General features: G+C 72.7%; 53 protein-coding genes, 2 tRNA genes and 1 riboswitch (2 of these 56 only partly in view). Of the genes, 25 read left to right on the top strand and 30 right to left on the bottom strand.

The features are described from left to right. From sdhA to ACP7BI_RS01690, 5 genes are all read left to right on the top strand, one after another. Positions 1–207: the end of a succinate dehydrogenase flavoprotein subunit gene (gene sdhA / locus ACP7BI_RS01710; RefSeq protein ID WP_425843275.1), read on the top strand. It extends 1,581 nt beyond the left edge of the window; the window shows 207 of its 1,788 coding nt (coding positions 1,582–1,788); the start codon falls outside the window, past its left edge; it ends in the stop codon at positions 205–207. A 92-nt stretch (positions 208–299) separates the two neighbouring features. After that, positions 300–1,169 (top strand): succinate dehydrogenase iron-sulfur subunit, encoded by an 870-nt coding sequence (locus tag ACP7BI_RS01705; protein ID WP_084155228.1) that lies wholly within the window; start codon positions 300–302, stop codon positions 1,167–1,169. A gap of 94 nt (positions 1,170–1,263) precedes the next feature. Continuing rightward, complete coding sequence (locus ACP7BI_RS01700; protein WP_425843273.1) at positions 1,264–1,521, top strand: hypothetical protein; 258 nt, start codon at positions 1,264–1,266, stop codon at positions 1,519–1,521. Then, a complete protein-coding gene (locus ACP7BI_RS01695; RefSeq protein ID WP_425843271.1) occupies positions 1,500–3,446 on the top strand; it encodes a dynamin family protein in 1,947 nt (648 codons plus the stop codon). The genes ACP7BI_RS01700 and ACP7BI_RS01695 overlap by 22 nt, the downstream gene beginning before the upstream one ends. Then, positions 3,443–5,092: a GTPase gene (locus ACP7BI_RS01690; RefSeq protein WP_425843269.1), complete on the top strand. Its 1,650-nt coding sequence runs from the start codon at positions 3,443–3,445 to the stop codon at positions 5,090–5,092. The genes ACP7BI_RS01695 and ACP7BI_RS01690 overlap by 4 nt, the downstream gene beginning before the upstream one ends. 3 nt (positions 5,093–5,095) lie before the next feature. Here the strand turns inward: ACP7BI_RS01690 and ptsP are convergent, their stop codons facing one another. Continuing rightward, entirely contained in the window at positions 5,096–6,754 is a 1,659-nt protein-coding gene (ptsP, locus tag ACP7BI_RS01685) for a phosphoenolpyruvate--protein phosphotransferase (RefSeq protein WP_425843267.1), read from the bottom strand. Positions 6,755–6,809: 55 nt separating this feature from the next. On the opposite strand from ptsP, the gene ACP7BI_RS01680 reads away from it, so the two are divergent. The 9 genes from ACP7BI_RS01680 (at position 6,810) to ACP7BI_RS01640 (ending at position 15,524) form a co-directional block, all read left to right on the top strand. Then, complete coding sequence (locus ACP7BI_RS01680) at positions 6,810–7,775, top strand: YihY/virulence factor BrkB family protein (RefSeq protein ID WP_425843265.1); 966 nt, start codon at positions 6,810–6,812, stop codon at positions 7,773–7,775. Positions 7,776–7,832: 57 nt separating this feature from the next. Continuing rightward, complete coding sequence (locus ACP7BI_RS01675; RefSeq protein WP_425843263.1) at positions 7,833–8,663, top strand: exodeoxyribonuclease III; 831 nt, start codon at positions 7,833–7,835, stop codon at positions 8,661–8,663. Positions 8,664–8,686: 23 nt separating this feature from the next. After that, complete coding sequence (gene trpS, locus ACP7BI_RS01670) at positions 8,687–9,682, top strand: tryptophan--tRNA ligase (RefSeq protein WP_211447865.1); 996 nt, start codon at positions 8,687–8,689, stop codon at positions 9,680–9,682. Further along, on the top strand, positions 9,679–10,254 hold the full coding sequence (locus ACP7BI_RS01665) for a GNAT family N-acetyltransferase (protein ID WP_425843260.1): 576 nt from the start codon (positions 9,679–9,681) through the stop codon (positions 10,252–10,254). Before trpS ends, ACP7BI_RS01665 begins: the two co-directional genes overlap by 4 nt. 163 nt (positions 10,255–10,417) lie before the next feature. Continuing rightward, positions 10,418–10,558, top strand: a riboswitch (FMN riboswitch). A gap of 49 nt (positions 10,559–10,607) precedes the next feature. Further along, entirely contained in the window at positions 10,608–11,639 is a 1,032-nt protein-coding gene (gene ribD / locus ACP7BI_RS01660) for a bifunctional diaminohydroxyphosphoribosylaminopyrimidine deaminase/5-amino-6-(5-phosphoribosylamino)uracil reductase RibD (RefSeq protein WP_425843258.1), read from the top strand. Further along, the gene (locus tag ACP7BI_RS01655) at positions 11,639–12,265 is read left to right on the top strand and encodes a riboflavin synthase (protein WP_425843256.1); all 627 of its coding nucleotides are present in this window, start codon (positions 11,639–11,641) and stop codon (positions 12,263–12,265) included. The genes ribD and ACP7BI_RS01655 overlap by 1 nt, the downstream gene beginning before the upstream one ends. After that, positions 12,262–13,527: a 3,4-dihydroxy-2-butanone-4-phosphate synthase gene (gene ribB / locus ACP7BI_RS01650; protein WP_425843254.1), complete on the top strand. Its 1,266-nt coding sequence runs from the start codon at positions 12,262–12,264 to the stop codon at positions 13,525–13,527. The genes ACP7BI_RS01655 and ribB overlap by 4 nt, the downstream gene beginning before the upstream one ends. After that, complete coding sequence (gene ribH, locus ACP7BI_RS01645; RefSeq protein WP_425843252.1) at positions 13,527–14,009, top strand: 6,7-dimethyl-8-ribityllumazine synthase; 483 nt, start codon at positions 13,527–13,529, stop codon at positions 14,007–14,009. Before ribB ends, ribH begins: the two co-directional genes overlap by 1 nt. A gap of 159 nt (positions 14,010–14,168) precedes the next feature. Beyond that, complete coding sequence (locus ACP7BI_RS01640; protein ID WP_425843250.1) at positions 14,169–15,524, top strand: MFS transporter; 1,356 nt, start codon at positions 14,169–14,171, stop codon at positions 15,522–15,524. 55 nt (positions 15,525–15,579) lie between these two features. Here the strand turns inward: ACP7BI_RS01640 and surE are convergent, their stop codons facing one another. Genes surE through ACP7BI_RS01615 form a run of 5 tightly spaced genes read right to left on the bottom strand, consistent with a single transcriptional unit; the run spans position 15,580 to position 19,909 of the window. Continuing rightward, entirely contained in the window at positions 15,580–16,335 is a 756-nt protein-coding gene (gene surE, locus ACP7BI_RS01635) for a 5'/3'-nucleotidase SurE (RefSeq protein WP_425843248.1), read from the bottom strand. Further along, positions 16,335–17,276 (bottom strand): 1-phosphofructokinase family hexose kinase, encoded by a 942-nt coding sequence (locus tag ACP7BI_RS01630; RefSeq protein WP_425843246.1) that lies wholly within the window; start codon positions 17,274–17,276, stop codon positions 16,335–16,337. The genes surE and ACP7BI_RS01630 overlap by 1 nt, the downstream gene beginning before the upstream one ends. Before the next feature lie 31 nt (positions 17,277–17,307). Further along, the gene (locus ACP7BI_RS01625; RefSeq protein WP_249295678.1) at positions 17,308–18,132 is read right to left on the bottom strand and encodes an ABC transporter permease; all 825 of its coding nucleotides are present in this window, start codon (positions 18,130–18,132) and stop codon (positions 17,308–17,310) included. Next, complete coding sequence (locus tag ACP7BI_RS01620; RefSeq protein WP_425843243.1) at positions 18,129–18,986, bottom strand: ABC transporter permease; 858 nt, start codon at positions 18,984–18,986, stop codon at positions 18,129–18,131. The genes ACP7BI_RS01625 and ACP7BI_RS01620 overlap by 4 nt, the downstream gene beginning before the upstream one ends. Beyond that, entirely contained in the window at positions 18,983–19,909 is a 927-nt protein-coding gene (locus tag ACP7BI_RS01615; RefSeq protein WP_425843241.1) for an ABC transporter ATP-binding protein, read from the bottom strand. The genes ACP7BI_RS01620 and ACP7BI_RS01615 overlap by 4 nt, the downstream gene beginning before the upstream one ends. A gap of 95 nt (positions 19,910–20,004) precedes the next feature. Between ACP7BI_RS01615 and ACP7BI_RS01610 the strand changes: the two genes are divergently transcribed. After that, on the top strand, positions 20,005–20,208 hold the full coding sequence (locus ACP7BI_RS01610) for an AsnC family protein (RefSeq protein WP_425843239.1): 204 nt from the start codon (positions 20,005–20,007) through the stop codon (positions 20,206–20,208). A 28-nt stretch (positions 20,209–20,236) separates the two neighbouring features. Next, positions 20,237–22,027 carry an ABC transporter ATP-binding protein gene (locus ACP7BI_RS01605; protein ID WP_425843237.1) on the top strand — a complete coding sequence of 597 codons (1,791 nt, stop codon included), beginning with the start codon at positions 20,237–20,239 and terminating at the stop codon, positions 22,025–22,027. A 60-nt stretch (positions 22,028–22,087) separates the two neighbouring features. Here ACP7BI_RS01605 and ACP7BI_RS01600 read toward each other — a convergent pair whose 3' ends face one another. The 3 genes from ACP7BI_RS01600 to ACP7BI_RS01590 all read right to left on the bottom strand — a co-directional run bounded on the left by ACP7BI_RS01600 (position 22,088) and on the right by ACP7BI_RS01590 (position 26,544). Continuing rightward, the gene (locus ACP7BI_RS01600; RefSeq protein WP_425843235.1) at positions 22,088–23,572 is read right to left on the bottom strand and encodes an NAD-dependent succinate-semialdehyde dehydrogenase; all 1,485 of its coding nucleotides are present in this window, start codon (positions 23,570–23,572) and stop codon (positions 22,088–22,090) included. An 84-nt stretch (positions 23,573–23,656) separates the two neighbouring features. Then, entirely contained in the window at positions 23,657–25,864 is a 2,208-nt protein-coding gene (locus ACP7BI_RS01595; RefSeq protein WP_425843233.1) for an MMPL family transporter, read from the bottom strand. Between the two features lie 107 nt (positions 25,865–25,971). Beyond that, positions 25,972–26,544, bottom strand: coding sequence for a nicotinamidase (locus ACP7BI_RS01590; RefSeq protein ID WP_425843231.1), 573 nt, complete (start codon positions 26,542–26,544; stop codon positions 25,972–25,974). A gap of 51 nt (positions 26,545–26,595) precedes the next feature. On the opposite strand from ACP7BI_RS01590, the gene ACP7BI_RS01585 reads away from it, so the two are divergent. The 3 genes from ACP7BI_RS01585 to ACP7BI_RS01575 are packed head-to-tail and all read left to right on the top strand — an operon-like array spanning position 26,596 to position 27,666. Continuing rightward, positions 26,596–26,847 carry a type II toxin-antitoxin system Phd/YefM family antitoxin gene (locus tag ACP7BI_RS01585; protein WP_425843229.1) on the top strand — a complete coding sequence of 84 codons (252 nt, stop codon included), beginning with the start codon at positions 26,596–26,598 and terminating at the stop codon, positions 26,845–26,847. Next, positions 26,844–27,230, top strand: a complete 387-nt coding sequence (locus tag ACP7BI_RS01580; protein WP_425843228.1) for a type II toxin-antitoxin system VapC family toxin — start codon at positions 26,844–26,846, stop codon at positions 27,228–27,230. The genes ACP7BI_RS01585 and ACP7BI_RS01580 overlap by 4 nt, the downstream gene beginning before the upstream one ends. 43 nt (positions 27,231–27,273) lie before the next feature. Beyond that, positions 27,274–27,666, top strand: coding sequence for a VOC family protein (locus ACP7BI_RS01575; RefSeq protein ID WP_425843226.1), 393 nt, complete (start codon positions 27,274–27,276; stop codon positions 27,664–27,666). A 47-nt stretch (positions 27,667–27,713) separates the two neighbouring features. On the opposite strand, the gene ACP7BI_RS01570 is transcribed toward ACP7BI_RS01575, so the two are convergent. Further along, positions 27,714–27,789: transfer RNA gene (locus ACP7BI_RS01570), tRNA-Thr, on the bottom strand. Positions 27,790–27,879: 90 nt separating this feature from the next. On the opposite strand from ACP7BI_RS01570, the gene ACP7BI_RS01565 reads away from it, so the two are divergent. Beyond that, a complete protein-coding gene (locus ACP7BI_RS01565; RefSeq protein ID WP_425843224.1) occupies positions 27,880–30,297 on the top strand; it encodes a phosphoketolase family protein in 2,418 nt (805 codons plus the stop codon). 23 nt (positions 30,298–30,320) lie between these two features. Here the strand turns inward: ACP7BI_RS01565 and ACP7BI_RS01560 are convergent, their stop codons facing one another. The 11 genes from ACP7BI_RS01560 to ACP7BI_RS01510 all read right to left on the bottom strand — a co-directional run bounded on the left by ACP7BI_RS01560 (position 30,321) and on the right by ACP7BI_RS01510 (position 41,374). Continuing rightward, positions 30,321–32,042, bottom strand: coding sequence for a DUF222 domain-containing protein (locus ACP7BI_RS01560; RefSeq protein WP_425843222.1), 1,722 nt, complete (start codon positions 32,040–32,042; stop codon positions 30,321–30,323). A gap of 149 nt (positions 32,043–32,191) precedes the next feature. Then, on the bottom strand, positions 32,192–33,763 hold the full coding sequence (locus ACP7BI_RS01555) for an alpha/beta hydrolase (protein WP_425843220.1): 1,572 nt from the start codon (positions 33,761–33,763) through the stop codon (positions 32,192–32,194). A gap of 37 nt (positions 33,764–33,800) precedes the next feature. Beyond that, positions 33,801–34,961, bottom strand: coding sequence for a DNA polymerase III subunit delta' (locus ACP7BI_RS01550; RefSeq protein WP_026372594.1), 1,161 nt, complete (start codon positions 34,959–34,961; stop codon positions 33,801–33,803). 19 nt (positions 34,962–34,980) lie between these two features. Next, positions 34,981–35,613: a dTMP kinase gene (gene tmk / locus ACP7BI_RS01545; RefSeq protein WP_425843218.1), complete on the bottom strand. Its 633-nt coding sequence runs from the start codon at positions 35,611–35,613 to the stop codon at positions 34,981–34,983. Beyond that, the gene (gene topA / locus ACP7BI_RS01540) at positions 35,610–38,312 is read right to left on the bottom strand and encodes a type I DNA topoisomerase (protein ID WP_425843545.1); all 2,703 of its coding nucleotides are present in this window, start codon (positions 38,310–38,312) and stop codon (positions 35,610–35,612) included. Before topA ends, tmk begins: the two co-directional genes overlap by 4 nt. 81 nt (positions 38,313–38,393) lie before the next feature. Further along, positions 38,394–38,801: an Rv3654c family TadE-like protein gene (locus ACP7BI_RS01535; RefSeq protein WP_425843216.1), complete on the bottom strand. Its 408-nt coding sequence runs from the start codon at positions 38,799–38,801 to the stop codon at positions 38,394–38,396. 2 nt (positions 38,802–38,803) lie between these two features. After that, the gene (locus tag ACP7BI_RS01530; protein ID WP_425843214.1) at positions 38,804–39,130 is read right to left on the bottom strand and encodes a hypothetical protein; all 327 of its coding nucleotides are present in this window, start codon (positions 39,128–39,130) and stop codon (positions 38,804–38,806) included. Next, positions 39,111–39,284, bottom strand: a complete 174-nt coding sequence (locus tag ACP7BI_RS01525) for a DUF4244 domain-containing protein (protein ID WP_425843212.1) — start codon at positions 39,282–39,284, stop codon at positions 39,111–39,113. The genes ACP7BI_RS01530 and ACP7BI_RS01525 overlap by 20 nt, the downstream gene beginning before the upstream one ends. A gap of 97 nt (positions 39,285–39,381) precedes the next feature. Further along, positions 39,382–39,510, bottom strand: coding sequence for a hypothetical protein (locus ACP7BI_RS01520; protein ID WP_425843210.1), 129 nt, complete (start codon positions 39,508–39,510; stop codon positions 39,382–39,384). A gap of 29 nt (positions 39,511–39,539) precedes the next feature. Then, positions 39,540–40,373 carry a type II secretion system F family protein gene (locus ACP7BI_RS01515; protein ID WP_425843208.1) on the bottom strand — a complete coding sequence of 278 codons (834 nt, stop codon included), beginning with the start codon at positions 40,371–40,373 and terminating at the stop codon, positions 39,540–39,542. After that, the gene (locus ACP7BI_RS01510; protein WP_425843206.1) at positions 40,370–41,374 is read right to left on the bottom strand and encodes a TadA family conjugal transfer-associated ATPase; all 1,005 of its coding nucleotides are present in this window, start codon (positions 41,372–41,374) and stop codon (positions 40,370–40,372) included. The genes ACP7BI_RS01515 and ACP7BI_RS01510 overlap by 4 nt, the downstream gene beginning before the upstream one ends. Before the next feature lie 263 nt (positions 41,375–41,637). Between ACP7BI_RS01510 and acs the strand changes: the two genes are divergently transcribed. Next, on the top strand, positions 41,638–43,581 hold the full coding sequence (gene acs, locus ACP7BI_RS01505) for an acetate--CoA ligase (RefSeq protein ID WP_425843204.1): 1,944 nt from the start codon (positions 41,638–41,640) through the stop codon (positions 43,579–43,581). 93 nt (positions 43,582–43,674) lie between these two features. Here acs and ACP7BI_RS01500 read toward each other — a convergent pair whose 3' ends face one another. Then, positions 43,675–44,133: a RidA family protein gene (locus ACP7BI_RS01500; protein WP_425843202.1), complete on the bottom strand. Its 459-nt coding sequence runs from the start codon at positions 44,131–44,133 to the stop codon at positions 43,675–43,677. After that, the gene (locus tag ACP7BI_RS01495) at positions 44,130–44,297 is read right to left on the bottom strand and encodes a hypothetical protein (RefSeq protein ID WP_425843200.1); all 168 of its coding nucleotides are present in this window, start codon (positions 44,295–44,297) and stop codon (positions 44,130–44,132) included. Before ACP7BI_RS01495 ends, ACP7BI_RS01500 begins: the two co-directional genes overlap by 4 nt. A 50-nt stretch (positions 44,298–44,347) precedes the next feature. Between ACP7BI_RS01495 and ACP7BI_RS01490 the strand changes: the two genes are divergently transcribed. The 3 genes from ACP7BI_RS01490 to ACP7BI_RS01480 all read left to right on the top strand — a co-directional run bounded on the left by ACP7BI_RS01490 (position 44,348) and on the right by ACP7BI_RS01480 (position 47,960). Then, on the top strand, positions 44,348–46,906 hold the full coding sequence (locus ACP7BI_RS01490) for a transglycosylase domain-containing protein (protein WP_425843198.1): 2,559 nt from the start codon (positions 44,348–44,350) through the stop codon (positions 46,904–46,906). A gap of 31 nt (positions 46,907–46,937) precedes the next feature. Further along, positions 46,938–47,840: a metallophosphoesterase gene (locus ACP7BI_RS01485; RefSeq protein WP_425843196.1), complete on the top strand. Its 903-nt coding sequence runs from the start codon at positions 46,938–46,940 to the stop codon at positions 47,838–47,840. A gap of 46 nt (positions 47,841–47,886) precedes the next feature. Further along, a tRNA-Pro gene (locus tag ACP7BI_RS01480) sits at positions 47,887–47,960 on the top strand. 275 nt (positions 47,961–48,235) lie between these two features. Here the strand turns inward: ACP7BI_RS01480 and ACP7BI_RS01475 are convergent. From ACP7BI_RS01475 to ACP7BI_RS01465, 3 genes are read right to left on the bottom strand one after another with little or no spacing between them, the layout of a single operon-like run. Then, the gene (locus ACP7BI_RS01475; protein WP_425843194.1) at positions 48,236–48,844 is read right to left on the bottom strand and encodes a thymidine kinase; all 609 of its coding nucleotides are present in this window, start codon (positions 48,842–48,844) and stop codon (positions 48,236–48,238) included. Between the two features lie 2 nt (positions 48,845–48,846). Next, entirely contained in the window at positions 48,847–49,467 is a 621-nt protein-coding gene (locus tag ACP7BI_RS01470) for a helix-turn-helix transcriptional regulator (protein ID WP_425843192.1), read from the bottom strand. A gap of 10 nt (positions 49,468–49,477) precedes the next feature. Beyond that, the gene (locus ACP7BI_RS01465) at positions 49,478–50,998 is read right to left on the bottom strand and encodes a malate:quinone oxidoreductase (protein WP_211447806.1); all 1,521 of its coding nucleotides are present in this window, start codon (positions 50,996–50,998) and stop codon (positions 49,478–49,480) included. A 102-nt stretch (positions 50,999–51,100) separates the two neighbouring features. Here ACP7BI_RS01465 and ACP7BI_RS01460 point away from each other — a divergent pair, with 102 nt between their 5' ends. Continuing rightward, positions 51,101–51,457 (top strand): hypothetical protein, encoded by a 357-nt coding sequence (locus ACP7BI_RS01460; RefSeq protein ID WP_425843190.1) that lies wholly within the window; start codon positions 51,101–51,103, stop codon positions 51,455–51,457. 32 nt (positions 51,458–51,489) lie between these two features. On the opposite strand, the gene ACP7BI_RS01455 is transcribed toward ACP7BI_RS01460, so the two are convergent. The 4 genes from ACP7BI_RS01455 to ACP7BI_RS01440 all read right to left on the bottom strand — a co-directional run. Beyond that, positions 51,490–52,566 carry an aspartate-semialdehyde dehydrogenase gene (locus ACP7BI_RS01455; RefSeq protein WP_425843188.1) on the bottom strand — a complete coding sequence of 359 codons (1,077 nt, stop codon included), beginning with the start codon at positions 52,564–52,566 and terminating at the stop codon, positions 51,490–51,492. Next, on the bottom strand, positions 52,563–53,837 hold the full coding sequence (locus ACP7BI_RS01450) for an aspartate kinase (RefSeq protein WP_425843186.1): 1,275 nt from the start codon (positions 53,835–53,837) through the stop codon (positions 52,563–52,565). The genes ACP7BI_RS01455 and ACP7BI_RS01450 overlap by 4 nt, the downstream gene beginning before the upstream one ends. Positions 53,838–53,904: 67 nt before the next feature. Next, a complete protein-coding gene (gene recR / locus ACP7BI_RS01445; RefSeq protein ID WP_425843184.1) occupies positions 53,905–54,504 on the bottom strand; it encodes a recombination mediator RecR in 600 nt (199 codons plus the stop codon). A 3-nt stretch (positions 54,505–54,507) separates the two neighbouring features. After that, positions 54,508–55,443 carry the final stretch of a DNA polymerase III subunit gamma and tau gene (locus tag ACP7BI_RS01440; protein WP_425843182.1) on the bottom strand. The gene runs 1,371 nt beyond the window's last position, so only the last 936 of its 2,307 coding nucleotides appear in the window; its start codon lies beyond the right edge, outside the window — the gene reads right to left on this strand; its stop codon occupies positions 54,508–54,510.

The following is a 55,443-nucleotide window of genomic DNA, read 5'->3' as shown; positions in this document are numbered from 1 at the left end:
GAGGTCGTCGTCGTGTCGGCGATCAACCGCAAGGAGTCGCGCGGCGCGCACATGCGCGACGACTTCCCCACGCGCGACGACGTCAACTTCATGCAGCACACCATGGCGTACCGGACGGACGCCGAGACGGGCGCCAGCCAGGGCATCCGCCTCGACTGGAAGCCGGTGCGCATGACCCACTACCAGCCGACGGAGCGGAAGTACTGATGAGCGACAGCCAGCTGCCACAGGGCGACCCCAAGGGCCAGGACTCTGGCGTCCACGCCTCGCAGAGCGGCCCCACCGGCGCTCCGACGCCGATGGCCGACCGCCCCGACACGGCGTCGACCGACGACCAGTCGAGCGCGCACCAGGTCGCCGAGGCGGCCGCGCAGTCGTCGACCGAGCCGAAGCCGGTCGAGAACGAGTACGACGGCGCCGACCGCGAGACGCAGCCGGCCCCGTCGCACGACGTGCCGGAGTCGTTCAACGTCACGGTCATCGTGCGCCGCTACGACCCGGAGGTCGACGACGAGCCGCGCTGGGTCGACTACGACGTGCAGATGTACCCGACCGAGCGCATCCTCGACGCGCTGCACCGCATCAAGTGGGAGCAGGACCCGAGCCTCGCGTTCCGCCGCTCGTGCGCGCACGGCATCTGCGGCTCCGACGCGATGCGCATCAACGGCAAGAACCGTCTCGCCTGCAAGGCGCTCGTGAAGGACTTCGACATCTCGAAGCCCATCTACGTCGAGGCGATCAAGGGCCTGCCGCTCGAGAAGGACCTCATCGTCAACATGGAGCCGTTCTTCGACTCCTACCGCGAGATCCAGCCCTTCCTCCAGGCGGCGTCGAAGCCCGAGAAGGAGCGCCACCAGACGATCGCGCAGCGCGAGCGCTTCGACGACACGACGAAGTGCATCCTCTGCGCGGCGTGCACGACCTCGTGCCCCGTGTTCTGGACCGACGGCCAGTACTTCGGCCCGGCCGCGATCGTGAACGCGCACCGCTTCATCTTCGACTCGCGCGACGAGGCGAGCCAGGTGCGGCTCGACATCCTCAACGACAAGGAGGGCGTGTGGCGCTGCCGCACGACCTTCAACTGCACGGATGCGTGCCCGCGCGGCATCCAGGTCACCAAGGCGATCGCAGAGGTCAAGCAGGCGCTCATCTCCGGCGTCAAGCTCTAGGAGAGCCTGCCGCTCGAAGGGTCGGTCCCGCTCGGGATCGGCCCTTCGTCGTCTCGTCCAGGAGATCGTTAGCCTGGCAACCTATCGTCGGGCCATGGCCAGCGCTTCCGAGACCCGTGCCCCGCACTCGAGGAACGGCGCCCCGACGACCGCCGACCGTGTGCGCGCATGGGCGGTGCTGCTCGCGCTCCCGATCACGATCGCCGCCGCCGCGCTCGGCGGCGGGCTCTTCGGCGGGCAGGAGATCCGCTCGTCCGCGGGCGGCGCGCTCTCCGACGCCGCGACCGGCGCCGCTGAGGGCGGCGCAGCACCCAGCCAGGAGCGCGTGCGATGGGGCAGACTGGCGGCGTGACCGAGACGATCGCCGCGCTCGACCGGCTCGACGCGCTGCGGGCAGCGCTCGACGGCGTCGCGCTGCCGCTCGCCGTCGCGGGCGCCGACGCCGCGCGCGACGCGCGGAAGGCGGCGGTGCGGCAGATCGACGACTACATCCAGCCGCGGCTCGCGCACCTCGACGCGCCGCTGCTCGCGGTCGTCGGCGGCTCGACCGGCGCGGGCAAGTCGACGCTCGTGAACGCCCTCGTCGGCCACCCCGTCACGCGCACGGGCGTCATCCGGCCCACGACCCGGCAGCCGATCCTGCTCCACTCCCCGGCCGACGCCGCGTGGTTCGCCTCCACGCGCATCCTCCCCGGGCTCGCGCGCATCACGGGAGTCGTGCGCGAGGCGCCGTCGCACGAGGCGGGCGACGACCCCGACGCGGCGCTCGTCGGCTCGGTCGTGCTCGTCGCCGACGAGCGCGTGCCGCGCGACCTCGCGATCCTCGACGCGCCCGACGTCGACTCGATCGCCGACGAGAACCGGCAGCTCGCCGCCCAGCTGCTCGCTGCGGCCGACCTCTGGCTCTTCTGCACGACCGCCAACCGCTACGCCGACGCGGTGCCGTGGCGCCTGCTCGACGACGCCGCGGCGCGCGACATCACGGTCGGCGTCGTGCTGAACCGCGTGCCGCCCGGCGCCGAGGCCGAGGTCGAGGCCGACCTGCGGCAGATGCTCGCCGCGCGCGGGCTCGGCACCGCACCCGTCTTCGTCGTCACCGAGTCGCCGCTCGACGAGCGCGGCATGCTGCCGGCGGGCACCGCCGCCGCGGTCGGCGGCTGGCTGCAGGGCATCGCGGGCGATCGCGCCGAGCGCGCCCGCGTCGCTGGGCGCACGCTCGCCGGGGCGGTCGAGCGGCTCGCGGTCACGGCTCGCGCGGTTGCGGAGGCGCGCGACGAGCAGCTCGTCGTCGTGCGCGACCTGCGCGCCACGGTGCGCACGGCGCACGAGGACGCGGCAGAGCGCGTGCACGACGCGACGCGCGACGGCGTGCTGCTGCGCGGCGAGGTGCTCGCCCGCTGGCAGGACTTCGTCGGCACCTCCGACGTCTTCCGCACGGTCGAGTCCTGGTACTCCAAGACGCGCGACCGCGTGGTCGCGTGGTTCCAGGGCCGACCGCCGCCGGCCGTCGAGGTCGAGCACGAGATCGAGAGCGGACTGCACGCCGTCATGGTCGACGAGGCCGGCCGCGCCGCATCCGACGCCTGGTCGCGCGTGCGGCAGGGCGCGGTCGGGCGGCAGCTGACGAGCGGCGTCGACCTCGCGCATCCGACCCCCGACCTCTCGGAGCGCGCGAGCCGGCTCGTGCGCGAGTGGCAGCAGGGGCTCATCGAGCTCATCACCGAGCAGGCCGCGGGCAAGCGCACGAAGGCGCGCGTCATGTCGCTCGGCCTCAACGTCATCACCGTCGCGCTCATGGTCGTCGTGTTCGGATCGACCGGTGGCCTCACGGGTGCCGAGCTCGCGATCGCGGGCGGCTCGGCGGTCGTCGGGCAGAAGCTGCTCGAGACGATCTTCGGCGAGGACGCCGTGCGCCGGCTCGCCGCGCAGGCGCGCGATGACCTCGACTCGCGGGTGCGCGCGCTCATGGACGCCGAGGCGGCGCGATGGGATGCGCTGCTCGAGCCGGTCGAGCGGGGCACGGCGGCGGATGCGCTGCGCGACCGGGCGGTCGAGCTCGAGACCGCGATGCGGTCGGTCGGCGCCGCGGCGCGTGCGCCATCCCGCGAGGTGCAGCGCAGCGACCTCGTCGAGGCGGAGGTGCTCGACGACGACGTCGAGCAGCCGCTCGAGGGCGAGGCGGACGAGGTGCGCGAGCTCGAGCCGCGCGCAAGCTGGGCACCGCCTCCGGTGCTGCCTCGCGCGCGGCCCGGCGATGCCGACGAGGCGGCACGGTGAGCGAGCCGACCGTCGACGCGCTGCTCGGCGCGCTCTCCGAGGCGGCCGAGCTCGGTGCCGGTCGCGTGCCCGAGGACGACCTCGAAGCGGTGCGGCGCATCGTCGCGAGCGCCGCCGAGCGCCGCGCGCTCTCGTCGGAGCACACCGTCGTCGGCTTCTTCGGCGCGACCGGCTCCGGCAAGTCGTCGCTCATGAACGCCCTCGCGGGTGAGCAGATCGCGATGACGCACGTGCGCCGCCCGACCACCTCGGTGCCGCTCGCCGCCGTCTGGAACCCGCGTGGCGCATCCGCCTTGCTCGACTGGCTGCAGGTGAGCGACCGGCGCATCATGGAGCGGCCCTTCGCCACCGAGCCCGCCCCTGGGCCGGAGCTCTCGCTCATCGTGCTCGACCTGCCCGACTTCGACTCGGTCGCGCTCGAGCACCGGGCGATCGCCGAGCGGCTCGCTGGCCAGGTCGACGTGCTCGTGTGGGTCGTCGACCCGCAGAAGTACGCCGACGCCGTCATCCACCGCGACTTCATCGCGCCGCTCGCGAGCCACGCGGCGGTCACGACCGCGGTGCTCAACCAGGTCGACCGGCTGCCCGAGGCCGAGGTGGGCCGCGTCGTCGAGTCGCTGCGCGGGCTGCTGCGCCGCGATGGGCTCGGCGACGTGCTCGTGCTGCCGGTCTCGGCGACGACCGGCGCGGGCGTCGACGACCTGCGGCGCGTGATCGCGCGCTTCGCGGCCGAGCGGAAGGCCGCGTCGCAGCGCCTCGCGGCCGACATCCGCTCGGTCGCGGGCCGGCTCGAGGCCGCGGGCGTGCCGGGCAAGGTGCGCTCCGCCGACACGCAGTCGCTCGAGCGCGGCCTCGCCGCGGCCGCGAACGTCGACGCGGTCGCGGGCGCGGTCGCCGGCTCCTATCGCAAGCGCGCCGGGCAGGTGACGGGCTGGCCGCTCACGTCGTGGGTGCTGCGGCTCGCGCCCGACCCGCTGCGCCGCCTCCACCTGGCGCCCGGCCGGAGCGAGCGGCGCGACGCAGAGGTGCACCGCACGAGCCTGCCGCCGATGAGCGCCGCGCAGCGCGCGCAGGCCGGCACCGCGGTGCGCGCCTACGCCGACACAGCCGCGGCGGGGCTCGGCGACGGCTGGTCGGCCGCGATCCACGAGCACGCGGCGGAGGCGCTCGAGTCGCTGCCGCCGGAGCTCGACCGGGCGGTCGCGCGCACCGACCTCGGCGCCCGCGCCTCGTGGTGGTGGCCGCTGCTCGGGGCGATCCAGTGGCTCGCGCTCATCGCCGCCGTGCTCGGCGGCGTGTGGCTGCTGCTGCCGGTGCTGCTGCCGCTGTGGGGCATGGTCGCACCGGTCATCCCGCAGGTCGAGGGCACGGCGACGTGGCTCGACGGCTGGCCCATCCCGCTCGTCGCGCTCCTCGGCGGGCTGCTGCTGGGCGTCGTGCTCGGCATCGTCGGCGCGATCATCGGCGGCGCCGTCGGCGCGGCGCGGCGGTCGCGCGCGAGGCGGCGGCTGCGCAAGCAGGTCAGCGCGGTCGCACGGGAGGTCGTCGTGCTGCCGATCGAGGGCGAGCGCGAGCGGGCGCGCGAGTTCGCGGTCGCGATCGCGCGAGCGCAGGGCTCGCGGAAGCGGACGCCCGGGGTGGGCTGAGCCTCAGCCCGCGGCAACGGCGGCGGCGAGCTGCCGCGCCTCGGCGGCCGACCGGGCGCCGAGCACGCGCTCGGCCCGCGCCCGCGCCTGACCGAGCGTCACGGTCAGCAGCTCGGCGCGCACGTCGGCGATCGCCGACGCGCTCATCGAGAGCGTCGTGACGCCGAGCCCGACGAGCACGACGGCGAGCGCCGGGTCGGCAGCCGCCTCGCCGCAGACGCCCACCGGCTTGCCAGCGCGAGCCCCCGCATCCCCCAGCATCTTCACGAGCCGCAGCACCGCGGGGTGCCACGGGTCCTGCAGCGCGGCGACGGAGCCGAGCTGCCGATCGGCGGCGAGCGTGTACTGCGTGAGGTCGTTCGTGCCGATCGAGACGAAGTCGCACGCCTCGACCACCTGGTCGGCGACGACCGCGATCGACGGCACCTCGGCCATCGCGCCGACGACCTTGAGCCCGAGCTCCCGCCCGAGCGCGACGAAGTACTCCGCCTCCTCGACATCGGCGATCATCGGCGCCATCACCCACAGCTCGGCGTCGGTCGCCGCGTCGGCGTTCGCGAGCGCCGTCAGCTGGTCGCGCAGGATCGGCTCGTTCGCGCGCAGCGCGCGGATGCCGCGCAGCCCGAGCGCCGGGTTCTCCTCGAGCGCGTCGTTCAGGAACGCGAGCGGCTTGTCGGCGCCCGCGTCGAGCACGCGCGCGACGACCTTCTTGCCGGGGAAGGCCTCGAGCAGCTCGGTGTACGACGCCGTCTGCTGCTCGACGCTCGGCGCGCTCGACGCGTCGAGGAAGAGGAACTCGGTGCGGAAGAGCCCCACGCCCTCGGCGCCGGCGGCGACGGCGGCCGCCGCGTCCTTGGGCGAGCCGACGTTGGCGAGCAGCGGCACCTCCGTGCCGTCGGCGAGCGCCCCCGCGGTGATGGGCGCCGAGGCTGCGGCGAGGCGCGCCTCGCGCTCGGCGAGCGCGGCGTCGACGGATGCGTCGTCGGGGTCGAGCTCGACGGTGCCGGCCCGCGCGTCCACGATCGCGCGCTGCCCGTCGGCCGCCGCGTCGAGCAGCCCGACGACGCCCACGACCGCCGGGAGCGACTTCGAGCGGGCGAGGATCGCGGTGTGGGACGTCGGCCCGCCCTCCTGGGTAACGAGCGCGAGCGTCTTCTCGAGGTCGAGGGTCGCGGTGTCGGCGGGCGCGAGGTCGCGCGCGACGAGGATGAACGGCTCATCGGAGACGGGCACGCCCGGCGCGACGACGCCGCGCAGCCGCGCGACGACGCGCTGGGCGACGTCGTCGAGGTCGGTGGCGCGCTCGGCCATGTAGCCGCCCATAGCCGTGAGCATCTCGCGGAACTGCGCATACGCATCCCACGTCGCCCGCTCGGCGTTCGCGCCGCCGTCGAGCCGCGAGCGCACGTCGTCGAGGATCGCCGGATCCTGCGCCATGAGCGCCGCTGCCTCGAGCACCTGCTGCGCCTCGCCGCCCGCGGCGGCGGCGCGCGCGTTGAGCTCGTCGGCGACGTGCGCGAGCGCCTGCTGCACGCGGGCATGCTCTGCATCGACGTCGGCGGCGAGCGGCTCGTCGCTCGGCGGCGCGAGCGGCTCCGGCATCCTCAGCACCTTCGCGGCAGCGATGCCGCGCCCGACCCCGACTCCCGCGAGCGCACTCATGCTGCAACACTACGCTGGGCTCGCCGAGCGTTGCCACGAGCGTGCGAGGGGGCCCATGAAGCAGCTGGTCGACCGCGCGATGCGGTCGTGGCCGGTGCGGGCGTGGCAGCGCTTCCTCGAGCTGCGCGGCCCCGTGCTCGCGCAGGGCATGACCCTGCAGGCGTTCCTCTCGCTCTTCGCCGCCCTCTTCCTCGCCTTCTCCGTCTTCATGGCGGTGCTCGGCGACAACGTCGTGCTGCGGGAAGCCGTCATCGAGTCGGTCGGCGCCGCGATCCCCGGCCTCCTCGGGCCCGAGGGCGCGCTCGACGTCGAGCAGCTCACCGGCTCGAGCATCGTCGGCTACACCGGCGTCATCGCCTCCGTCGCGATCCTCGTCACCGCGATCGCGTGGATCGCGGTGAGCCGCGAGGGCTTCCGGGCGATGTTCGACCTGGGCCCGGCGCCCTCGAACTTCTTCCTGCTGAAGCTCGGCGACCTCGGCGTCGCGATCGGCATCGGGCTGCTCGTCGTCGTCTCCTCCGCCGTGCTCGTGGTGACGCAGAGCCTCGCCGACGCGCTCGGCCTCGGATGGACGGCGCAGCTCATCGGCTACGCGGTGCAGCTCGTGCTCGACTCGACGGTCGTGCTGCTGCTCTACCGCTTCGGCGGGCGGCTGCGGCTCCCCGCGAAGCAGATCGTGCCCGCGGCGCTCGCGTGCGGCGTCGCGTTCTTCGTGCTCAAGCAGCTCGCGACCCTGCTGTTCCGCGGGGTCGAGAACAACCCGCTGCTCGCGGGCATCGCCGCGCCCGTCATCATCCTCATCTGGCTCGGCTTCATCATGCAGGTGCTGCTCATCGTGCTCGCGCTCGTCGCGGTCACCGACACGGGCCGAGCCTACACGCGGCTCGTCGAGATCGGCGGGCTCGACGCGACGCTCACGCCCGAGCGGGCGGCGGAGCTGCTCGAGGAGGTGCGCGCCGCGAGGCGCGACGGCGACGGCGCGGCGAAGCTGCAGCGCCGGCTCGCGAAGCGGCTGCGCTGAGCTCGTCGACCCGGCGACGGGCGCCGCCCGTCGGCGCGCCTCGGTAGGCTCGAACCCATGGTCCGCATCGCCTCCGTCAACGTCAACGGCGTGCGCGCCGCCTTCCGCAAGGGCATGGGCGAGTGGCTCGAGGCCGGCGGATTCGACATCGTGGCGCTGCAGGAGGTGCGCGCCCTCGACGAGGACCTGCTGCCGCTCGTGCCGGGCTGGCACGTGCTGCACGACCCGGCGACCGCGAAGGGCCGTGCGGGCGTCGCCGTGCTCTCGCGCGAGCCGTCGATCGAGCATCGCACCGACATCGGGCTGAAGACCTTCGACACGAAGGGCCGCTGGCTCGAGGCCGACTTCCTCGTCGGAGAGAGCGTGCTGACGGTCGTCTCGGCCTACGTGCACTCGGGCGGCGAGGTCGGCAGCCAGAAGCAGGACGACAAGTACCGCTTCCTCGAGTCGATGGCCAAGCGCCTCCCGCAGCTGCGGCAGCACACCGAGCACGTCGTCGTGATGGGCGACTTCAACGTCGGCCACACGCCGCTCGACATCAAGAACTGGAAGGGCAACCAGAAGAACGCCGGCTTCCTGCCCGAGGAGCGCAGCTACCTCGACCGCTTCTTCGGCACCGGCATGGTGACGGGCGTCGACGGCAAGCGCGGCCGCGGGCACGGCTGGGTCGACGTCGGCCGCGCGGCGCATCCCGACCAGGACGGTCCCTACACGTGGTGGTCGCAGCGCGGGAAGGCGTTCGACACCGACACCGGCTGGCGCATCGACTACCACATGGCCTCCCCTGCGCTCGCGGCGGTCGCGCGCGACTACCGCATCGACCGCGCGAGCGCGTGGGACACCCGCTGGTCCGACCACGCGCCCGTGATCGTCGACTACGACCTGTGACCGCTCACTCGAGGAACGCATCCATGACCAACCCCCGCCTCTACTCGGGCATGCAGCCCTCCTCGGGCTCGCTCCACCTCGGCAACTACATCGGCGCGCTGCAGCAGTGGCGCGCGATGCAGGGCGAGAACGACGCCTTCTTCTCGATCGTCGACCTGCACGCGATCACGGTGCCCCAGGCTCCGGATGTGCTGCGCGAGCAGGTGCGGACGCTCGCGGCGCAGTACATCGCGGGCGGCATCGACCCCGACCGCTCGTGCCTGTACGTGCAGTCGCACGTCGCCGCGCACGCGCAGCTGCAGTGGCTGCTCGCGACCATCACGGGCTTCGGCGAGGCGAGCCGGATGACGCAGTTCAAGGACAAGACGGTCAAGGGCGGGCAGGAGTCGGCCTCCGTCGGCCTGTTCACCTATCCGATCCTGATGGCCGCCGACATCCTGCTCTACGACACGGAGGTCGTGCCCGTCGGCGACGACCAGAAGCAGCACGTCGAGCTCACGCGAGACCTCGCCGAGCGCTTCAACAAGCGCTTCGGGAAGACGTTCACGGTGCCGAAGCCCGTGATCCTCGCCGGCGGCGCGCGCATCTACGACCTGCAGTCGCCGGAGTCGAAGATGTCGAAGTCGGCCGACAACGACAAGGGCGTCATCTGGCTGCTCGACGAGCCGTCGAAGACGGCGAAGAAGATCCGCTCGGCCGTCACCGACACCGACGGCTCGATCCGCGCCGACCGCGCCGAGAAGCCCGGCGTCACGAACCTGCTCGACATCCTCTCGGCGATGACCGGCACACCCGTCGCCGCGCTCGAGGCGGAGTTCGCGGGCGAGGGCTACGGCGTCTTCAAGACCGCGGTGGCCGACGCGGTCGTCGCCGAGCTCGCGCCCGTGCGGGAGCGCACGCTCGAGCTGCTCGACGACCCCGCTGAGCTCGACCGGCTGCTCGCCGCGAACGCCGAGCGCGCTGCCGAGGTGGCCGACGCGACGCTCGCCCGCGCGCTGGGGGCGATGGGGCTGCGATGAGCGCCGCGCCGCTCGCGGGCCCCTCGCTGCCGGTGCTCGGCCGCACGGTGCTGCTGGCGGTGCTCCGCGAGGACGACGTCGACCGGGTCGTCGAGGCGTGCTCGACGGAGCAGGCGCGGCGCTTCCTCGACACCCCGTGGCCCTACTCGCGCGCCGACGCGGAGGGCTTCGTGCGGGAGTTCGCGCCTGCGGGCTGGCGCGGCGAGCACGACGAGCGCGTGTGGGCGATCCGCGAGTCGCTCCGCGGACCGCTCGCTGGCGTCATCGGCCTCCGCACCGAGCGCGGCGAGGTGGGCTTCTGGCTGCACCCCGACGCGCAGGGCAAGGGCCTCATGGCGGATGCGCTGCGCACCGTGGTCGGGCACGCGGAGGGCTGCCTCACGTGGCCCGAGGTGCGCTGGCGCTGCTACCACGGCAACATCGGCTCGATGCGCGTCGCGAAGGCCGCCGGCTTCGCGTACCTCGGCACCCTCGCGGGCACCCAGCGCGGCGAGCCCGTGCTGCAGCACCACGCGGTGCGGGTGGCGTCGGGCATGCCCGCGGGCGCCCGCCCCTGGCCGCCCCTCGACTGACACCTCACCCGCCGCTGCGCCCACTCCCCGCAGAGTGCCGACACTCTGCGCTCAGCGGCCCCGTCCGCAGCAGAGTGCCGGCACTCTGCGCTCAGCGGGTGGAACAGCGGATGCGCGAGCGGGAATGGGGCGCGCGGGAGGTGAGTTGTAGGGTGGCAAGTGCAACGTGCCCGGGGTCAGTGAAAGTCTGAGCCGGCGGTGAGAGTCCGCGACCCGAGAGGCCCGCTCGATCCCGAGCGGCCGATCGGCTGAGCTGGTGGAATTCCAGCACCGACGGTGAGAGTCCGGAGGGGAGGCGCACGTGGGGTCGCTCGCGACCCCCCGTTCCCCGCGCGCGTTCGGAAGGGAACGGCATGGCAGGGAACGGCACGGCGGGCATCAGCGCGGCGGAGCGCGACGCGATGGCTCGCGCGCGCGAGCTCGCGCTGCTCGGCCCGCGCGGCGTCAACCCGCAGGTCGGCGCCGTCATCCTCTCGCCCGACGGTCGCGTGCTCGCCGAGGGCTGGCACCGCGGCGCCGGCACCCCGCACGCCGAGGTCGACGCGCTCTCGAAGCTCGCACCCGGCGAGGCGCGCGGCGCGACGGCCATCGTCACCCTCGAGCCCTGCAACCACACCGGGCGCACCGGCCCGTGCGCGGTCGCGCTGCTCGAGGCCGGCGTCGCCCGCGTCGTGCACGGCGCCGCCGACCCCGGCGAGGCCTCCTCCGGCGGCGCAGCTCGCCTCGCGGCGGGCGGCGTCGACGTCGATCGGCTCGACGAGGCCGAAGGCGAGGCGCTCATCGCCGACTGGCTCTTCGTGCAGCGCACCGGCCGCCCGCGCGTGACCGTCAAGTGGGCGCAGTCGCTCGACGGCCGCGCTGCCGCCGCCGACGGCTCGAGCCAGTGGATCACCGGCCCCGAGTCGCGCGCCCACGTGCACCGCGAGCGCAGCGCCCACGACGCGATCGCCGTCGGCACCGGCACGGTGCTCACCGACGACCCGCGGCTGACCGCGCGCATCCCCGGCGTCGACGCCGCCCCACAGCCGCTCCCCGTCGTCTTCGGCGAGCGCGAGATCCCCGCGAGCGCCGCGCTCCGCGAGCACCCGCGCGGCCTCCGCACCGCCGGTCGCGACCTCGAGGCCGAGCTCCGCGCCCTCGCCGCCGACGGCATCCAGTCCCTCTACGTCGAGGGCGGCCCGACGCTCGCGAGCGCGTTCATCCGCGCGGACCTCGCCGACCGCTTCACGATCTACCTCGCGCCGACCCTCCTCGGAGGTCCGCGCACCGCGCTCGACGCCATCGGCGTCGGCACCATCGACGAGCAGCGCCGCCTCGCGGTCACGCGACTCGAGCAGCTCGGCCGCGACCTCCTGGTCGAGGCCACGACAGAGAGCGAGCAGTGATGTTCACCGGCATCATCGAAGAGCTCGGCGAGATCGTCTCGTTCGAGCCCCACCGATCCGAGCAGGGCGAGGCGTGGCGCCTCACCGTGCGCGGCCCCCTCGCCGTGAGCGACGCGTCGCACGGCGACTCGATCGCCGTCAACGGCCTGTGCCTCACGGTCGTCGAGCAGACGACGGATGCGTTCACGGCCGACGTCATGCAGATCTCGGTCGACATGTCCACACTGGGCGACCGCCGGGCGGGCGACCGCGTGAACCTCGAGCGCGCCGCCGCGGTCGGCGACCGCCTCGGCGGCCACATCGTGCAGGGGCACATCGACGGCACCGCGACCGTGCTCGCCGTCACCGACGGCTCCGGGCAGCGCACCGTGCGCTTCTCGCTCGCGCCGCAGCTCGCGCACCTCGTGGTGCGGAAGGGCTCGATCGCCATCGACGGCATCAGCCTCACCGTCTCCGCCGTGAGCGAGCCGGGCGAGCCCGAGCAGTGGTTCGAGGTGTCGCTCATCCCCGAGACGCTCGAGTCCACCACGCTCGGCTTCCGGGCCGTCGGCGACCGGGTCAACATCGAGACCGACATCGTCGCTCGCCACGTCGAGCGCATGCTCCAGCGGGAGGACGCACGATGAGCATCACCACGATCGACGCGGCGCTCGAGGCGCTGCGGCAGCGGAAGCCCATCATCGTCGTCGACGACGAGGGCCGCGAGAACGAGGGCGACCTCATCATCTCGGCGCAGCTCGCGACCGCCGAGTGGATCGCCTTCATGGTGCGCCACACCTCCGGCTACCTGTGCGCGCCGCTCACGGGCGAGCGCGCGGACGAGCTCGGCCTGCCGCTCATGGTGCTCGAGAACGAGGACTCGCGGCAGACGGCGTACACGATCACCGTCGACGCCGCCGATCGCGACAGCACCGGCATCTCCGCCGACGACCGCGCGCACACGCTGCGCGTGCTCGCGAACCCCGCGGCGACGCCCGCCGACCTCCGCCGGCCCGGCCACATCGTGCCGCTGCGCGCCGTCGAGGGCGGCGTGCGGCAGCGCGCCGGGCACACCGAGGCGGCCGTCGAGCTCATGCAGCTCGCGGGCCTCGAACCGGTCGCCGCGATCGGCGAGCTCGTCGAGGACACGGGCGAGATGCGCCGACTCCCGTCGCTCATCGCCTTCGGCGACGAGCACGGCCTGCCCGTCATCACGATCGCCGACCTCATCGACTACCTCGACGCGGGCGGCCTGCCGACCGCGTGCAAGGGCGCGAACGAGGAGTCGGCGCGCGTGTCGTTCGAGGTCGAGACGAACGTGCCGACGCGCTGGGGCACGTTCCGCATGGCCGCCTACCGCGACCGGCAGACCGGCGCCGACCACGTCGCCATCATCGCCGGCCAGCCTTCCGACGGCGCGCTCGTGCGCGTGCACTCCGAGTGCCTGACGGGCGAGGCGCTCCACTCGCTCAAGTGCGAGTGCGGGCCGCAGCTCGACGCCGCGCTGCAGCAGGTGCAGGAGTCGGGCAACGGCATGGTCGTCTACCTGCGCGGGCAGGAGGGCCGCGGGATCGGCCTCATCAACAAGCTCAAGGCCTACCGCCTGCAGGAGGACGGCCTCGACACGCTCGACGCGAACCTCGCCCTCGGGCTGCCCGCCGACGCGCGGGAGTACGGCGCGGCCGCCGCGATCCTCAAGCAGCAGGGGCTCGGCTCGGTCCGGCTGCTCTCGAACAACCCGCTCAAGCAGGCGGAGCTCGAGAAGCACGGCGTCGCTGTCGACGAGCTCGTGCCGCTGCTCGTCGGCGTCGGCGACTTCAACGAGCAGTACCTGCAGGCGAAGCGCGACCGCATGGGGCACCAGCTGCCTGCGGTGATCACCCAGAACGACGAGCAAGGAGAGCACTGATGGCCGGAGACGGACGACCCGAGACCCACCGCCTCGACGCGCACGGGCTGCGCATCGCGATCGTGCACGGCCGCTGGCACGAGCGCATCGCCGACGGCCTGCTGGAGGGCGCGCGCCGCGCGCTCGCCGAGACCGGCGCGGAGGTCGTCGAGCTGCCCGTGCCGGGCGCGTTCGAGCTGCCGGTCGTCGCGCAAGGCGCGCTCGAGGCCGGCTTCGACGGCGCGGTCGCGCTCGGCGTGATCATCCGCGGGGGCACCCCGCACTTCGAGTACGTCTCGCAAGCCGCCACCATGGGGCTGACTGACGTCGCCGTGCGCACGGGCAAGCCCGTCGGCTTCGGGGTGCTCACCCTCGAGGACGAGCAGCAGGGCATCGATCGCGCGGGCCTGCCTGGCTCGAAGGAGGACAAGGGCCGCGAGGCGGCCGAGGCGGTCGTCGAGGCCGCGCTCGCGCTCCGGTCGCTGTCGTCGATGCGGCCGTAGCAGGCAGGGACCGAGGTATCAGACACTCGTTACACTGGGCGAGTCGTCCCCCGGAGCCGAAGGTGGCTCCCACGCGGCCGGACCGTCACGAGCGGACCGCTCCAACGCGCGCCAGCACACCCGCGACCACCGCGCGCGCGACGCTTACCAGGAAGCAGCATGTCCATCTCCGCAACCCAGGCGTCCTCCGCGCCGTCCAAGCCGGCCAACTCCCGCGGCCGCGTCATCTTCGCGAGCCTCGTCGGCACGACGATCGAGTTCTACGACTTCTACGTCTACGCGACCGCCGCCGTGCTCGTGTTCCCGCACCTGTTCTTCCCGGCCGGCGACGAGACGACGGCGCTGCTGTCGTCGTTCGCGGTCTTCGGCGCCGCGATGGTCGCGCGCCCGGTCGGCTCGATCGTCTTCGGCCACCTCGGCGACAAGCACGGCCGCAAGGTGACGCTCGTCGGCGCGCTGCTCACGATGGGCGTCGCGACGTTCCTCATCGGCGTGCTGCCGACCTACGAGCAGGTCGGCTGGATCGCGGCGGCGCTGCTCGTGCTCATGCGCCTCGCGCAGGGCTTCGCGCTCGGCGGTGAGTGGTCGGGCGCGGCGCTCGTCGCAACCGAGAACGCCCCGGTGGGCAAGCGCGCCTGGTACGGCACGTTCCCGCAGCTCGGGGCACCGATCGGCTTCATCATCGCGAACGGCCTCTTCCTCATCATCGCCGCGGCGCTGCCGAGCGACGACCCCTCGATGCCGTCCGAGGCGTTCCTCGAGTGGGGCTGGCGCATCCCGTTCCTGTTCTCCGCCCTGATGGTGATCGTCGGCCTCTACGTGCGCCTCAAGCTCGTCGAGTCGACCGCGTTCTCGAAGGCGAAGTCGAGCGGCACGGTGCAGCGCCTGCCGCTCGCGACCGTGTTCCGCGACCACTGGAAGGAGCTCATCCTCGGCACCTTCTTCATGCTCGCGACGTACGTGCTCTTCTACCTGATGACGGCGTTCTCGCTCACCTACGGCCGCGCGCCGGTGGATGCAGCGGTGCCGGGCCTCGGCTACTCGTACAACGCCTTCGTGCTCATGCTCATCCTGGGCGTCGTCTTCTTCGGCATCTTCACGCTCGTCTCGGGCCCGCTCGCCGACCGCTTCGGCCGCCGCAAGACGCTCCTCTGGGTCACCGCAGCGATCATCGTCTTCGGCCTGCTGTGGGTGCCGCTCACGGGCGGCGGGCTCTTCGGCGTCATGGCGTGGCTCATCATCGGCATGTCGCTCATGGGCTTCACGTTCGGCCCGATGGGCGCCCTCCTGCCGGAGCTGTTCCCGACCAACGTGCGCTACACCGGCTCGGGCATCTCGTACAACGTCTCGTCGATCCTCGGCGCGGCCGTCGCACCGTTCATCGCCGTGGCGCTGTGGACGCTCGGCGGCGGCAGCCCCTTCTGGGTCGGCATCTACCTCTCGGGCGCCGGCCTGCTGACGCTCATCGCCCTCGTCATCTCGAAGGAGACCAAGGACGTCGACATCGAGCGCTGACGCGCGACGGATGCGTGCGGTCCGCTGCCCGGGAGGGTGGCGGGCCGCTTCGCGTTCAGCGGGCGGGAGTGACGAGCGTCGGCACCGAGGTCACGGTCGCGACGCCGGCCGCGAGCCGCTCCATGTCGGAGCCGGGTGCGTCGTCGGCGCGGTGCTGCCGGATCGCGAGCCGCACGTCGTCGCCGTCCTGCTCGGTCATCGTCGTCTGCACGATGCCGAACGGCGCGAGCGGCGCCTCGACGAGCTCGACCCCGTCGGGTGCGGCGACGTCGGGAGCGTTGAGGTTGAGCACGGTGCCGGCCGGCGCGGCGAGCAGGTCGGGCAGCACGCGCGCGACCACGGCCGCCGCGGTCTCCCAGTGCTCGCCGCCGCCTTCGCGCAGGCCGACGTCGAGCGAGACCGCGAGCGCGCGCACGCCGCCCTGACCGGCGGTGAGGGCCGCGCCGACGGTGCCGGAGTGCAGGATCGCGCTGCCGACGTTCGCGCCGCGGTTGATGCCGCTCAGCACGACGTCGGGCACGGGCCCGAACGCGCCGTGCAGCGCGAGCAGCACGATGAGCGCGGGGGCCGCGTGCACGGCGTGCGCCTCGGCGACGCCCGGCAGCTCGCGCCGCTCGGTGTGCACGGTGCCCTTGCCGCCCGCCGCGGTGACGGCGGTGCCCTCGGTGGCGATGATGGATGCGCTCGCTCCCGAGTGCTCCTCGGCGGGCGCGGCGACGACCACGTCGAGCCCCGCCTCGGCGGCGACGCGCGCGAGGGCCGCGAGGCCCGGGGCGTCGATGCCGTCGTCGTTCGTGATGAGTGCTCGCATCAGCCCTCATCCTCCTGCTGCGGCTCGATCGGCTGCAGCTCGACCCGCTCCGCGATCGCGCGGATGGCGTCGGCGTCGCCCGTCCCGAGTCCACGGCGGGTCGCGTTGACCGCCCCGGCGGCGGCGCCCAGCCGGATCGCGTCGGTGTGGCGACCGCCCTCCGCGAGCACCGCGGCGACCGCGGCGGTGTACGAGTCGCCGGCGCCGCGCGTCTCGACCGGCTCGAGCTCGGGCGCGACCACCCGCCAAGCGCCCTCCTCGCCCACGACGAGCGAGCCCGCGTCGGCGCGCGTGATCGCGACGAGGCCGATGCCCTCGTCGGCGAGCTGCCGCGCGGCCCGCAGCAGCTGCTGCTCGTCGCTGCCGTCCTCGACCCGTCCGTCCTGCTCGAGCTCCTCGTGGCTCACCTTGAGCACGTCGACCCCGCCCTCGAGCGCGGCCTCGAGCCGCGGCCCCGCCAGGTCGACGAGCACCGGCACGCCGAGCTGGCGCACGTCGCTCGCGAGCCGCCGATAGGCGTCGGGCTCGAGCATCGACTCGCCCTCGGGCCCGGAGAGGATGACGAGGTCGGCCTTCGGCGCCTCGCTGAGCGCCGCGGAGTAGAGCGCGTCGAGCTCGTGCCGGGCGAGCGGCTCGCCCTCCGCCTCCACGATCGGCTCGCGGTCGTCGTCGCGGCGGTCGTGCACGTACGCCGGCCCGATCGCGTCGCGCTCGATCGCGACGACGTCGAAGCCCTCGCGCTCGAGCAGCTGCCGCACGACGAGCCCGGTCTCCCCCGCGACCGAGCACACGAGGGCTACGTCGACGCCGAGCGACCGAAGCATCCGGCCCTGCCAGACGCCCTGGCCGCCGACGTGCACGTGCACGTCCGGCTCGCCGCGGAACTCCTCGACCGTGACGGTGAGCAGGGGTGCGGGGGCGAAGATGAGCACGCGTGCCATGGCGACACAGCGTAGGGGCCGTCGCTGGGCGTCAGCGGAGGAAGAGCGCCCGCAGCCTCGTCGTCGTGAAGACGAGCCCGACGAGGATCATCACCGCGAAGTAGGTGAGGTGCAGCAGGATCGACGGCTGCACGAGCCCGGTGGTGAGCTGGCGGATCATGTCGACGCCGTGCCACAGCGGCAGCGCCTGGATGACCCACTGCACGCCCTGCGGGTAGACCTCGATCGGGAAGAACGTCGCCGAGAGCAGGAACATCGGCATCATCACGACCCACACGTAGTCGAGGTGCTGGAACGTCTTCATGTAGCTCGTGATCGCCATGCCGAACGACGCGAACGCGAACGCGATGACGAGCGCGGCGGGGATCGCGAGCACGGCCGTCCAGGCGAGGTTGAGGCCCATGAGCGTCGTGACGAGCATGAAGCCGCTCGCGTAGAGCAGTCCGCGGAAGAGCGCGAGCAGGATCTCGCCGAGCGCGACGTCGAGCGGCCCGAGCGACGTCGAGAGCATCTGCTGGTAGAGCTTCGCGTAGTTCATCTTGAAGAACACGTTCATCGTCGAGTCGTAGACGGCGCCGTTCATCGCGCTCACGGCCATGAGCGCGGGCGCGATGTAGGCGGCGTACGGCACCTCGGTGCCGTAGAACTCGACGCCGCCGATGAGCGCGCCGAGGCCGATGCCCATCGAGAGCAGGTAGAAGACCGGTTCGAAGAAGCCGGTGACGACGATGAGCCAGTTGTTCCGCGCGATCACGCGCAGCCCGCGGGCGACGACCGAGCGCGTGTTGCCCGCGTAGATGCCGCGGAGCGGTCCGCGCACGGTGGGCGCCGGCGCCTCGAGCAGCAGCTCGCTCACTTGTCGAGCCGCTTCGCGAAGGTGCGGATGGAGAGCAGGCAGCAGACGACCGCGATCGCGACGAGGTAGCCGAGGTGCACGAGCAGCATGACGGGTTCGATCGCCGCGCCGTAGAGCGCGGTCCGCCCGAGTTCGACGGCGTGCCAGAGCGGCGAGATCCAGCCGATCCACTGCAGCAGCAGCGGCAGCGTCTCGAGCGGGAAGTAGGTGCCCGAGAAGAGCGTGAGCGGCACGACGACGAACCGCTCGATGAAGGAGAGCTGGCCCCGGTCATCCGTCTGCGTCGACACCCACGACATGACCGCGAAGCCGAACGCGGTCGCGAGCAGCAGCCCGATGCCGATCAGCAGGAGCGCGCCGGCGACCGTGCCGAGCTGCAGCACGATCATGACGATCGCGAACGCCGTGAGCGGCAGCAGCACGCGCACGAGCACCGAGAGCTGGAAGCCGAGCACGATGTGGGCGGCCGAGATGGGGGTGCCGCCCATCGAGAAGAACATCGGGAACCACTTGAAGCCGCCGAAGACGCCGTAGGTGTTCTCCTGCGCGGCGGTCTGCATCGCGGCGGCGAGCGCGAGCGCGGGCGCGACGAAGACGAGGTAGGGCACGCCGTCGACGCCCTGCTCGCCCTGGTTGGCGTCGACGAGCATCCCGAGGCCGAACCCGAGCCCGACGATGTAGAGGAACGGCTCGCCGATGCCGAGCCCGATCCACGAGAAGACGTAGGAGCGCATCGCCCGGACGCGGTGCTCGGCGACGAACCACCAGCCCCACGTGCGGGAGCGCTGCGCGACCGCGCCGTGGTCGACGCCGCCGCTGTCGGCGAGCGTGCGCGTGGGGACCGACTCGCTCATTCGATCAGCGACCTTCCGGTGAGGCGGAGGAAGACGTCCTCGAGGCTCGAGCGCCGCACGAGGCTCGTGATGGGGCTGAGGCCGCGCTCGTGCACGGCCGACATCGCTGCCTCGCCGTCGTGGTCGTAGACGAGCACGCGGTCTGGCAGCACCTCGATGCGCTCGCCGATCCCGGCCATCGTCTCGGCGGCCTGGGCGTTGCGGGCCGAGCCGAAGCGCACCTCGAGCACCTCGCGCGTCGAGTACTCGCGGATGAGTGCGGCTGGGCTGCCCTCGGCGACGATCGTGCCCTTGTCGATGACGACGAGCCGGTCGCACAGCTGCTCAGCCTCGTCCATGTAGTGGGTCGTGAGCACGAGCGTCGTGCCCTCCTCCTTGAGCCGGAACAACCGGTCCCACAGCACGTGCCGCGCCTGCGGGTCGAGGCCCGTGGTCGGCTCGTCGAGCAGCATCGCCTTCGGTGCGTTGATGAGTCCGCGCGCGATGGTGAGGCGCCGCTTCATGCCGCCCGAGAGGCCGTCGACGCGAGCCGTGCGCTTCTCGGTCAGCTGCGCGAACTCGAGCAGCTCCTCCGAGCGGCGCTTGACGTAGTCGAGCGGCAGCCCGAAGTAGCGTCCGTAGACGATGAGGTTGTCGACGACCCGCAGCTCCTCGTCGAGCTGGTCGGCCTGGGGCACGATGCCGAGCTGCGCCCGCACCTCGGGTCCGTGCGTCTCGGGGTCGAAGCCGAGCACGCGCAGATCGCCCGCCGAGCGCGTCGACGTCGCGGCGATCATCCGCATCGTGGTCGACTTGCCCGCGCCGTTCGGGCCGAGGAAGCCGAACGCCTCGCCCGGCTCGATCGCGAAGTCGATCCCGTCGACGGCGGTGAAGTCGCCGTACTGCTTGCGGAGTCCGGTCGCCTCGATCACGGGTGCTGGCACAAGGCCCCACAGTAGACCGTGCCGCCCACGCGCGGACGAGCGCCAGTTTGTCAACGTCGGTTGACACATCCGGTCGTGTCAACTACGGTTGACGCATGGACGAGGCGACGGCGACCGGTGAGCAGCCTCGCGGGGTGCTCGAGGAGCTCGCGGCGCTCGCCGCGACGCGGCGCGATCTCGAGCGCGAGGAATCGGCGCTCGCGAGACGCGCGAGAATGGAGGGGTTCCCCTGGCAGGCGATCGCCGACGCGCTCGGCGTGAGCCGCCAGGCGGTGCACAAGAAGCACGGCAAGCGGTGACGGCCGCGCACGACGACGGAAGCGAGACATGAGCGAGCGACGCGGGATGCTCCGACGCCGGGGCGACGACGGACCGCGCGCGAGCGTGCGCGAGCTGCTGCCCTACCTCTTCCCGAAGAAGGGGCTGCTCGCCGGTGCGATCGTGCTCTCGGTGCTCGGCGCGGCGTTCGCCCTCGCCCAGCCGCTCATGGCGCAGGAGCTCATCGCGCGCGTCGAGCAGTCGCGGCCGCTCGAGTGGTTGCCGTGGCTGCTGCTCGCGGTCGTCGTCATCGGCGCGGTCGTCGACGGCTTCCAGCACTTCCTGCTGCAGGTGCTCGGCGAGCACGTCGTGCTGCGCACGCGCCGCACGCTCGTCGGCTCGATGCTGCGGCTGCCGATCGCCGAGTTCGACGCGCGCCGGGTCGGCGACCTCGTGAGCCGCGTCGGCAGCGACACGACGCTGCTGCGCGCGGTGCTCACGCAGGGCCTCGTCGAGTCGATCGGCGGCGTGCTCACGCTCGTCGGCGCCGTGATCGCGATGCTCATCATCGATCCGCTGCTGCTCGGCCTCACCGTGCTCGTGCTCGCGGTCGCGATCGGCGCGATGCTCGTCGTCATGCCGCTCCTCACGCGTGCCTCCGGCGCTGCGCAGGAGCAGGTCGGGCACCTCACGAGCGCGCTCGAGCGCGCGATCAGCGCCGTGCGCACGGTGCGCGCCGCGGGTGCGACCGCGCGCGAGGTCGACGGCATCGGCGAGCGGGCGGGCGACGCCTTCCGCGCGGGCGTGCGGGTCGCTCGCATCTCGGCGCTCGTCGTGCCGATCTTCGGCATCGCCGTGCAGCTCGCGTTCCTCGTCGTGCTGGGCGTCGGCGGCCTGCGGGTCGCGACGGGCGAGATCGCCATCTCGCAGCTCGTCGGCTTCCTGCTGTTCCTGTTCCTCATGATCATGCCGCTCGGCCAGCTCGCCGGCGCGATCTCGGCGGTGAGCGTCGCGCTCGGCGCGCTCGGCCGCATCCAGGAGATCGTGCGGCTCCCGTCCGAGGCGGATGCGGATGCGCGCGTCGCGCTCGAGCCTCGCGCGGGTGCGCCCATGGTCGCCTTCGACGGCGTGACCTTCGCCTACCCCTCGGCCGACGAGCCGCGCACCGTGCTCGAGGACGTCTCGTTCGAGGTGCCCGCAGGCTCGCGCACGGCGCTCGTCGGCCCCTCGGGTGCGGGCAAGTCGACGACGTTCGCGCTCATCGAGCGCTTCTACGACGCGACCGCCGGCCGCGTCGTCGTCGGCGGCAGCGACGTGCGCGACGTCGATCGCGAGAGCCTCCGCTCGCTCATCGGCTACGTCGAGCAGGACGCTCCGGCGCTCGCCGGCTCGCTGCGCGAGAACCTCCGGCTCGGCGCGCCCGACGCGACCGACGAGCGGCTGCTCGAGGCGCTCGACGCCGTCAACCTCGGCGACCTCGTGCGCCGCTCGCAGCAGGGCCTCGACACCGAGGTCGGCGAGGCCGGCGTGCTGCTCTCGGGCGGCGAGCGGCAGCGGCTCGCGATCGCACGGGCCCTGCTCGCGGCGACGCCCGTGCTGCTGCTCGACGAGTCGACCGCCAACCTCGACGCGCGCAACGAGGCGTCGCTCAAGGCGGCGCTCGACGTCGCGAGCGAGGGCCGCACGACGCTCGTGATCGCGCACCGGCTTGCGACGGTCGTCGACGCCGACCAGATCGTCGTGCTCGACGGCGGCCGCGTGCTCGCGCGCGGCACCCACGAGGAGCTGCTCGACTCGTCGCCGCTCTACCGCGAGCTCGCGGCGCACCAGCTGCTCGCACCCGCCGCGGTCGCCGAGTAGCCGTCCCGAGACGGAGAGCGCCGGCCCGCTGATGCGGACCGGCGCGCCTCAGGGATCAGCTCAGGCGAACGGGTTCGGCATGAGCGTGTACTTGGTCTCGAGGTACTCGTGGATGCCCTCGGCGCCGCCCTCGCGGCCGAGGCCCGATTGCTTCACGCCGCCGAAGGGGCCGGCGGCGTTCGAGACGACGCCGACGTTGAGGCCCATCATGCCGGTGTCGATCAGGTCGATCATCCGCTGGCCGCGCTTCGTGTCCTCGGTGAACACGTAGCCGACGAGGCCGTACTCGGTCGCGTTCGCGAGCCGCACGGCGTCCTCCTCGGTCGAGAAGCGCTGGATCGCGACGACCGGGCCGAAGATCTCCTCGATCGAGACGGCCATGTCCGCGGTGACGCCGTCGAGCACGGTCGGCTCGAAGAACGAGCCGGGGCCCTCGATCGCCTTGCCGCCCGTGACGAGCGTCGCGCCGTCGCCGACGGCCGACTCGACGAGCCGCACCGCGTTGTCGACGGCCTTGTCCTCGACGAGCGGCCCGATCTGCACACCCTCCTCGGTGCCGCGGCCGATCTTCATGGCCTTGACCGCCTCGCCGATGCGGCGCGAGAACTCATCGGCGACCGACTCGTGCACGATGAACCGGTTCGCCGCGGTGCAGGCCTGGCCGATGTTGCGGAACTTCGCGAGCAGCGCGCCCTCGACCGCCTTGTCCAGGTCCGCGTCCTCGAAGACGACGAACGGCGCGTTGCCGCCGAGCTCCATCGACGACTTCAGCACGTTGTCCGCCGCCTGCTTCAGCAGCTGCACGCCGACGGGCGTCGAGCCGGTGAAGGAGACCTTCCGCAGCCGCGGGTCGGCGAGCAGCCGCTCCGAGAGCGCGCCGGTCGACTTCGTCGTGATGACGTTGACGACGCCCTTGGGCAGCCCCGCCTCCTCGAGCAGCGCGACGATCGCGAGCGTCGTGAGCGGCGTGAGCGTCGCCGGCTTCACGACCGCGGTGCAGCCGGCCGCGAGCGCCGGGCCGAGCTTGCGCGTCGCCATCGCGAGCGGGAAGTTCCAGGGCGTGATGAGGAAGCACGGGCCGACCGGGCGGTGCGTGACGATCATCTGGCCGGTGCCCTCCGGCGTCATCGAGTAGCGGCCGTCGATGCGCACCGCCTCCTCCGAGAACCAGCGCAGGAACTCGCCACCGTAGGCGACCTCGCCGCGCGCCTCCGCGAGCGGCTTGCCCATCTCCATCGTCATCAGGAGCGCGAACTCCTCCTTGCGCTCCTGCAGCAGGTCGAACGCCTTCCGCAGGATCTCGCCGCGCACGCGCGCCGGCGTGCGGGCCCAGGCGTCCTGAGCGGCGACCGCCGCGTCGAGCGCGCGCACGCCGTCCTCGACGGACCCGTTCGCGATCTCCTTGATGACCTCCCCCGTGGCGGGGTCGCGCACCTCGATGGTGCCCTGCTCGCCGTCGATCCACTCGCCGCCGATGAACAGCTTGCCGTGGACGGCGTCGAGCACCTCCGCCTCGCGGCTCGATGTCGTCTGGGTCACGCTCATGGGGACTCCTTGGTCGAGAGGGATCGGGAGTGATCGCATGCGATCGGGGCTGACGCGCCATCGCGACGACGCCACCCCACCAGCCTACGCTTCGACGCGCTCCCGCTCCGGCTCGGGTTCCGCGCTCGCACCCGTGCGCGGCTCCTTCGCGAGCTTCGACGGCCACCACGTCTTCGGACCGATGTCGAGGGCGAGCGCCGGCACGAGCAGCGAGCGCACGAGCGTCGTGTCGATGAGCACGCCGAGCGCCACGATGATCGCGAGCTGCAGCAGGAACAGCACCGGGATGACGCCGAGCGCTGCGAACGTCGCCGCGAGCACGACGCCGGCCGAGGTGATCACACCGCCCGTCACTCGCAGCCCGCGCAGCACGCCTGCGCGATGACCGCGCTTGCCCACCTCTTCGCGCACGCGCGTCATGAGGAAGATGTTGTAGTCGACACCGAGCGCGACCAGGAAGACGAATGCGAACAGCGGCACTGCGGGATCCATGTCGGGGATGCCGAGCCCCTGCAGGATGAGCGCACCGACGCCGAGCGCCGTGTAGTACGAGAGCACGGTCGTGGCCAGCAGCATCGCCGCGGCGACGATCGAGCGCAGCAGCACCATCAGGATGAGCCCGATGACGAGCAGCACGATCGGGATGATGACGGCGCGGTCCCTCGAGGATGCGTCGTTCGTGTCGATCGCGGTCGCGGTCGTGCCGCCGACGAGCGCCTCGTCGGTGACGTCGTGCGCCGCCTGGCGGATCTCGCGCACGACCTCCTGCGCCTCGGTCGAGTCCGGGGCGTCGACGAGCGTCGCCTGCAGGAGCACGCTGCCGTCGACGACCGTGGGCTCGAATGCGGCGAACGGCGACGCGGGATCGGCCGGCCACGGGAGGGTGCCCGAGGGCGAGTCCTCGCTCGCGAGCGCGAGGCTCTCGACGCCGTCGATGTCGACGACCGCCTCGGCGACCGCGTCGAGCTCCCTCTCGGGAGTGACGATCTGCGTGGGCGTGCCAGAGCCGCCGGGGAAGTGCTGCGAGAGGAGCGCCTGACCGTCGCGAGCCTCCGACTCACCGACGACGAAGTCGCTCGAGGGCACGCCCTCGGCGCGCAGCTGCGTGACGCCGAGCGCACCGGCACCGAGCACGAGCGCCGTGACGATCCACACCGTGCGGGCGCGGCGGTCGACGAGGTTCGAGACGGCTCCCCAGAGGCCCTTGCCGTCAGCCTTGACGCGCGGCTTCTCAGGGGTCGGCGCGACGGGCCAGAAGGCGACGCGGCCGAAGGCGAGCAGCAGCGCCGGCAGCAGGGTGAGGCCCGCGAGGATCGAGGCGGCGATGCCGATCGCCGCGACCGGGCCGAGCTGCTGGTTCGAGACGAGGTCGCTCAGCAGCAGGCACAGGAGGCCGGCGATGACGGTGCCGCCCGAGGCGATGATCGGCTCGAACGAGCCCTTGAGCGCGGCGACGGTCGCCTGCCACCTCGACCGCGTCTGCCCGAGCGCCTCGCGGAAGCGCGCCGTGTAGAGCAGGCCGTAGTCGGTCGCCGCACCCACGACGAGGATGAAGAGGATGCCCTGCGTCTGTCCGCTGAGCGTGAGCACATCCGCCTTCGCCAGCTCGAAGACCACGAGGATCGCGAGGCACAGGGCGGCGACCGACGTGAAGAGCACGAGGATCGGCAGCAGCGGCGAGCGGTAGACGATCACGAGGATCACGAGCACGGCGGCGAGCGCGACGAGCAGCAGCAGCCCGTCGATGCCGCCGAAGGCCTCGGCGATGTCGGCGGTGAAGCCGGCCGGGCCGGTGACCTTCGACTCGACGCCGGCACCGATATCGGTGTCCGCCACGAGCGCTCGCAGCTCGCCGACGAGGTCGCCCACCTCGCCCGACGCACCCGAGCTGTCGAGCAGCGCCACGATCTGCGCCGCCTGCCCGTCCTCGCTCGGCACGACCGGCGACGCCCGCACGACGCCCTCGAGCCCTGCGATCTCCTCCTGCAGCGCGGTGACCGACTCCACCGCGGATGCGTCGAGCTCGTCGTCGGAGGCGGCCACCACGATCGCGGGGATCTCGTCGTCGCCGAGGAACTCGCCGAGCTGCTCCTGCACGAGCGTCGACTCCGCGCTCGACGGCAGGAAGCTCGACTGGTCGTTCGACACGACGCTCGAGAGGCTCCCGAAGGTCGGCCCGCCGACGCCGGCGGCAGCGAGCCAACCGAGGATCAGGACCGCGGGGAGGAGGACGCGCAGCCACCTGGGCACGCGCCAGGAGGACGACGAGTGGGGCGTGGATCGCGCGGACACTTAGCCAGTCTATCTGTTAGGCGCTCTACGTAAAGGCCGCAAGGCGATCGCTCCGAAACCGTCTTGAACGACAGGCGGCCTACATGGAGGGCAAGTACACCTTCGAGCTAGTGTCGGCGCGTGACCTGCACGCCGCCGTCGCGCATCTCGTCGAGCGCCGTCGCGCGCGTCTCGGGCGACACGGCCGACGTGAGCGCGTCGATGACGGTCACGGTCAGGCCGGCGAGCGCGCCGTCGAGCGCCGACGCCTTCACGCAGTAGTCGGTCGCGATGCCGACGACGTCGAGCTCGTCGATGCCCTGCTCCTCGAGCACCTCGCCCAGCGTCTCCCCCTCGTCGGTCGTGCCCTCGAACGCGGAGTACGCGGGCTTGCCCTGCCCCTTCTTGATGTGCACGTCGATCGCGAGCGCGTCGAGCGCCGGGTGGTACTCGGCGCCGGGCGTGCCTGCGACGCAGTGCACGGGCCAGGTGCCGACGAAGTCGGGTTCCCCGGCTGCGAAGTGGCCGCCATTGTCGCCCTCGGCGTCGTGCCAGTCGCGGCTCGCGACGACGAGGTCGTAGGAGTGCGTGCGCAGGTGCTCGGTGATGGCGGCGGCGACCGCCGCTCCGCCCTCGGTGCCGAGCGCGCCTCCCTCGGTGAAGTCGTTCTGCACGTCGACGATCAGGATGCCCTTGGCCATGGCCCCAGGGTACGACGAAGCCTTCGTGCTACGCGGTGCTACGCTCCACGCATGGAATCGATCAGCCACCGCGAGATGCGAAACCGCAGCAGCGAGGTGCTGCGAGCAGTGGCCGCCGGCGAGTCCTTCACCGTCACGAACCACGGGACCGCAGTCGCACGGCTCGTCCCTGTGGAGCGCGTCCCGACCGATCTGCCGATCGCTCGACGGGCCTCGCGGCACGGCGGCTTCGCTGCGCTGCGTCGACACCTGATCGCTGGGCGCTCCGCCGACGACCTCGAGGACCTGCGGGGCGAGCGGTGACACTCGCGTACCTCGACACCTCCGCTGCAGCCAAGCTGCTCATCGAGGAGCCCGAGTCGGCCGCGCTCGCGGAATGGGCGGACGACGCGTCGGTCGAGCTCGTCGCCACGCTCCTGCTCGAGACCGAGTTGCGTCGGCTCGCGGTCCGGCGCGACGTGCCTCAGATGGCCGTCTCGTCGATCCTGGACGGGGTATCGCTCTACGAGCCGTCCGCCAGCCTCTACCGCGAGGCCGGCATCCTGCCGGGAGCGACGCTGCGCTCGCTCGATGCTCTGCACCTGGCCGGCGCGCTGCGGCTCGGCGTCGATGCGATGGCGACGTACGACGATCGGCTCGCAGACGCCGCGCGGTCCATCGGCCTCGCAGTGGTCGCCCCCTCCTGACGCATCGTTCCGCCCGGCGATCGCCGCCACTATCGTGACCGCCATGGTGTCGCGCACGGCCAACTTCTGCTTCGACGCATCCGACCCCATCGCCCAGGCGCAGTGGTGGTCGCAGGTGCTCGACGACTTCGAGGTGATGCCCGACGGCGCGTGGAACGAGCACGAGGCCGAGCTGCGCGGCCCGGGCGGCCGCTGGCTCGAGTTCCTCAAGGTGCCGGAGCCCAAGGTCGTGAAGAACCGCATGCACATGTGCCTGCGCCCGGTCGGCACGACGTGCGATGCGGAGGTCGCACGCATCGTCGGGCTCGGCGCGAGCATCGTCGACGACCGCCGCGGACTCGAGGACGGCGGATGGGTCGTGCTGGCCGACCCGGAGGGGAACGAGTTCTGCGTGCTCGGGACGCCCGCCGAGGAGGCGGGCATCGCGCGAGCGTAGGCGAGGGCAGAGACGGCGAAGGCCCCGTTGTCGCGGGGCCTTCGTGCTGGTGCCGCCTCGGAGAATCGAACTCCGGACCTATTCATTACGAGTGAATCGCTCTGCCGACTGAGCTAAGGCGGCGTGCCGAGGCACGATCAACGATACTACCGCATGCCCAGAGCCCCCGGCGAACGCTTGACCGGCCCGCGCACGCTCCCCCAGGCTCGACGCATGACGGCGACCGCGTGGCAGCTCCGACGGGCCGAGCCCACCGCATCCGACCTCGAGCAGGTCGACGCGTGGTGGCGCGCGGCGAACTACCTGAGCGTCGGGCAGATCTACCTGCTCGCGAATCCGCTGCTGCGCGAGCCGCTCGAGCGCGAGCACCTCAAGCCGCGGCTGCTCGGCCACTGGGGCACGACGCCAGGCCTCACGTTCGTGCAGGCGCACCTCAACCGCATGATCCGCGAGCGCCGCCAGCGCACGCTCTTCGTCACCGGTCCCGGTCACGGCGGCCCGGGGGTCGTCGCGGCCACCTACCTCGAGGGCGTCTACAGCGAGCGCTACCCCGACGTGAGCCTCGACGCAGGCGGCATGCAGCGGCTCTTCCGGCAGTTCTCGTTCCCCGGGGGCATCCCGAGCCACACGGCGCCCGAGACCCCCGGCTCGATCAACGAAGGCGGAGAGCTCGGCTACTCGCTCGCGCATGCCTACGGCGCGGCGTTCGACGATCCCGACCTGCTCGTCGCGTGCGTCATCGGCGACGGCGAGGCCGAGACGGGGCCGCTCGCCGCGTCGTGGCACAGCAACAAGCTGCTGAACCTCGCCGCCGACGGCGCCGTGCTGCCGATCCTGCACCTCAACGGCTACAAGATCGCGAACCCGACGCTGCTCGCCCGCATCCCCGAGGAGGAGCTCGTCGCGCTCATGCGCGGCTACGGGCACGAGCCGCTCGTCGTCGAGGTCGGCACCGACGGCGAGCCGCCGCTCGAGGCGCACGGGCGCTTCGCCGCGGTGCTCGACGATGCGGTCGACCGGATCGCTACGATCAAGGCGGATGCGTCGGCGGGCCGGCTCACCGCTCGCCCGGCCTGGCCCATGATCGTGCTGCGCAGCCCGAAGGGATGGACCGGCCCAAGCGAGGTCGACGGCACCCGCATCGAGGGCACGTGGCGAGCGCACCAGGTGCCGCTCTCCGGCGTGCGGGACGACGACGCGCACCGGGAGCTGCTCGCCGAGTGGCTGCGCTCCTACCGCCCGGACGAGCTGTTCGACGACCGCGGCGCGCCCGTGCCGCTCGTCGCGAGCCACGCGCCGGAGGGCGAGCTGCGGATGGGCGCGATCCCGGTCGCGAACGGCGGCGCGGCGCGAGAGCCGCTGCGGCTCCCCGACGTCCGCGGCCACGCGGCCGAGGTCCGTGCGGACGCGCGCGGCGCCGACGACGCCGAGGCGACCGCGATCCTCGGCGCGTGGCTCGCCGAGGTCATCCGCGACAACCCCGAGACGTTCCGCATCTTCGGGCCGGACGAGACCGCATCCAATCGCCTCGCGCCGAACGTCTACGCGTCGACCGACCGGCAGTGGAACGCCGAGACGCTGCCCGGCGACGAGCACCTCGCGCCGACCGGTCGGGTGATGGAGGTGCTGAGCGAGCACCTCTGCCAGGGCTGGCTCGAGGGCTACCTGCTCACCGGCCGCCACGGGCTGTTCAACACCTACGAGGCGTTCGCGCACATCGTCGACTCGATGGTCGGCCAGCACGCGAAGTGGCTCGAGTCGGCCGCGCGCGTACCGTGGCGCGAGCCGATCGCGAGCCTCAACACGCTGCTCTCGAGCCACGTGTGGCGGCAGGACCACAACGGCTTCAGCCACCAGGACCCGGGCTTCATCGACGTCGCGCTCAACAAGAGCCCGGAGGTCGTGCGCGTCTACCTGCCGTTCGACGCGAACACCCTGCTCTCGACTGCCGACCACTGCTTGCGCTCGACCGGCTACGTCAACGTCGTCGTCGCGGGCAAGCAGCCAGCGCCGCAGTGGCTCTCGATGCCCGAGGCGACCGCGCACTGCGAGCGCGGGCTCGGCGTGCTGCCGTGGGCGGGCACCGAGACGGCGGACCGGGCCCCGGATGCCGTGCTCGCGGCCGCGGGCGACGTCCCGACGCTCGAGGTGCTCGCCGCCGCGTCGCTGCTGCGCGAGCGCGTGCCCGAGCTGTCGCTGCGGGTCGTGAACGTCGTCGACCTCACCCGCCTGCAGAGCGAGGGGCAGCATCCGCACGGATTGCCCGACGCCGAATTCGACGCGATCTTCACGCGCGACCGGCCGGTGGTCTTCGCGTACCACGGTTACCCGTGGCTCATCCACCGGCTCACCTACAAGCGCGCGGTGCACGACGACCTGCACGTGCGCGGCTACGTCGAGCGCGGCACGACGACGACGCCGTTCGACATGGTGATGCTGAACGACCTCGATCGCTACCGGCTCGCGATGGACGTCGTCGAGCGCGTGCCGGGCCTGGCAGAGTCGTGCGCGGACGTGCTCGAGGAGTGGGCGGATGCGCGCGCTCGCGCCCGTGCATACACTCGCGAGCACGGCGTCGACATTCCCGAGGTCGCCGACTGGCTGTGGCAAGGCGACGGGCCCGCGGAGTAACGCTCCGCGGTCCCGCCCGCGGATCAGCGGCGCAGCACGATCCTGGGTGTCGGCAGCAGATCGGCGCGTGCGGGATGCTGGCGAGCACGGCCGTGCCGCTCGAGCAGTGCGCGGAGCCGCCGCTCGGTCACGATGCTCGGCTGCCGGTGTCGCCGGGGTCGGCGGACGGATGGCTCGACCACTCCGACGGGGCCCGGCTCGTCGGATGCGGCGGTGACCGCGCGGCGCAGCTCCACGCCGTGCTCGTGCACCTCGGGGAGGCGCACGGCGAGCGAGGGCGGCGCGGTCGCCGCGAGGCGCCACGGACCATCGGTGCGGATCACGGGCTCCGGCTCGACGGTACCCGTCATCCCGAGGACGGCGGTGCGGGTGCGAGCGGGCTGGAGCTCGGCGACGATCCGCCACTGGCCCGGCCCCGGTCCCGCCTTCTCGACTCGCAGTCGGCCGGCGTGGATCTCGTGGTGATGAAAGCTGCAGACGAGGATGCCGTTGTCGATGTCGGTCTTGCCGCCGAGCTGCCAGGGCACGATGTGGTGCGCTTCGCACCAGGCGGCCGGCATGCCGCAGCCGGGCACGCGGCAGCCCTTGTCGCGCTTGGCGAGCGCGCGCCGCTGCGCGCGGTTGAAGATGCGCTTGGTGCGGCCGAGCCACAGCGGGTGGCCGTGCTCGTCGACGATCAGCTGCTCGATGGCGGCGTGGCAGAGGAGCTGGTCGACGCCCTCGATCGGCACCAGGCTGCCGGTGTGCTCGATCGTGAGGGTCCGCTCGGGGTGGGACAGGCCCTGCCGGTGGGCGTCGTACGCGTCGATGGTGCCGACGTAGGTGAGCACGGGCGGCTCGCCGCCGGCGACCGGCGCGTCGCCGGAGCCGGCGTGCGCCGTGATCAGCGCGATGACCGCGTCGTGCCCCTTCTGCTCCGGCGTGCGGTCGTCGAGCGACGGTTCCCCCTCGACCGTCCCGTCGCAGTCGGTGCCGTCGCAGCCGCCTCGCGCGCAGCGGTCGTCGTGGAAGGCGACCTTGACGCGAGGACCGCCCCACGCATCCGCCATCGCCTTGAGCTTGGAGCCCTCCTCGGCGGGCGAGCGCATGGTCGTCAGCCATGACCCGTCGGACTGCTGCCGGACGCGCAAGTACCGCATCGCCCGCTGCCGCTCATCGTTCGGCAGCACCCCGTCCGGATCCAGCAGCGCCACGCAGCGGCGCGCGAGCACCGTCAGCTGCTCCGGCGGCAGCGGCATGCCCGGGTCGGTCGCGTGACCGACGAGCGACTGCTCCGCGACGCGAAGCTGCTCGACGTCGGCGCGCGGCGCTGCCGGCTCCAAGGTCGAGACGATCGCCTGCGCCTGCGCGAACGAGAGGTCACCCGTCGCGAGCCCAGCCGCGACCGCCGGGTACTTCGCCGGGATGTCGGCGCCGGTGATCCCGATCGACGGGGACGTCGCCCGCGCCATGACGAGCAGGTCGAGCGCGCGGCCCGGGCGCATGCCGAACGCCCGCCCGAGCGCTTCCTTCGGATGCCGGGCACCGAGCAGCAGGCACAGCGGCTCGTCGACAGGGCCCTGCGAGCGCTCCTCGACCTCGTGCGCGAGCCGCACCTGCAGAGCCTCAGCAACGCGGGTCAGCTCCGCGACGCAGCCGAGGATCTCCACCACGTCGCCGCTCGAGGCTCGAGCGAACGCGGGAGCACCCGCGAGCAGCGCCCGAGCGGCCTCGACCGCCGCTCTGGCCTGCTCGGTGCTCGACATCGCTGCCTCCCTTGCGAGCAGAGTAGGTGTGGCCACCCACATCCACTCCCGACCTCGCTTGCGCGAACACTAGGGGTGACCACCCACATGCCTCGCCGCACGAGCTGTGACGAGGCAGCGCCCGTCACGGTCGACCGCGGAGCGAGCGCTCAGCAGTCGAGATCGGCGGTCGGCGCGACCCCGGTCAGGAAGTACTCGTTCACAGGCCGATCGACGCACGCGTTCGGCATCGGCGCGTAGTACTGCCCGTGGCCCTCGGCGTCGACCGAGATGAGCACGCCCGACTCGAGCATGTCCGCGAGCGCCACGGCTTGCTCGTAGGGCGTCGCCGGGTCGTTGCGACCGCCGATCACGATGATCGGGTCGGCGCCGGGCGCGGTGATCGGGTGCGGCTCGCGCGTCGCCTCGAACGGCCACGCGGCGCAGCTGCTGAGCCCGACGAAGCCGGGCCCGAGCGTCGGCGCAGCCGCCATGACCTCGGCGCCGTTCGCGCGCACCTCGTCGAAGTCCGTCACGGCCGGCGCGTCGAGGCAGCTGACCGACACGAGCGCCTCGTAGGAGTTGTCCTCGAACGTGCCGTCCGGGCGCACGCCGTAGTACGCATCCGCTTCGGCGTACGCGCTCTCGCCGCTGCCCGACATCACGTCGGCGATCACGCCGCGCAGCACCTGCCACTGCAGGTCGCTGTAGAGGTTGGCCGCGATGGCGATGAAGAACGCGCCGGAGCCGAGCTGCCGGCCGTCGGCCACCTCGATCGGGTCGGCGTCGAGCCCGTCGATGAGCGCGCGGGTCTGCTCGAGCGCCTCCTCCTGCGTGCCGGTGAAGGGGCAGTCGCGCTGCCGCAGGCAGTCGGCGACGAAGTTGCCGTACGCGAGCTCGAAGCCCGCGGCCTGGAAGAGGGTGCCCTCGAACTCGGAGCGGTCGGGCGCGACCGCGGCGTCGAGCACCATGCGGCCGACGTTCTCGGGGAAGAGGTCGGCGTAGGTCGAGCCGATGAGCGTGCCGTACGAGACGCCGAGGTAGTTGAGCCGCTCCTCGCCGAGCAGCGCCCGCATGAGGTCCATGTCGCTCGCGACCTGCTCGGTGCCGACGAACTCGAGGTAGGGGCCGGTGTGCTCGAGGCACGCGTCGGCGAACCACTGCGCCGACTCGAGCTGCAGCTGCAGGTCCTCGTCGCTCAGCGGCTCAGGCGCGGGGCCGTCGGGGAGCCCCCACATCCAGTCGTAGAACTCCTGCGGGTCGTCGTAGCAGGAGATGGGCGTCGAGCCGCCGACCCCGCGGGGGTCGAAGCCGACCAGGTCGTAGTGCTCCCGCACCTGCGGCGGGAGCAGGTAGTCGGCGTACTGCGAGACGTAGTCGACGCCGGATGCGCCGGGGCCGCCGGGGTTGTAGAGGATCGCGCCCTCGCGCTCGCCGGTCGCGGGGGCCACGACGACCGAGAGCTCGATGTCGTCGTCGACGGAGCCGAACCAGTCCATCGGCGCGGTGATCGTGCCGCACCAGCTGCCGCCGCACGACGCCCAGTCGACGTCCTGTCCGTAGTACTGCTCGAGCCCGGGCGCGGCGTCCTCCCCGGTCGGCGCCCACTGCGGCCCCGCGACGCTGCTCTGGCCGGTCGGCGGCGCAGCCGCGGGCGGGGCCGGCAGGACGAGGCAGCCGGTGAGCGCGAGGAGCGCGGCGGCCGCGACCGCGAGGGCGGCCGGGCCGCGAGAGCGATGCATGGTTCCTACGGTATTCGGCGCGGCTATGCGAGCCGCATCAGCGGCGCTGCGCGGCGCGCGCGGCGCTCACGAGCATCGCCTCGAGCGCGAGCAGCGGCGGCACGTTCGCCTCGATGCGCTCGCGCGCGACGCGGATCTGGTCGAGCACGTCGATGACCGACGCGCGCGCGAGGTAGTCGGCCGCCGCCTGCACGGTCGGCCGCATCGCCTCGTTCACGAGCTCGCGGCCGACGCCGAGCTGGGTGATGAGGATGTCGCGGTAGAGCGAGAGCAGGTCGACGAGGATGCGGTCGACGCCGTCGCGCATGCCGCGCTTCGCGCGCTGCTTCTGCGCGTCCTCCAGCTCCTTGAGCTGCCGTCGCAGCTGCGGCGGCACGGTGCCGCCCGGCTCGACGCCGAGCTGCCGCAGCGCTTGCGCGCGCTCGGCCTCGTCGCGCTCGGCCGAGAGCGCGTCGGCGTCGGCGGTCGCGATCTCGACGTAGCGCGCGGCGGCGAGCACCGCCGACGAGGCGGTCGAGACGCGCATCGCGATCTGCAGCGTCTCGGCACGCCGGGCGCGCGCCTCCTCGCTCGTCGCGAGCCGGCGCGCCATGCCGATGTGGCTCTGCGCCTCCCGGGCGGCGCGCTCGGCGACGCCCGGGTCGACGCGGTCGCGCTCGACGAGCAGCCGCGCGACCTCGACCGGGTCGGGCACCTGCAGGTTGACGGTGCGCACGCGCGAGCGGATCGTCGGCAGCAGGTCGGCCTCGCTCGGCGCGCAGAGGATCCACACCGTCTCGGGCGGCGGCTCCTCGAGCGCCTTCAGCAGCGCGTTCGAGGTGCGCTCGGCCATCCGGTCGGCGTCCTCGACCACGACCACCCGGTAGCGGGCGGTCGAGGGCGCGAGGGAAGCGCGCTGCACGACCGCCCTCGCTTGCGCGATCGTGATGAGCACGCCCTCGGTCGAGAGCGTGACGAGGTCGGGGTGCGTGCGCGCCTCGACGAGCGTCTCGACCTCCGGCTCGATGCCGTCGGGGCCCGAGAGCAGCGCCGCGGCGAACGCGTACGCGAGGTTCGAGCGACCCGATCCGGGCGGACCGGTGAGCAGCCACGCGTGCGTCATCGCGCCGTGCTCGTCGCCCTCCGCATCGGCCGCGGCGGCGCGGCGCAGCTGCGCGACCGCGTCGGCCTGGCCGACGATCTCGCTCCAGCCGCCCATCGCTCCCCCTGGCTCTCGCTCAGCGTCCGGCAGCGAGCATCCCACGCACGTGCGACATGACGCGCTCGTGCACAGCCTCGGGGCTCCCGGATGCGTCGACGACGGCGAAGCGCGCCGGCTCGGCCTCGGCGAGGGCGAGGTAGGCGGCGCGGACGCGCTGCGCGAAGTCGAGGCCCGTCTGCTCGAGCCGGTCGAACGGCGCGTCCTCGCGAGCGGCCATCCGCTCGCGCCCGTCGGCGGGATCGAGGTCGAGCAGGATCGTCAGGTGCGGCAGCAGCCCGTCGACCGCCCAGAGCGAGAGGTCGCGGATCTGCCGCCCGTCGAGCTCCCGACCGGCGCCCTGGTAGGCGACGGACGAATCGAGGTAGCGGTCCTGCACGACGACGTCGCCGCGCTCGAGCGCGGGGCGCACGAGCGTCGCGACGTGCTGCGCGCGGTCGGCGGCGTAGAGCAGCGCCTCGGCGCGCGGGGCGACGTGGCCGTCGGTGTGCTGCACGAGCCGGCGGATCTCGACGCCGAGCTCGGTGCCGCCGGGCTCGCGCGTGCGCACGACCGAGCGGCCCTCCGCCTCGAGCGCCGCCACGAGCATCCCCGCTTGCGTCGACTTGCCGGAGCCGTCGCCGCCCTCGAGGGTGATGAACGCGCCGGTCACGACTCGGTGGGCTTCTTCGCCGCGGGCTTCTTCACGGGCGCCTTCTTCGCGGCCGGCTTCTTGGCGGCCGGCTTCTTCGCCGCGGGCTTCCGCGCGGGCTTCTTCGCCGGCCCCTTCTCGCGCTTGATCTGCAGCAGCTCGATCGCGCGCTCGAAGGTGATGCCCTCGACGTCCTCGCCTCGCGGGATCGTCGCATTCGTCTCGCCGTCGGTGACGTAGGGGCCGAAGCGGCCGTCGCGCACCTTCACGGGCTTGCCCGACACGGGGTCGGCGTCGAACTCCTTGAGCGCGCTCGCGGCCTTCCGCGCGCCGTACTTCGGCTGCGCGAAGCGCTCGAGCGCCTGCTCGAGCGTGATCGAGAAGATCTGGTCCTCGTCGTCGAGCGAGCGGGTGTCGGTGCCCTTCGAGAGGAACGGTCCGTAGCGGCCCGGGCGGGCGGAGATCTCCTCGCCCGACTCCGGGTCGACGCCCACGACGCGCGGCAGCGACAGCAGCTTGAGCGCCGTCGGCAGGTCGACCGACTCCGGCTCCATCGACTTGAAGAGCGACGCGCGGCGCGGCTTCGGCGCCGCCTTGCCCTTCTTGGGCGCGACGGGCTTGCCCTCGTCGTCGAGCTCGACCGGCAGCGCCTCCTCGATGTACGGGCCGAAGCGGCCGTTCTTCACGACGACGTCGAGCCCGGTCTCGGGGTGCTGCCCGAGCACGCGGTCCTCGGCCGGCTCGGCGGCGAAGAGCTCCGCGGCCTTCTCGGGGGTGAGCTGGTCAGGCGTGAGGTCCTCGGGGATGTTGGCGCGCTTGACCTCGCCGTCGGCGTCCTGGCCCTCGAGGTAGGGCCCGTACTGGCCGACGCGCAGCGTGACGCCATCGGCGACCGGGATCGAGTTGACCGCGCGCGCGTCGATGTCGCCGAGGTTCTCGACCGTGCTCTTGAGGCCCGGGCGCTCGTCGCTCCCGAAGTAGAAGCGGCGCAGCCACTCCTGCCGGTCGAGGTCGCCGTCGGCGATGCGGTCGAGGTCGGCGAGCATCTCTGCGGTGAAGTCGTAGTCGACGTAGTCGCCGAGGTTGTCCTCGAGCAGCTTGATGGTCGAGAACGCGATCCAGTTCGGCACGAGGGCGCCGCCGCGCAGCGTGACGAAGCCGCGCCGCACGATCGTGTCGATGATCGAGGCGTACGTCGACGGGCGGCCGATCTCGAGCTCCTCGAGCGCCTTCACGAGGCTCGCCTCGGTGTAGCGCGGCGGGGGCGTCGTGACGTGGTCCTTGCGCTCGAGCTCGACGAGCGAGACGGGGTCGGACTCCTTGACGTCGGGCAGGTTCGCGTCGCCCTCGGCGTCCTCCGCGTAGCGCGAGGCGTCCTTGCCCTCCTCGTAGGCGTGCAGGAAGCCCGGCTCGGTGATGACGGTGCCGGACGCGGTGAACTCGGCGACCCCGCGGCTCGTCTTCTCCGAGGCGATCGTGATGGTCGCGGTCTGACCCGTCGCATCGATCATCTGGCTCGCGACGGTGCGCTTCCAGATGAGCTCGTAGAGGCGGTGCTCGTTCGGGGTGAGGGATGCCTTGACGTCGGCCGGGGTGCGGAAGGCGTCGCCCGAGGGGCGGATCGCCTCGTGCGCCTCCTGCGCCGACTTCGACTTGCCCGAGTAGTGGCGCGCGGCCTGCGGGATCGATCCCTTGCCGTAGAGCGCGGTCGCCTGCTCACGCGCCGCCTTGATCGCCTGCGCCGAGAGCGCGGGCGAGTCGGTGCGCATGTAGGTGATGTAGCCCTGCTCGTACAGCGACTGCGCGACCGACATCGTCTGCTTCGCCGAGAGCTTGAGCTTGCGGCCGGCCTCCTGCTGGAGGGTCGAGGTCGTGAAGGGCGCCGAGGGACGACGGCGGTAGGGCTTCGACTCGACGCTCGCGACCTGGAAGGCGGCCAGCTCGAGCTCGCTCGCGAGCGACTCGGCGGCCTCCTGGTCGAGGATCGTGCGGACGCCCTTGATCTGACCGCGGTCGTCGAAGTCGCTGCCGGTCGCGACGCGCGCGCCGTCGAGCCGCACGAGGCGGGCGCCGAAGCGCGATCCCTCGGCCTCGAACTGCGCGGCAAGGCTCCAGTAGGCGGCGGGCACGAACGCCATGCGCTCGCGCTCGCGGTCGACGATGAGGCGCGCGGTCGGCGACTGCACGCGACCGGCCGACAGGCCCTGCCGCACCTTGCGCCACAGCACGGGGCTCACCTCGTAGCCGTAGAGCCGGTCGAGGATGCGGCGCGTCTCCTGCGCGTCGACGAGCGGCATGTTGAGCTCGCGCAACTGGTCCTTGGCCTGCTCGATCGCGTCCTTGGTGATCTCGTGGAACACCATCCGCTTGACCGGCACCTTGGGCTTGAGCACTTCGAGCAGGTGCCACGCGATGGCCTCGCCCTCGCGGTCCTCATCCGTCGCGAGGATGAGCTCGTCGGCGTCCTTGAGCGCCTTCTTGAGCTCGGAGACGGTCTTCTTCTTCTCGTCGCTCACGACGTAGTAGGGCGCGAAGCCGTTGTCGACGTCGACGGCGAACTTGCCGAAGGCGCCCTTCTTGAGGTCGGCGGGCAGGTCTCGGGGGCTCACGAGGTCGCGGATGTGGCCGACGGAGGCCAGCACCTGGTAGCCCTCGCCGAGGTACCGCTCGATCGTCTTTCCCTTCGCCGGGGACTCGACGATAACGAGCTTCTTGCCCATGCTCACGCTCACTGCTCTATAGGTAGGGGGATCGATCCGAGAGGATCACCTCGACACAATACACATGCAGTCGTTGCGCTCTCACGGCGGCGGACCGGCCCGAGCGGTGGCGGATGCGTGCCACGGACCGACCGGGACGACGACCGTCACGCTCGCCTCGAGACCGCGCAGCGAGCAGCGCTCGAGCCGTGCGCCGCTCGCTCCCACGACCGCTTGCGCGAGCCCGCACGGCGCGCCGTCGGCGTAGCCGGAGAGCGCATCCGCGGCCGCGAGCGCGCCGGCGTCGGCCGCCGCGGCCGCCCGCGCTTGCGCGATGGATGCGGTGCCCGCGCCCACGACGAGCAGCCCGAGCAGGAGCGCCGCCATCGCGACCGCGAGCGCGAGCACGGCGCCGCTCCCCCGCTCGTCGTCCCACTCCCCCTCCCCGTGGTCGAGTGGGCCCCGCGCCCGTTCGTCGAGTAGGCCCGCAGGGCCGTATCGAGACGCCACCGCTACCTGCCCTCGCCGTGCGCGCAGCTCCGCGCGACGAGCGTCAGCGCTCCCGCGAGCGCGGGCCGCTCGAGCACCGCGCACACGAGCTCGCCGTCCCCCTCGAGCCGCAGCGCCGCCCCGTCGGCGTAGGCCGCAGGATCGTCGCCTCTTCCCGCCGCCCTCGCTGCGGCGCCCGCCGACTGCTCGAGCCCGACCTGCGCCGCCGCAGCGGCGACCGCAGCGACGGCGAGCCCGATCGCGAGCACGGCCGCCGGGAGCGCCGCAGCGAGCTCGGCCGTGACCGCACCGAGCTCGCCGCGGCGCGCGCTACTGCACGGTGAGCGCACGCTGGACCATGTCGGTCAGCACCGCTCGCACCTCGTCGGAGCGCAGGATCACCACCAGCAGCCCCGCGAACCCGACCGCGGCCATCGTGGCGATGACGTACTCGGCGGTCGCCGCGCCGTCCTCCTCGTGCGCGAGCCTCTCGAGCATCCGCATGCTCGCCTCCTTCCCTCAGGAGGCCAAGGGTGCGGCAGGAGCCGGTGAGCGCGAGCGGCCCGCGGGCGCGCCTGTGGAGAGCGCCGAGTCGAAGTGCTCAGCGCTCGGGCGAGCGCTCGTCCGAGGGACCGACGTCGTCCGTCGCGACCATGGGGTGCGGAGCACCGGCGGAGCTCGCGAAGAGCGCAGCGATCCAGTTGACGACGGCGTTCCAGGCGTTGCGCATGACCCGAACCTAGCCGACGCGGCGCTCGCTCACCCGAGCGGCGCGAGCGCGCCGTCGAGCATCGACACCACGAGCGGCACGATGGCGAGCAGCGTGAAGGCGGGCAGCACGCACGCGCCGAGCGGCAGCGCGAGCTGCACCGCCGCGCGCTGCGCACGCGCCTCGCCGTCGAGCCGGGCACGCGTGCGAGCGGCGGTCGCCTCGGCGAGCAGCAGCCCGCGCACCGGCACTCCGGCGCGCTCGGCGAGCGCGAGCGCCGCGTCGAGGTCGTCCCAGCCGCTCGCCTCGAGCCGCGCATCGCGGAGCGCGCGAGCCGCCGCGGCTCGCGCGCGATCCGCTGCGCCGCCGCCCGCGAGCGCCACCGCGACGAGGTCGAGCGCGAACCCTGGCGCCGGATCGCCGCGCGCGGCGCGACGCACGATCGCCCGCGACCATCCCCACGCTCCGACCATCAGCAGCCCGCCGGCGGCGATCGACCACGAACCGACCCCGCCGCCGGTCGCGGCGCCCAGCACGTCGAGCCCGAGCGCGAGCCCGAAGCCGAGCCCGACGACCGGCAGCAGCATGACGAGCCGCGCGGTCGCGCGCGGCCCCGCGAGCGCAGCCTCGAGCGCGCGCCGCTGCGCCGCCTGCTCGCGCAGCAGCCCGGCCAGCCGCTCGAGCGTCGGTGCCATCGGTGCGCCCGACTCGCCGGCGACGGCGAGCACCGCGCGCACGAGGCCGCCGGATCGCGCGTCGAGCGCCGACGCATCCGTGCCGAGCTCCGTCCACGCACGCGCGAGCGGCAAGCCACCCTCCACGAGCGCGGCGAGCCGGTGCACGGTCGTGGCGGTCTCGTCGAGCCCGGCGGCCCCGCCGCTCATCGCTGGCGCACCACGAGCCGCTCACCGTCGAGCGCGAGCTCCCCGATCGCGGCGACCCGGCGGCGCCCGTGCGCGTCGCGCTCGACGTGCAGCACCGCGTCGAGCGCGCTCACCGCCTGTCGCGCGAGCGCCGGCGGCGAGAGGCCGGCGAGCGCACCGAGCCCCTCGAGCCGGGCGGGGACGTCGTCGAGCGAGTTGGCGTGCAGGGTGCCCGCGCCGCCGTCGTGCCCGGTGTTGAGCGCCGAGAGCAGCTCGCGCACCTCCGCGCCGCGGCACTCGCCCAGCACGAGCCGGTCGGGCCGCATCCGCAGCGCCTCGCGCACGAGCTGCTCGAGGCCGATCGCGCCGGCGCCCTCGGCGTTCGCCTGCCGCGCCTCGAGCGCGACGACGTGCGGGTGCCGGATGCGCAGCTCGGCGACGTCCTCGATCGTCACGATGCGCTCGGCGGACGATGCGCTCGAGAGCATCGCGCCGAGCAGCGTCGTCTTGCCCGAGCCCGCCGCACCGGTCACGAGCACGTTCGCACGGTGCTCGACGAGCTCGCGCACCCGATCGAGCGGCACGTCCGCGAAGCAGCCGCCCGCATCGAGCTCGTCGAGCGAGAGCGGGTGCACCCGCGGCAGCCGGATCGAGAGCTGTGCGCCGGCAACCGCGATCGGCGGCAGCACGGCGTGCACGCGGATGCCGTCGTGCAGCCGCACGTCGACGCACGGCGTCGCCTCGTCGACGTGCCGGCCGCCCGCCGCGACGAGGGCGACCGCGAGTGCCCGCGCCCGCTCCGGCGCGAGCCGCACCGGCGCGCGCTCGGCGCCCGCGCCGCGGTCGACCCACACCTGCCCGCCGGTGACGAACACATCCGTCACCGCCGCTTCCGCCACGAGCGGTGCGAGCTCGGCGAACTCGCGCAGCGGCGCGCCGGCCGCGCTCGTCCGCGCCGGCCCCACGTCGACCGCGCGCTCAGCACCGGCGACGAAGGGGACGCCCCGCGATCGAACCTGCACGAGAGCGCACGGTAGCCGCGTGACCGCGACTCCGCCGGCCCGACGCATCCGCCTGTGGAGGACGAGCGAGGCGGCGCCCACCGGGGGAAGAGGACGCCGCCGCAGGAGTACGGATGGGGGATCCGTCGGTCACCTGCTCGCGTCGGCAGGGCCGACGACGCAATGCTAGGCACGCAATCATGCGCAACCGGGAGCAGCACGGCGGCGCGCGCATCGGCGCGTGCATAGACTCGACCGCGGACGAAGAAGTCAGGAGAACGCCAGTGTCGGACCGCATCGATCACCTGCTCACCGAGACCCGCCGATTCGCGCCGCCGGAGGCGCTCGCGAGCGAGTCGACGACCACTGCAGAGCTCTACGAGCACGCGGCCGAGGATCGCCTCGGGTTCTGGGCGGAGCAGGCGCGCGAGCTGCACTGGGAGACGCCCTTCACCGAGGTGCTCGACTGGCAGCCGCCGCACGCGCGGTGGTTCCACGACGGCACGCTCAACGTGGCCGTCAACTGCCTCGACCGCCACGTCGAGGCAGGCAACGGCGATCGGGTCGCGCTGCACTGGGAGGGCGAGCCCGGCGACCGCCGCACCATCACCTACGCCGAGATGACCGCCGAGGTGAAGCGGCTCGCGAACGTGCTGACGTCGCTCGGCGTCAAGGCCGGCGACCGCGTCGCGATCTACCTGCCGATGCTGCCCGAGGCCGTCGCCGCGATGCTCGCGTGCGCCCGCATCGGCGCCGTGCACACCGCCGTCTTCGGCGGCTTCAGCCCCTCCAACCTCCGCAGCCGCATCGACGATGCGGGCGCGACGCTCGTCATCACGACCGACGGCGCGTGGCGCAAGGGCAAGGTCTTCCCGCTCAAGCCGACCGTCGACGAGGCGCTCCGCGAGCCGGGCCACGGCGTCACGAACGTGCTCGTCGTCCAGCGCGGCGAGAACGAGATCGCCTGGGTGGAGGGCCGGGACGTCTGGTACCACGACGCGATGGCGGATGCGTCGGACGAGCACGAGGCGCAAGGCTTTCCCGCCGAGCACCCGCTCTTCATCCTCTACACCTCCGGCACGACCGGGAAGCCGAAGGGCATCCTGCACACGAGCGGCGGCTACCTGACGCAGACCTCGTTCACCCACCGGCACGTCTTCGACCTCAAGCCCGAGACCGACGTCTACTGGTGCACCGCCGACATCGGCTGGGTCACCGGGCACAGCTACGTCGTCTACGGACCGATGGCGAACGGCACGACGCAGGTCATGCACGAGGGCACCTTCGACACCCCGACGCCCGAGCGGCCGTGGCAGATCATCGAGCGCTACGGCGTCACGATCTTCTACACCGCGCCCACGGCCATCCGCACCTTCATGAAGCTCGGCCGCCAGCACACGCAGTCGAGCGACCTCTCGAGCCTGCGCGTGCTCGGCACGGTGGGCGAGCCCATCAACCCCGAGGCGTGGATGTGGTACCGCGACGTCGTCGGCGGCGGCACGACGCCGGTCGTCGACACGTGGTGGCAGACCGAGACCGGCGCGATCATGATCTCGGCGCTCGCCGCGGTGACGACGCTCAAGCCCGGCAGCGCGCAAGTACCGATCCCGGGCATCGAGATCGACGTGCTCGACGAGTCGGGCGCCTCGGTCGGCGACGGCGAGGGCGGGCTGCTCGTCGTGACGAGCCCGTGGCCGTCGATGCTGCGCACGATCCACGGCGACGACGAGCGCTACCGCGAGACGTACTGGGAGAAGTTCGGCGACAAGTACTTCGCGGGCGACGGCGCCCGCAAGGACGAGGACGGCGAGATCTGGCTGCTCGGCCGCGTCGACGACGTCATGAACGTCTCGGGCCACCGGCTCTCGACGGCCGAGATCGAGTCGTCGCTCGTCGCGCACGACGGCGTCGCCGAGGCGGCCGTGGTGGGGGCGACGGATGCGACGACGGGCCAGGCGGTCGTGGCATTCGTGATCCTGAAGCAGTCCGCGTCCCGCGAGCACTCCATCGAGGAGGCGGAGCAGATCCTGCGCCAGCACGTCGCGAGCGACATCGGCGCGATCGCGCGGCCGCGGCAGGTGTTCATCGTGCCCGACCTGCCGAAGACCCGCTCGGGAAAGATCATGCGGCGGCTGCTGCGCGACCTCGCCGAGGGCCGCGACCTCGGCGACACGACGACGCTCGCCGACCAGGGCGTGGTCGAGGCGATCCGCTCCCAGCTGCGGTAGCCGCCCCGTTGGTCGAGTAGCGCCGCAGGCGCGCGTCGAGACCGGTCGCCCCGTCTCGATACGGCCCTGCGGGCCTACTCGACGATCGGCAGGTCAGGCGAAAGCGGCGATGACCTCGACCTCGACGGGCGCGCCGAGCGGCAGCTCCGCGACGCCGACGGCGCTGCGGGCGTGCTTGCCTGCGTCGCCGAAGATCTCGCCGAGCACGTTGCTCGCGCCGTTGACGACGCCCGGCTGGCCGTGGAACCCATCCGCCGAGGCGACGAAGCCGACGACCTTCACGATGCGCGTGATGCGGTCGAGCGAGCCGATCTCGGCGTCGATCGCGGCGAGCGCGTTGAGCGCGCACTGCTTCGCATCGAGCATCGCCTCGTCGGCCGAGACCTCAGCGCCGACCTTGCCGGTGCGGGGCAGCTGCCCGTCGACCATCGGCAGCTGGCCGGAGGTGTAGACGAAGCCGTTCGCCGAGACCGCCGGCACGTAGGACGCGACCGGCGGGACGACCGCGGGCAGCTGGAAGCCGAGCTCCTCGAGCCGCTGCGCGATGCTCACGCGCCGGCCCCGATCGGGCGCTTCAGGAACGCGACGAGCCCGCCCTCGGGGCCGTTCGCGACGTGCACGAGCTCCCATCCGTCGGCTCCCCAGGTGTTGAGGATCGCCGTCTCGCGGTGGATGAGCAGCGGCGTCGTCGCGTACTCCCAAGTCGTGGTCGCCATCGTTCTGCAGCCCTCAGCTCTCATAGGTCGGTGCCGTACCCTCGTATGCTATGGCCGCTTCACGTCACAAGCCAGGAAGCCTGCTCGGCTCCCTCCTGGGTCTCATCGGGTTCAGCGCGATCGCCGGCATCCTCGTCTCGGCGACGCTCACCCCTGCCCTGGCGGTCGCGTCGAGCACCGCGAACAGCGGCCTCGACATCTTCGAGAGCCTGCCGACGTACTCGCAGATCACCCAGCAGGCCGAGCGCAACCGCATCTACGGCCTCCGCGACGGGCAGCCGGTCGAGATCGCGCAGTTCTACAGCCAGGACCGCCAGGTGCTGCAGTGGCAGCAGGTGCCGCGCACCGCGGTCGACGCGCTCGTCGCCGGCGAGGACCGCCGCTACTACTCGCACAGCGGGGTCGACGCCCCCTCAGTCGTGCGCGCGGGCCTGTCGCAGCTCGGCTTCGGCGGAGATTCGGGCGCATCGACGCTCACGATGCAGCTCGTGCGCCAGCAGATCGCGATCGACGCGTGCCTCTCGGATGACGAGGCCGCGCAAGCGGTGTGCGACCAGCAGTACACCGAGTCGTACCAGCGCAAGCTCGCCGAGATGCGACTCTCGATCAGCCTTGAGCAGCGCTACACGAAGAACGAGATCCTGCTCGCCTACCTCAACATCGCGAACTTCGGCGGCAACGTCTACGGCATCGAGTCGGGCGCGCAGCGCATCTTCGGCAAGCCGGCGGCGGAGCTCTCGGTCGCGGAGTCGGCGGCGCTCATCGCGACGGTGCAGAACCCGTCGATCCGCAACCTCTTCAACGCCGACAACTTCGCGCGCAACCAGGAGCGACGCGACTTCATCATCCGCAACATGGCCTCGGAGGGCTTCATCACCGCCGAGGAGCGCGATGCCGCGCTCGCCATCCCGGTCGATGAGAGCTTCGTCAACATCCAGCCGCCGAACAACGGCTGCATCGCCGGCTACGACTCCGCGCGGTTCTTCTGCGACTACGTGCAGCGCGTGCTCGCGGTCGACCAGGTCGACGGCCACCACATCCTCGGCGCGACCCCGGAGGACAACGCGCGCGCGCTCGCGCAGGGCGGCTACCAGATCTTCACGTCGATCGACCTCGATCTCAACGACTCGGTGCAGCAGGTCGTCGACGCGCAGGTGCCGAACGACGAGACCCGCTGGCAGTCCGGCGCCGCCGTCACGCAGCTCGAGGTCGGCACCGGCCGCATCCTGACGATGGTGCAGAACAAGGACTACGACAGCCGCACCGACCACGCGCCCACCGGCACGGCGGTCAACTTCAACGCCGACTTCGAGCACGGCCGCTCCAGCGGGTTCCAGCCGGGCTCGGGCTTCAAGGTCTTCACGCTCGCGCAGTGGGTCATCGACGGGCACTCGGTCAACCAGCAGCTGGATGCCACGCGCTCCGAGTGGCCGGCGGGCTCGTTCCGCGCCGAATGCACGGGTCTGCGCTCGGAGGCGTGGAACCCGCAGAACAACGAGGGCAACGAGTACACCCGCATGACGCCGACGGAGATCATGGTGAACTCCGTCAACACCGGCATCGCGCGGATGGCGAGCGAGCTCGACCTGTGCGACATCCACGAGACCGCCGAGCGCATGGGGGCGTACCCCGCCGAAGCCGACGGGGAGTGGGACATCTTCGCCCCGGCCGTCATCGGCTCGGGATCCAACGTCACGCCGATGGGCATGGCGTCGGCGTTCGCGACGATCGCGAACGGCGGCATCTACTGCAAGCCGCTCGCGATCGACCGCATCGTCGCGCGCGACGGCACCGAGGTGCAGCCGCCGGTCCAGGAGTGCGAGGAGGCCATCTCGCCCCAGGTCGCGTCGGTCCTGCAGTCAGTCCTGACGACCGTCACCGAGCGCAACCCCATCAACCGCCCGCCCGGCTCGACGCCGGTCATCTCGAAGACGGGAACGACGAACGGGGTCGTGCAGACGTGGGTCAACGGCTCGAGCCCGACCGTCGCGACGGCGGTCTGGGTCGGCAACATCGTGGGCAACTACTCGCTCCAGCCGCGCTGGAACGTGCGCTCGACGATCTTCCGGACGGCGATGGGCGAGGCGATCGCCCGCTACCCCGGCGGGCAGTTCCTCGCGCCCGACGCCGACACGGTGCGCGGCAACGCGAGCGAGCTGCCGGACGTGAGCGGCCAGTCGGTCGACGCCGCCAAGGCGTCGCTCGAGGCGGCCGGGTTCACGGTGCAGGTCGCAGACCCGGTCGCGGGCTCGCAGGCCGAGGGCAGCGTCGAGTACACCGCCCCGGGCGCCGGTGCGCTCGTGACGACCTCGACGCCGATCATCATCTACCCCTCGAGCGGCACCGCGGCCGCGAGCCCATCGCAAGCGCCGGAAGGGGCGCAGGCGTGGCCCGACGTGGTCGCGCAGTCGCTCGCCGACGCGAGGGCGACGCTCGCCGACGCGGGCTTCGACCCCGCGCTCGTGCAGGTGACGTGGCAGGACCACGGTGAGAGCAACCTCTGCACCGTGCTGGCGCAGAACCCGCTCGCGGGCAGCCCAGGCGAGCCGACCGACCCGATCTCGCTCGTCGTGGGCTCGAACGCCTCCGGGGGCGACCCTGGCTGCTAGCCCGAGGGCCCTCGGCGCAGTCGTCGGCGGCGTGCTCGCGGCCGGCGCCGCCGTGGGCGCCTACGCGACCGCGATCGAGCCGCGAGCCTTCCGCATCCGTCGTGAAGAGCTCCGGATCCTGCCCACCGGCGCCCGCCCCCTCACGCTGCTGCACCTCGCCGACATCCACCTCGCGCCGTGGCAGCGGGCGAAGCTCGAGTGGCTCGAGGGGCTGACCTCGGTCGAGCCCGACCTCGTCGTCAACACCGGCGACAGCCTCGGTCACAGCGCGGCCGTGCCGGTGCTGGCGGATGCGCTGCGCGTCTTCCAGGGCGTGCCCGGCTTCTTCGTGCACGGCTCGAACGACGTCTTCGGTCCGCAGCTGAAGAACCCGCTGCGCTACTTCGCCGGGCCGTCGAAGGAGCCCGCTGGCAGCGGGCCCGAGCGGCTCGACCTCGCGGCGCTCGAGCGCGCGTACGAGGGCCTCGGCTGGCTCGACGTCAACAACTCGGCGCGCGCGATCGAGGTCAAGGGCACGACGGTCGCCGCCTTCGGCGTCGCCGACCCGCACCGCTCGTGGGATCGGCTCGACGAGACCGAGGCCGCCATCTCGCGCATGCGGAAGGCGCTCGGCGACGCGCCGCGCACGACGCTCGGCATCACGCACGCGCCCTACCGACGCATCCTCGATGCCTTCGTCGACCTCGGGGCGGATGCGATCCTCGCGGGGCACACGCACGGCGGCCAGGTGCGGGTGCCGGGCGGGCACGCGATCGTCACGAACTGCGACATCCCCCGCGAGCAGGCATCGGGGCTGAGCACGTGGAGCCACGAGGGTCGCTCGGTGCCGCTCGGCGTCTCGCAGGGCATCGGCGCGTCGATCTTCGCGCCGTTCCGGCTGGGCACGCCGCCCGAGGCGGTCGTGATGTCGCTCGTGCCCCGCGACGTCGGGTAGACTGGTGCGGTTGCGCGGGCGAGCCTAGGCTCGAGTCGGGCAGCACCGGGGTGTGGCGCAGCTTGGTAGCGCGCGTCGTTCGGGACGACGAGGTCGCAGGTTCAAATCCTGTCACCCCGACAGACGACGAGAGGGCTCCTGCCGAAGGCAGGGGCCCTCTCGTCGTCTCTCGGGCTGTCGTGACGGGATTTGAACCGTAGGTTCATACGGAATCCGCCGGTTCGAGCGGCCGCGAAGCGGTCGCGAGCCGCGCGGATTCCGCTGTCACCGGTCCCCAGCCTCCCGGCGGAGCACCGCTCCGCCGGACCCGACCACGGACTCGCTGTCGCCGCGACGACGTCTCGATACGCCGCCTCCGGCGGCTACTCGACGAGCGGGTGGAGCGAGACGGCCGCTCAACGAGCGGCAGCAGCGCCCAACCGCCCGCCCGACTCCTCGAGGTAGCACGACGCGCACAGCGACTCGTAGGTGACCGTCTCGCCGTCGATCGCGACCTGGTCGCCGTCGAAGACGAACCGCTCCCCCACCTTGCGGCCGTTGAACAGCGCCTTGCGTCCGCAGCGGCAGATGGTCTTGAGCTCCTCGAGCGAGTGCGCGAGCTCGAGCAGCCGCGCCGAGCCGGGGAACGCGTGCGTGAGGAAGTCGGTGCGGATGCCGTACGCGAGCACCGGGACGCCGCGCTCGACGGCGACGCGGAGCAGCTCGTCGACCTGCTCGGGGCGGAAGAACTGGGCCTCGTCGACGAGCAGGCACGCGACACGGGCGTCGTCCCGCGCCGCCGCGGCGTCGAACGCATCCATCACCGACTGGTCGTGCGCGACGAGGAAGTCGACCTCGCGCGTCACGCCGAGCCGCGAGACGATCTCGCGCGCGCCCTTCGTGTCGGTCGCCGGCTTCGCGAGCAGCACGCGCTGGCCGCGCTCCTCGTAGTTGAACGCCGCCTGCAGGAGGCCGGTGGACTTGCCGGAGTTCATCGCCCCGTACCGGAAGTAGAGCTTCGCCATCCCTACAGGATGCCGTCCTCTTCAGCGCGCGAGATGAGCTCGGCGCGCTTGCCGGCCGGGCGATCCAGCGCGGCGTACTTCGCGCGCACCCGGCGGAGGAACGTCTTCGCGGTCTCGTAGCCGACGCCCATCTCGGCCGCGACCTGCACGGTCGAGTGGCCCTGCACGTAGTGGGCGAGCGCGCGGCGCTCGCTGTGCGAGAGACGCGGCCGGCGGTCGGCCGGGTCGATCGCCCGCGGTCGTCGCCTGCGGGCGGCGCGGTCCACCCCGGCGCACGAGCGCGCGACCTCGGCCGGGGAGGCGCCCTCGGTCACGATGACGGCGCCCGCGGTCTCGAGCGACTCGCGAAGCCCGTGGTCGGCGTCGCTGTGGACGACGACGGCCGCGCCAGCGGTGATCGCGGTGCGCGCGTGCGCGAGCAGCGGGGCGCCGGCGGGCTCGACGAGGAGCACGACGTCGCCGGGGAACTCCTTCGCCCGCACCAGGTCGACGAATCGCTCGGCGGCCGCGACGAGCTCGAGCCGGGGCTCGGCTGCGATCGCAGCCCGCAGACTGGCAGCGGTCGTCGGCGGGGCGACGACGCTGACCTTGCGCCGCTGGGGAGGCGCGCCGGTGTTGCTCATGGTGGTCCTGTCAGGCGATCGCGCGGGACGCGCCCGCGGCCTCGAGCTCGGCGCTCGGGGCATCGACGAGCCGCAGCACGCGCGCGGTGCGCTCGAGCGTCTCGCGCGCGGCCTCGGGATCGTCGTTGAGCTTGCTCCCGTAGCTCGGGATGAGCTGCTGGAGCTTCGGGCGCCATGCGGGCAGCCGCTCGGGGAAGCAGCGCTCGAAGATCGTGAGCATGATGTGCACGGCGGTGGAGGCGCCCGGGGAGGCCCCGAGCAGGCCGGCGATCGTGCCGTCGGCGCCGGTGACCACCTCGGTGCCGAACTGCAGCACTCCGCCCTTCTCCGGGTCCTTCTTCATGACCTGCACCCTCTGCCCGGCCGTGATGAGGCGCCAGTCCTCGTCCTTCGCGTTGGGCATGAACTCGCGGAGCGCCTCGAGCCGCTGCGTCCGGGTCGCGAACACCTCTCCCATCAGGTAGCCGACGAGGTCGAGGTTCGCAAGGCCGGCCCGGATCATCGGGTAGAGGTTGTGGCCCTTGATCGTCTCGAACATGTCGGTGTACGAGCCGGTCTTCAGGTACTTCGGGCTCCAGCCCGCATAGGGGCCGAAGAGCAGGCTCGCCTCGCCATCGACGACGCGCGTGTCGAGGTGCGGCACCGACATCGGTGGGGCGCCGACGCTCGCCTTGCCGTAGACCTTCGCGTTGTGGCGCGCGACGACCTCGGGGTTGTCGGTGCGGAGGAACGCGCCCGTGATCGGGAACCCGGCGAAGCCCTTTGCCTCGGGGATGCGCGACTTCTGCAGCAGCTTCAGCGCTCCGCCGCCGCCGCCGACGAAGACGAAGCGCGCGTGGATCTCGGTGCTGTTCTGGCCCACCTCATGGCGCAGCTTCAAGCGCCACAGCCCATCGGAGCGGCGCTTGAGCCCCGTGACGGTCGTGTCGGTGTAGACCTTCGCGCCGTCCTCGACGAGCTTCGCGAGCAGCATCCGGGTGAGCGCGCCGAAGTCGACGTCGGTGCCGTCGGTCGAGCGGGTCGCGGCGATGCGCTGCGACTTCTTCCGGCCCGGGATGAGCGTGGGCGCCCACTCGCGGATGACCTCTGGGTCCTCGGAGAACTCGATGCCCGCGAAGAGCGGCTCGTCCTTCAGCAGCTCCCAGCGGCGGCGCAGGTAGTCGACGTTCGCGTCGCCCCACACGAAGGTCATGTGCGGCGTGGGCGAGATGAAGCCCTTGGGGTCGGGCAGCGTGCCGTCCTCGACGAACGACGCCCACAGCTGACGGGAGAGCTGGAACTGCTCGTTGATGTCGATCGCCTTCGCGGCGGTCATCGAGCCGTCGGGGCCCTCGGGCATGTAGTTGAGCTCGCAGAGCGCCGCGTGCCCCGTGCCCGCGTTGTTCCACGGGTCGGAGGACTCCATGCCGACCTTCGGCAGCCGCTCGAACACCTCGATCCTCCAGGAGGGCTCGAGGCGGTGGAGGAGCGCACCGAGCGTGGCGCTCATGATGCCTCCGCCGATGAGGGCGACGTCGATGGTCTTGGTCACACCGAGATTCTAGGACGTTCGCCCATGAAGCACGCCTCGCGCCGTGCTCGCGTCCAGCATCCTCGGCCTAGCCTGAGCCATCCGACGGCGGAAGGAGCCACCATGGGAATCCTGGATGAGGCGAAGGGTCGGCTCGGCGAGGCGGCCGAGTGGGTCAAGGACACGGCATCGCACCTGGGCGAGTCGACGCAGGGCGCCGGTCGCGCGCTCGGCGAGCGGGCGGCCGAGGCTCGGCACCGCGTCGCCGGCGCCAAGGGCGGCGAGGGCGACGGCGGGCGCGACGAGCCCTCTCGCGACGGCGAGGCGGCGACCGCGTCGCACTCGGGCGGCGGCGGCGACGTCGCGACCGAGTGGGTCGACGTGGCGACCGATCCCGACGCCGGCGGGCCGCAGGCCGAGGACGGCACGGACGCCGCGGCCGACGACGAGCCCGTCGACGGCCCGCAGAACCCGCTCTGACGCGCGATGCGCGGGCTCCGGCCCGCGCCTCGTCAGTCGAGCAGGCGCGCGACGAGCGCGGCGAGCTGCACCGCGTTGAGCGCGGCGCCCTTGCGCAGGTTGTCGTTCGCGACGAACAGCACGAGCCCCTTGCCGGGCTCGGCCGACTGATCGGCGCGGATGCGTCCCACGAGCGAGACGTCGGCCCCGGCAGCCCGCAGCGGGGTCGGGATCTCGACGAGCTCGACGCCGGGGGCGCCCTCGAGCACCGCCGCCGCCTGCTCGGGCGACAGCTCGCGCTCGAACTCCGCGTGGATCGCGAGCGAGTGGCCGGTGAAGACGGGCACGCGCACGCACGTGCCCGCGACGCGCAGCTCGGGACGCTCGAGGATCTTCCGCGACTCGTTGCGCAGCTTCTGCTCCTCGTCGGTCTCGGCCGAGCCGTCGTCGACGAGGTTTCCCGCGAAGGGCAGCACGTTGTGCGCGATGGGCTCGCGGTAGACGCCCGGCTCTCCCATCTCGACGGCGCCGCCGTCGTGGGTGAGCCGCTCGGGCGCCTGCGCCGCGGCGCGCTCGAGCTGGCCGCGCAGCTCGTCGACGCCCGCGAGGCCGGAGCCCGAGACCGCCTGGTACGTCGCGACCACGAGGCGCACGAGTCCGGCCTCGCGATCGAGCGGCTTGAGCACCGGCATCGCCGCCATGGTCGTGCAGTTGGGGTTCGCGATGATGCCCTTGACCGCGCCGGTGATCGCGTGCGGGTTGACCTCGGAGACGACGAGCGGCACCTCCGGGTCCATCCGCCAGGCGGACGAGTTGTCGACCACGATGACGCCCGCCTCGGCGAACCGGGGCGCGAGGCGCTTCGAGGTGCTGCCGCCCGCCGAGAAGATCGCGACGTCCAGGCCCGACGGGTCGGCCGCATCCGCGTCCTCGACGGTGATCGCGCGGCCGCGGAACTCGATCGTCGTGCCCGCCGAGCGCGCGGAGGCGAACAGCCGCAGCTCGGCGAGCTCGAGCGAGCCCTGCTCGAGCAGCCGCAGCACGACGCCGCCGACCTGGCCCGTCGCGCCGACCACGCCGAGGCGGATGGGGCGCGCCTCGCCGGGCTCGTCGGCCAGCCGGCGGATCATCGGCCCGTCCCAGCGTGCACGACCGCGTCCTGCTCGGCGTCGAGCTCGAAGGCCGAGTGCACGACGCGCACGGCCTCGACCACCTGGTCGGCGCGCGTGACGACCGAGATGCGGATCTCGGAGGTCGAGATCATCTCGATGTTGATGCCCGCCTCCGAGAGGGCGCGGAACAGGCGCGCCGAGACGCCCGTGTTCGTGCGCATCCCCGCCCCGACGAGGGCGAGCTTGCCGATCTGGTCGTCGTGCTGGATCGACTCGAAGCCGACCTCTGCCCGCTCGGCCTCGAGCGCCTGCATCGCGGGCCCGGCCTCCGCCTTCGGGAGCGTGAAGGAGATGTCGGTGCGGCCCGTCGCCGCCTCCGAGACGTTCTGCACGATCATGTCGACGTTCGCGCCGGTCTCGGCGACGATCGTGAAGATGCGTGCGGCGGTGCCCGGCACGTCGGGCACCCCGACGACGGTGACCTTCGCCTCGGACAGGTCGTGGGCGACCCCGACGATCATCGGCTCTTCCATGGTGGAACCAGCTCTCTTCGAGTCGTAGACGATGGTGCCCTCGTCGTTCGTGAACGACGAGCGCACGTGGAGGGTGACGCCGTGGCGGCGCGCGTACTCGACGCTGCGGATGTGCAGCACCTTCGCGCCGGCGGCGGCGAGCTCGAGCATCTCCTCGCTCGTGACGCGGGGGATGCGCCGGGCCCTGGGGACGACGCGGGGGTCGGCGGTGAAGACTCCGTCGACGTCGGTGTAGATCTCGCACACGTCGGCGCCGAGCGCCGCGGCGAGCGCGACGGCCGACGTGTCGGAGCCGCCGCGGCCGAGGGTCGTGATGTCGCCGGTCACCTTGTTGAAGCCGGCGAAGCCCTGCACGATCGCGATCTGGCCGCGATCGAGCGCCTGCCGGACGCGGCCGGGCGTGACGGAGATGATGCGCGCGGAGCCGTGGCGGTCGTCGGTGAGCATGCCCGCCTGGCTGCCGGTGAACGAGACGGCCTCCGCGCCCTGCGACTTGATCGCCATCGCGAGCAGCGCCATCGAGATGCGCTCGCCCGCGGTCAGGAGCATGTCGAGCTCGCGGCCCCCGGCCGGCAGGTTGGGCACGACGGCGTTCGCGAGGTCGAGGAGCTCGTCGGTCGTGTCGCCCATGGCCGAGACGACCACGACGATGTCGTCGCCGCGCTTGCGCGATTCGACGATGCGCTTCGCGACGCGCTTGATCCCCTCGGCGTCGCCCACGCTGGACCCGCCGAACTTCTGCACGATGAGGCTCACGCCGCTCCTTACACGTCCCGGACTGATCAAGTCTAGGCTTCGGCCGCATGCGCCGGCGGCTCCTGCCTCAGCGCTCGACGGTGCGGCGTCCCTCGAAGGCGCGACCGAGGGTCATCTCGTCGGCGAACTCGAGGTCGCCGCCGACCGGCAGCCCGCTCGCGAGCCGCGACACCCGCACGCCGAGCGGCAGGAGGGTGCGGATGAGGTAGGTCGCGGTGGCCTCGCCCTCGACGTTGGGATCGGTGGCGATGATGACCTCCTGGACCGAGGCGTCCTGCAGCCGGGTCATGAGCGAAGCGACGCGCAGCTGGTCGGGACCGACGCCCTGCATGGGGTTCAGGGCGCCGCCGAGCACGTGGTAGAGCCCGCGGTACTCACGCGTGCGCTCGATCGCGACGACGTCCTTCGCCTCCTCGACGACGCAGATCGCCGTGGGCACGCGGCGCGGGTCGCGGCAGATCGCGCAGCGCTCCTCCTCGCCGATGTTGCCGCAGATGACGCAGAAGCGCACCCGCTGCCGCACGGTCTGCAGGATCGTCGCGAGCCGGTCGACGTCGAACGACTCGGTCTGGATGATGTGGAACGCGATCCGCTGCGCCGACTTCGGGCCGACGCCCGGGAGCCGGCCGAGCTCGTCGATGAGGTCCTGGACGATGCCGTCGTACACGCGCTAGCGCTCCCCTCGCACCCGCGGGCGCTCCTCGATGAGCTCGGCTCCGAGCTCCTCCCGCACCACGGCCTCCCCGTAGCGCGCGACCTGCGATGCGCTGAGCGCGGGCTCCGGCGCGGGCGCCGAGCGGGCGAGCTCGTCGAGCGACGGCCCGGTCGGCGCGGGGCGCTCCTCGACGACCGGCGCGGGCATCGCCGGTGCCGGCGCATCGGGCGCCGACACGAACGAGAACGGGTCGGGCTCCGGCTCGTCGGGCAGCGGCGGCTCGGGCATGTCCTCCGGCGGCGCCTCAGCGTCGCTCGGGATCGCCGCGACGGCCCAGCCCGTCACGGGGCCGGGCGCTGCGGTCGCGGCGGGCCGGTTCGAGGCGGATGCCGTGGTCGGTGCGGGCGCGGCGACGCGCGGCTGCGCAGCCGCGGGCGGGGCGCCTCGGTGCACGTCGTCGTCCGCGTCGGCGGGCTGCTCCTTCGCGCCGCGCGGCGCGGCCTCGGCTCGGGCGATGTACTTCACCTCGATGCCGAGCAGCGACTTGATCGCCGCTCGAAGGAGGTCGGCGACGCTCGGCTTCGCGCCCTGCGACTCGCGGAAGTGCTGGATGTCGGCCTCGGACTGGAAGCCGAGGACGAGCACGTCGCCGGGCCGCAGCTCCTTGGGCGTGATCGCGGTCGCGACCATCCACGCGGAGCGCTGCTGGTCGGCGAGCTTCTGCAGCACCTCGTCCCACGAGTCGCGCAGCTGCTGGAACGTGATCGGCTCGGCGGGCGCCGCGACCGGTGCCGCGGCCGGGGTGACGTCAGCGTTCGCGGACCCCGTTCCGGCAAGGGGACCCGAGATCTCGGGTCCGCTCGCCGCGATCGGGTCCGCTTCGGGTCGCGTGACAGGCTGCGGGGCGGGAGCGGGCGCAGAAGCGGCGGCTGCAGCCGGGGCGGACTGCGC

This window comes from Agrococcus sp. TSP3-2-1, assembly GCF_049897585.1.
Taxonomy (GTDB): domain Bacteria; phylum Actinomycetota; class Actinomycetes; order Actinomycetales; family Microbacteriaceae; genus Agrococcus.
This window is presented reverse-complemented; position numbering and strand designations above follow the sequence as displayed.

Excerpts from the sequence above, each read along its gene's own strand:
- ACP7BI_RS01705 (WP_084155228.1), top strand. The coding sequence starts at position 300 with ATGGCCGACCGCCCCGACACGGCGTCGACCGACGACCAGTCGAGCGCG.
- ACP7BI_RS01700 (WP_425843273.1), top strand. The coding sequence starts at position 1,264 with ATGGCCAGCGCTTCCGAGACCCGTGCCCCGCACTCGAGGAACGGCGCC.
- ACP7BI_RS01695 (WP_425843271.1), top strand. The coding sequence starts at position 1,500 with ATGGGGCAGACTGGCGGCGTGACCGAGACGATCGCCGCGCTCGACCGG.
- ptsP (WP_425843267.1), bottom strand. The coding sequence starts at position 6,754 with ATGAGTGCGCTCGCGGGAGTCGGGGTCGGGCGCGGCATCGCTGCCGCG.
- ACP7BI_RS01680 (WP_425843265.1), top strand. The coding sequence starts at position 6,810 with ATGAAGCAGCTGGTCGACCGCGCGATGCGGTCGTGGCCGGTGCGGGCG.
- ACP7BI_RS01675 (WP_425843263.1), top strand. The coding sequence starts at position 7,833 with ATGGTCCGCATCGCCTCCGTCAACGTCAACGGCGTGCGCGCCGCCTTC.
- trpS (WP_211447865.1), top strand. The coding sequence starts at position 8,687 with ATGACCAACCCCCGCCTCTACTCGGGCATGCAGCCCTCCTCGGGCTCG.
- ACP7BI_RS01665 (WP_425843260.1), top strand. The coding sequence starts at position 9,679 with ATGAGCGCCGCGCCGCTCGCGGGCCCCTCGCTGCCGGTGCTCGGCCGC.
- ribD (WP_425843258.1), top strand. The coding sequence starts at position 10,608 with ATGGCAGGGAACGGCACGGCGGGCATCAGCGCGGCGGAGCGCGACGCG.
- ACP7BI_RS01655 (WP_425843256.1), top strand. The coding sequence starts at position 11,639 with ATGTTCACCGGCATCATCGAAGAGCTCGGCGAGATCGTCTCGTTCGAG.
- ribB (WP_425843254.1), top strand. The coding sequence starts at position 12,262 with ATGAGCATCACCACGATCGACGCGGCGCTCGAGGCGCTGCGGCAGCGG.
- ribH (WP_425843252.1), top strand. The coding sequence starts at position 13,527 with ATGGCCGGAGACGGACGACCCGAGACCCACCGCCTCGACGCGCACGGG.
- ACP7BI_RS01640 (WP_425843250.1), top strand. The coding sequence starts at position 14,169 with ATGTCCATCTCCGCAACCCAGGCGTCCTCCGCGCCGTCCAAGCCGGCC.
- surE (WP_425843248.1), bottom strand. The coding sequence starts at position 16,335 with ATGCGAGCACTCATCACGAACGACGACGGCATCGACGCCCCGGGCCTC.
- ACP7BI_RS01630 (WP_425843246.1), bottom strand. The coding sequence starts at position 17,276 with ATGGCACGCGTGCTCATCTTCGCCCCCGCACCCCTGCTCACCGTCACG.
- ACP7BI_RS01620 (WP_425843243.1), bottom strand. The coding sequence starts at position 18,986 with ATGAGCGAGTCGGTCCCCACGCGCACGCTCGCCGACAGCGGCGGCGTC.
- ACP7BI_RS01610 (WP_425843239.1), top strand. The coding sequence starts at position 20,005 with ATGGACGAGGCGACGGCGACCGGTGAGCAGCCTCGCGGGGTGCTCGAG.
- ACP7BI_RS01605 (WP_425843237.1), top strand. The coding sequence starts at position 20,237 with ATGAGCGAGCGACGCGGGATGCTCCGACGCCGGGGCGACGACGGACCG.
- ACP7BI_RS01600 (WP_425843235.1), bottom strand. The coding sequence starts at position 23,572 with ATGAGCGTGACCCAGACGACATCGAGCCGCGAGGCGGAGGTGCTCGAC.
- ACP7BI_RS01590 (WP_425843231.1), bottom strand. The coding sequence starts at position 26,544 with ATGGCCAAGGGCATCCTGATCGTCGACGTGCAGAACGACTTCACCGAG.
- ACP7BI_RS01585 (WP_425843229.1), top strand. The coding sequence starts at position 26,596 with ATGGAATCGATCAGCCACCGCGAGATGCGAAACCGCAGCAGCGAGGTG.
- ACP7BI_RS01575 (WP_425843226.1), top strand. The coding sequence starts at position 27,274 with ATGGTGTCGCGCACGGCCAACTTCTGCTTCGACGCATCCGACCCCATC.
- ACP7BI_RS01565 (WP_425843224.1), top strand. The coding sequence starts at position 27,880 with ATGACGGCGACCGCGTGGCAGCTCCGACGGGCCGAGCCCACCGCATCC.
- ACP7BI_RS01560 (WP_425843222.1), bottom strand. The coding sequence starts at position 32,042 with ATGTCGAGCACCGAGCAGGCCAGAGCGGCGGTCGAGGCCGCTCGGGCG.
- ACP7BI_RS01555 (WP_425843220.1), bottom strand. The coding sequence starts at position 33,763 with ATGCATCGCTCTCGCGGCCCGGCCGCCCTCGCGGTCGCGGCCGCCGCG.
- ACP7BI_RS01550 (WP_026372594.1), bottom strand. The coding sequence starts at position 34,961 with ATGGGCGGCTGGAGCGAGATCGTCGGCCAGGCCGACGCGGTCGCGCAG.
- topA (WP_425843545.1), bottom strand. The coding sequence starts at position 38,312 with ATGGGCAAGAAGCTCGTTATCGTCGAGTCCCCGGCGAAGGGAAAGACG.
- ACP7BI_RS01525 (WP_425843212.1), bottom strand. The coding sequence starts at position 39,284 with ATGCGGATGCTCGAGAGGCTCGCGCACGAGGAGGACGGCGCGGCGACC.
- ACP7BI_RS01520 (WP_425843210.1), bottom strand. The coding sequence starts at position 39,510 with ATGCGCAACGCCTGGAACGCCGTCGTCAACTGGATCGCTGCGCTCTTC.
- ACP7BI_RS01515 (WP_425843208.1), bottom strand. The coding sequence starts at position 40,373 with ATGAGCGGCGGGGCCGCCGGGCTCGACGAGACCGCCACGACCGTGCAC.
- ACP7BI_RS01495 (WP_425843200.1), bottom strand. The coding sequence starts at position 44,297 with ATGGCGACCACGACTTGGGAGTACGCGACGACGCCGCTGCTCATCCAC.
- ACP7BI_RS01490 (WP_425843198.1), top strand. The coding sequence starts at position 44,348 with ATGGCCGCTTCACGTCACAAGCCAGGAAGCCTGCTCGGCTCCCTCCTG.
- ACP7BI_RS01475 (WP_425843194.1), bottom strand. The coding sequence starts at position 48,844 with ATGGCGAAGCTCTACTTCCGGTACGGGGCGATGAACTCCGGCAAGTCC.
- ACP7BI_RS01470 (WP_425843192.1), bottom strand. The coding sequence starts at position 49,467 with ATGAGCAACACCGGCGCGCCTCCCCAGCGGCGCAAGGTCAGCGTCGTC.
- ACP7BI_RS01460 (WP_425843190.1), top strand. The coding sequence starts at position 51,101 with ATGGGAATCCTGGATGAGGCGAAGGGTCGGCTCGGCGAGGCGGCCGAG.
- ACP7BI_RS01455 (WP_425843188.1), bottom strand. The coding sequence starts at position 52,566 with ATGATCCGCCGGCTGGCCGACGAGCCCGGCGAGGCGCGCCCCATCCGC.